The following is a 57671-nucleotide window of genomic DNA, read 5'->3' on the forward strand; positions in this document are numbered from 1 at the left end:
TCACGATCAGGCAAGCCAGGACGAGCCCGTATCACTCACCCCTGCCGCCGGCCGGTAGCAGGAAAAACTGCTCCACCGAACCGGGGGAAACTCACCCACCGTTGGACCACAGGACGTTTCCGGGATGAAAGTCCCGGTGCAAGAATTTGCCGTCGTAAACCGGGACAGGTTGCGCCAGTAGTGCGAACGCTTCGTTCCATAGCTCCGGTTGCTGCGCCCAGGTCGGTACGACTCGCTTACCAGGAGAAGCCCAAGATTGGTACTCACGCGGCTTGCCGCCCTCGGGCTCGAATCGGTGGATGTCGGTGAGAACGCGCGCCAGCGCGGTTACGACGTCGTCCGCAGCCTCGTGGAGGCGCAGTTTTCCAGGAAGCCGTGACATGAGGTGGGCGGGCGCCCCAGCGTGGTCCCCGGACAGGTCCAGGGCGAGGCTCCTGGGAGCAGGAATCGGGGACCCGGCCAACTGGCTTTGCACAGCCGACTCCCGGGCGAGCAGGCCCGGCGCGTGCCGGCGCCACGGCTCCTTGGTCATCATCCGAAGGACAGACTGCTCCGCGTCATCGCCGGTCAGAAGCAGCATGGTTGACGTCCATCCTCCAGCCAAGGGCTGGACATCAACGACCCGCCGCTGCCAGACCGTCTCGGCCCAGCTGACCCCGACACGGGCGATAGTATCCACGCACTTGATCGTGTCAGTAGTAGGTCAGATACCCCATCATGGGGTCGGAAGTGGTTAGATCGCAGAGGACACACGGTTGCCCTAACGCGTTGTCTCTCGGCTTGCCCACGAGCCGAGCTGATGAACCAGAGATCATGCTCCGTAGTGATCGGATCGCGGCAGTGCAGTCCCTCTCTTGGCGCACCGTATCGATGCGGGCCATCGAGCGCTATAGGCAACGGACCAAATGTCGTAACGTCAGAGTTGCTGGTCGAACATGGGAAGTTCGATCGAAAGTGGGTGACGGGTTGAAACGCACCGCTCGGTGGTCGATAGCGATCGGCTCGAGCACAGCCCTAGTGGCTGCGACCTGGCTGATCTGCCAATTGTGGGCTGGCCTGGACGTTCAGACCTCCGCGACTGTCGCGGCCCTGGTTCTGCCCGTGATCGGCGGCGCGCTCGCAGCGTGGGCGGGCCATTCAGAGCCACGAGGAGCCGCAGCGGCCGTCGAACCGTCACGCGAGGTCCAAGACCGTCCTCCCCTCCGGAATCTACCCCCGCGGAATCCATCTTTCATCGGACGAAGCACGCATCTCATCACGTTGGCCGGGGGCCTCGAAGAACAAGGATCGATGATCGTCCAAGCGCTGCACGGTCTCGGCGGTGTCGGAAAGACGACGCTGGCCATAGAGTATGCATATCGTTACGCGAGGCGATACGACCTGATCTGGTGGATTGACGCAGAGCTTCCTGCATTGATCGGCAATCAACTCGCATCATTTGGTGTTGCGGCGGGATGGATTAAGGCACAGCTTGATATCCCCTCGGCCGTTCGTGAGGTGAAGCTCCGCCTGTCGCAGATCGATCGATGGCTTGTCGTCTTCGACAACTCAGAGGAGCCGGATTCACTGCACCAATGGCTACCTCAGGGCGCTGGCCATATCGTCATCACATCCCGGAATCCTAACTGGGGGATGGTGGGAGTCCCGCTCTCTGTAGATGTCTTTCCGCGTACGGAGTCCGTGGCGCTGTTGAAGCGCCTGATGCCAACTCTCGATGACGAAGACGCGAGCCGAATCGCAGACCGAATGGAGGATCTGCCGTTGGCAGTGGTACAAGCTGCTTCCGTGCTGAACGAGACAGGCATGACTGCGGCGGAATATCTGTCCGAGCTTGCCCATCACGGTAGCGCGCTACTGAAGGATGGCCGGCCGCCGACGTACCCGAAACCATTGACTGAGGTTGTGGTCACCTCAATGCAACGTCTTCAGGAGGTAAATCCCGCATCGGTCCAGCTGCTGGAGATCTGCTCGATGATGGCTGCGGAGCCCGTCCCCGTCCGATTGTTCTCTGCGTCATTCGACCGCATCCTGGATGAACCGCTCGCGGCACAACTCAAGACAACACTTGGGATGCGGCGAATCTTAGGCTTGGTTTCGCGGTTCGGCTTGGCCCGGGTGGACTCATCAGTCATCCAGTTGCATCGGCTTGTTCGCTTGATCATCGCCGACCTGATCGAGGTTAAACGACGCGGATCCGTCCGTCGTTACGCAGATGAAGTCCTGGCAAAGTCGTGCCCTGCCGACAGCAAGGACACCGCTTCGTGGGACGAGTGGGACTGCCTTATGCCGCATTTGCTCGCAACCGATCTCGTCGCGACACAGTCGACCGCCTTGCAATCAGTTGCATGCAAACTGGCTTGGTATATGCTCGAACGTGGCGATTTTGAACGCGGTCATGAGCTTGCCGTCTCGCTGTACGAACAATTGCGAGAAACAGTTGGCCCTAACGATGTTCGCACCCTCATTGCCGGACACACTCTGGTCAGCGCGCAGCGACGTCGAGCCCAATATGCGGAAAGCCAGAGCTTGGCACTCGAGATATTCAAGCGGAGGCGCCGCATTCTCGGGCGGAACCATCTGGACACACTCAACGCGGCAGACCACGTGGCTTCCAACCTCCGAGAGCTAGGAAAGCCCCAGGAAGCCCGTGCGCTGCATGCGGATACCTTGAAGCGAAAGGCGAAACTTCTCGGCGACGAGCATTTGGAGACCTTGGGAACCGCCCACAACCTGGCCTTGGATCTTCGCGCTCTAGGCCTTAGTGCGGATAGCCTGACATTGAATCGAGCTACCTTGCTGCATCGACGCACGACCCTCGGTTGTGACCATCCACACACCCTGCTTTCGGCGCATGACGTGGCGGTCGATCTGGAGGCTGTCGGCTACGTCGACGAGGCTGCGATTCTGTGTCGAGACACCTTGGCAAGGCGGCAGCGCCTGCTGGGGGGAAGACATCCGGCCACGCTGGAAACGGCAACCCTTGCGGCTCGCCTCGATGTTTCCCCGCCGCGCCGGGCGGCCCTGAGGACCGCTGTGCCACCTGAAGGTAGCGAACGCTCGAGCGCATCTTGATCAGTGCAGCATCTGCGCTGGAATTTCTCGAGCAAGGCGACGACGTATGTGCCCGACCACGGCCTTTATGTCTTCGCAGTAGACGCTCGGCTGGTTGAAACCCCTCCTGGCCGAATACCTATGTGCGAGCAGGCCGCCGCCGCAAACATTGAAAATCGGGCAGGATAAACACTCGGCCGCCGCCGAAGCGGCCTTGTCAATGGCCGCTCGCAGAAGCGGAGACTCTTCGGCTTCTCGAACCTCATGGTGCCAGACGTTTAACCCAGTTGATGTCACGCCTTCGTATGCCGACTTAAGGGTGTCGGAGGCATGGTATCCGCCGTCGGTCTCAACGACGAGTACACCGAGACTGTTAGCGCCGAACGACTCATAACCGAATCGGCCACCGAGCAAAAGATGCATGATCACCGCAAAAGTGCGAATCTCAAGCTCATCCGGCCGATCAATCCAAAGGTCAAAGAGCTCGATCATCCACTGCGCGACCGCGCCGCCTCGATAGTTCGGTGGAATTGTGTCGTGGTTGAAATCAGGAAGTAGGACATCGAGGTTGGCCACCCCCAAGCCCGCGAAGAAGGCCAGAAACTCGGCGGGCAGTATGTCGATGTGCGCATAAGATAGTAAGCCCCCGAGGATGCCTTCCTCTTGCGTCGCGTCGTGTAGCCTGGACAACCCGGCAATGGTCGCCCTTGATGATCCTATCCCGTATTTGTCGACACGGTGACGATCGTGCGCCTGGGCGGGGCCATCAAGGCTAACACCGACTCCAACGTTGTATTCTTGAAACAATTCGATAAATTCGCCGTTGATCAGGGTTCCATTGGTTTGAACTCCGAGACGCAGAAAGCATCCGGATCGCCGAAGCGAATCGTCGATCACGGCCAAGAAGTCCCGCAGGCGTCCCACTCCCATAAGTAGCGGCTCGCCACCGTGTGCGACCACTGTTAGAGAGGACAGTTCGCGTTTAACTGCATAGGTGGCCAGGCGCTTGCCTAAAGCATGCGCCGTGTCGGCGCTGATAAAACGCGGCTGGTCAACCCAACTTTGATCAGTCATCTCATACATGTAACAATATGTGCAAGCCAAGTTACATCGGCTGGCCACCTTCACGACGACCGTACCGATGGGATGCCCTTGCTGTGCGCTCGGCCTATAAGCCAGTGTTTCGCGCAGGTCTGCCTCCACTCCGACGCTTACGTGCAGGAGTTCAGTCGGCTTTCTCAAGAGTCACCATGCCAAAGCCGTCGTTTTTGTTGGACTCGCCGACGAATGCGTAACTATTGAAGGCGTTGAGTTGTCCCACTCCCGTAGCTTCTCGGCGCAGCCCTTCGAGTGCCCGTCGCACCTTCGGGCTCAATCTGACGAGATCATATTCGGGCTCGATGGTCCCCGATCGTTCTTCGAGCATGTGACCCTCCATATGACTGCGGCCCTACCCAAGTGGAACGTATCGATCTTCTAATGTCCAGGGCGTACATGCGCCCGACCCCGTCAAGTCAAGCCGGGAAGGAAGTGGTGTGTGCCATGCGCGAACTCGCAGGATGGGCGGGGAAAGCAGTCATAGATCTTGCTGGACAGCTTGTCTGGCCGACGCTGCTGTGCAGCGAATCATGCGCACTCAATTCGGCAAATCCGTGCACTTGTAGGTCCCGCCGCCGAGCCGCCCGCCTGTTACTCAGCTTCATCCGGTGCCCGGGTAGGTGACGCTTCGGAATGCTGACGCCTGCGGAGCCATGTCCGCGCCTATCGATGATCGTTGTGGCGGCCGTGACGGGCAGGGCGGAAACGATCGATGTGTTGGCGAGGTTCCGTGAGCAGCTCCACCGATGCATGACCCGGCGGGCGGACGCGTTGTTCGAGCTGACGGACGCCCTTTTGTGCACCGACGGGCCGGTCAAGACGCTGGTCGGGCTGTCCTGCTGCGGAGCACCGGCGTGGCCACGGCGCCATGTACGACGCGCTCAACGCCGGGCGCATCGACGTCGAGTCGCTGCGCCGACAGCTGGCCGGGTTGCCCTTGCCGCGGGCCGGGGAGGGCCACCTGGTGCTCGCGGTGGATGTCTCGCCGTGGCTTCGCCCGGACGGCAACTGCAGCCCGCAGCGCTCGTTCGGCCGTGGCAAGGACGAACACCGGATGATCCCCGGCTGGCCGTACTCGATCGTCGCCGCCCTGGGGACCGGCCGGACCTCCTGGACGGCGCTGCTGGACGCCGTCCGGCTGCCGTCGGCCGCGGACGTCACGACGATCACCTGTGCGCAGATCCGGCAGCTCGTCGGTCGGCTGACCGACGCGGGCCAAATGGAAGGCCGGGACCGCGACATCTTGATCGTGCTGGACGCCGGCTACGAGGCCCCGTGTGTCGCATGGCTGCTGCGGGACCTGCCGGTGGAGATCCTCGGCCGGATGCGCTCGGACAGGGTGCTGCGACGTGCGACCCCGCCAAGGATCTACAACCCTGACGGCGGCCGTCCGGCCAAGAACGGCGGCGAGTTCGTCTTCGGCGACCCCGGTACCTGGAACGCCGAACACGCGGTCACGCACACCGACACCCGGCTCTACGGCCAGGTCCGGGCGCAAGCCTGGGACCGGCTGCACCCACGACTGACCCACCGCGCTGCCTGGACTGACCATGACGGCTCGTTGCCGATCATCGAAGGCACGGTCATCCGGCTCACCGTCGATCACCTGCCCAGCCGTGGGGAACCGAAGCCGCTCCGGCTGAGGTGGTCCAAGATTGACGCCACAGATGCTGATCTCAACCGGTGCTGGCGGGCGTTCCTGCGCCGCTTCGACATCGAGCACACCTTCCGGCTGCTGAAGCAGACGCTCGACTGGACCGCACCGCGACTCCGCGAGCCCGCCGCTGCGGACCGCTGGACGTGCCGGGTCATAGCTGCGCATACTCAGCCGCGTCTCGCCCGGCCCCTCGCCCAGGCCTGCGCCGGCCCTGGGAACGCCGGACGGCCCGGAGCGGCTCACCCCGGCCCGGGTGCGCCGGGAGTTTGGGAACCTGCGCGCGCCTAAAACCGAGTCGGCCTGGCTCTGGGCGGCCGCCCAGGATGCCGCAACCGGGGCACCGCTACCTGCTACGACGTGGGACTCATCCTGGTGACCGGCCAGGCCCACCAGCGACCGGCCCATCACAAGAAGGGCACCAAGCCCCGCCGGTCTGGTTGAACGACAAGGTCAGGGGCTGTCCGGGGCGGCGAGCTGGGTCAGGACCCGGGTGGCCTGGGCGATCAGCGGGGAGTCGTCGTCGGAGCGGGTGGCCAGGGCCAGGTCGATGCGGGCGGCCGGGTCGGTCAGGGGGCGGTAGGTGGCGCCGGGGACGCCGAGCTGGGCGACCGGCTCGGGGACGATGGCCAGGCCCAGGCCGGCGGCCACGAACGTCACCAGGGTGGACGTCTCCACCACCTCGTGGCGGATGCGCGGCTCGAAACCGGCGCGATCGCAGAGACGGCGGACCACGCCGTACATGGCGGAGTCGCGTTCGGCGTGGATGACGAAGTCCTCGTCGCGCAGGTCGGTGACGTCGAGGCGGGTGCGGGCGGTCAGTGGGTGGCCGTCGGGCAGGGCCGCGATCAGGGCGTCGCTGCGCAGCGTACGGACGGTGATGCCGGGGTCGCCGGCGGGCGGGCGGAGCAGGGCGATGTCGATGTCGCGGCGCTGGAGGGCGGCGACCTGCTGGGCGCCGAGCATCTCGCCGCGGAACGCGACCTCCACGCCGGGCAGTTCCTCGCGCAGGCGGCGGGCGACGGCGGGCAGCAGGCTGTAGGTGGCGGACCCGACGCAGCCGACGGACAGGCGGCCCTGCAGGCCGGCGGCCACCCTCCGGGCGACCTCGCCGGCGTCGTCGACGGCGGCGAGGACGGTGCGGACCCGGTCGAGGTAGGCGGCGCCGGCTTCGGTGAGGTCGACGCGGCGGGTGTTGCGATGGAGCAGTTGTACGCCCAACTCGCTCTCCAGCTGCCGGATCTGCTGGGACAGCGGAGGCTGGGCCATGTGCAGGCGCGCGGCGGCCCGGCCGAAGTGGCGTTCCTCGGCGACGGCCAGGAAGTAGCGCAGGTGTCGCAGCTCCATCGTCTGATACTTCCTGAGTCTCAGTCCCGGCGGAACGGGTATTTCTGAATATCAGAGCTGCTTACTAGCGTGGAAGCCATGGCTGACTCATTCGTGTACGCCGCCGTTCGTACCCCGTTCGGCCGTTATTCCGGCGCGCTGGCCGACGTCCGCCCGGACGATCTGGCCGCGACCGCCCTGACCGGGCTGCTGGCGAAGGCCCCCGGCCTGGACCCGGCCCGGATCGACGACGTGTACTGGGGCAACGCCAACGGCGCCGGCGAGGACAACCGCAACGTCGGCCGGATGGCGGTGCTGCTGGCCGGGCTGCCCACGTCGGTCCCGGCGTCGACGGTCAACCGGCTCTGCGGCTCCAGCCTGGACGCGGCGATCATCGGGTCGCGCGCGATCACCGCCGGTGACGCCGAGGTCGTGGTGGCCGGGGGTGTCGAGTCGATGACCCGGGCGCCGTGGGTGCTGCCGAAACCGTCGCGGGCGTTCCCGGCCGGCAACGTCGAGGCGGTGTCGACGACGCTCGGCTGGCGGCTGACGAACCCGAGGATGCCGGCCGAGTGGACCGCGTCGCTGGGTGAGTGCAACGAGCAGCTCGGCGACAAGTACGGGATCTCCCGTGAGCGGCAGGACGTGTTCGCCGCCCGGTCGCACGTGCTGGCCGACCGGGCGTGGAACGACGGGTTCTACGCCGATCTGGTGGTCCCGGCCGGCGATCTGGACCGGGACGAGGGGATCCGGCCGGACAGCAGCGCCGAGAAACTGGCGCGCCTGAAGCCCGCGTTCCGGCCGGACGGGACGATCACCGCCGGCAACGCCTCTCCGCTCAATGACGGCGCGGCGGCCCTCCTGCTGGGGTCGGAGCGGGTGGCCGTACAACTGGGGGATCCCCTGGCTCGCATCGCCGGACGTGCCGCACACGCCGTCGATCCGCAGGCCTTCGGGTTTGCGCCGGTCGAGGCGGCCGAGAGGGCGCTGCGGCAGGCCGGGATCACCTGGTCGCAGGTCGGCGCGGTGGAGCTGAACGAGGCGTTCGCGGTGCAGTCGCTGGCGTGCGTGGACGCGTGGGGGGTGGACCCGGAGATCGTCAACACCCGCGGCGGGGCGATCGCCATCGGACATCCGCTCGGGGCGTCCGGCGCCCGGATCCTCGGCACGCTCGCACACGTGCTGCGCGAACGCAACCAGCGCTGGGGTGTCGCGGCGATCTGTATCGGCGTGGGCCAGGCGCTGGCCGTGGTCCTGGAGAACCAGGCATGAGGACCCGGATCGTCGACGCGCTGACCGCGGTCGAGGAGGTCAAGGACGGCGACACCGTGCTGGTCGGCGGGTTCGGCATGGCCGGCATGCCGGTCGAGCTGATCGACGCGCTGATCGAGCACGGCGCCGGCGACCTGACCATCGTCAGCAACAACGCCGGCAACGGCGACACCGGGCTGGCCGCGCTGCTGGCGGCGGGTCGCGTACGCAAAATGGTGTGCTCCTTCCCCCGGCAGTCCGATTCGTGGGTCTTCGACGGCCTCTACCGGGCCGGGAAGATCGAGCTGGAGCTGGTGCCGCAGGGCAACCTGGCCGAGCGGATGCGGGCCGCCGGGGCGGGGATCGGCGCGTTCTACTGCCCGACCGGTGTCGGCACGCCGATCGCCGAGGGCCGTGAGACGCGGGTGATCGACGGCCGGGAGTATGTGCTGGAGTACCCGATCCGCGGTGACGTCGCGCTGATCCGGGCGCATGTCGCCGACCGGCTCGGCAACCTGGTCTACCGCAAGACGGCCCGCAACTTCGGCCCGGTGATGGCCACCGCCGCGACGATCACCATCGCGCAGGTGTCGAAGATCGTCGAAGTCGGCGAGCTCGATCCGGAGACCGTCGTGACCCCGTCGATCTACGTGAACCGTCTGGTGGAGGTGGCCTGATGGCGCTGGACAAGAACGAGCTGGCCCAGCTGGTCGCCGGCGACATCCCGGACGGGGCCTATGTCAACCTGGGCATCGGCCAGCCGACGTCGATCGCCCGCTACCTGAGCCCGGAGAGTGGCGTCATCCTGCACACCGAGAACGGCATGCTCGGCATGGGCGAGGTGGTGCCCGCCGAACGGGCCGACTGGGATCTCACCAACGCCGGCAAGCAGCCGGTCACCGAGCTGCCCGGGGCCGCTTACTTCCACCACGCCGACAGCTTCTCGATGATGCGCGGCGGCCACCTGGACGTGTGCGTGATGGGCGCGTTCCAGGTGTCGGCCGGCGGCGATCTGGCGAACTGGCACACCGGCGCCGCGGACGCGATCCCGGCCGTGGGCGGGGCGATGGATCTCGCGGCCGGCGCCAAGCAGGTCTGGGTGATGATGACGCTGTTCACCAAGTCGGGCGAGCCGAAACTGGTGCCGGCCTGCACCTATCCCCTGACCGGCAAGGCGTGTGTGACCAGGGTCTACACCGAGGTCGCGACATTCCACATCACACCCGAGGGGGTACGGGTGACCGCCACCTACGGCATCGGGATCGAGGAGCTCGCGACCCGCCTGGACATGCCGCTGCTCGCCTAGCGGTCCACGTCGGCACAGCCGAGGGCGAGCCCTTCGACGGCCTCGGCGCGGGTGTCGTCGTCAGCAGCAGCGTCAGCGCCTCCTCGCGCAGCTCCTTGAGCTGGCTCAGCACGTCGGCGGCGAGTTCGCGGTGCGCGGGGTCATCGTGTCCGGCGAGGCGGGTGGCGGCGTGGAGGGCCTCCCGTCCACCGTGTCGGTGCAGGTACGCCACCAGCTCCCAGCGCCGGTCCTCGTTATCGGCCCGCAGCGCCTCGTCGAAGGCCTCGGTCACACTGAGGTCGGGTGTCGGCATGGCGGTCATCCTGTCCGGCCCGGTCGGCGGGTACAACCGGTTAACGGTGGCGGCCACCGGTGCTGATCGCACCGGTGGCCGCCGGGTTCACGCTGTGGTCGCTACCGGGTCAGGGGTACGCGACGACGTTGCGCGGGGTGGTGTTGCCGGCCGGGTTGGGGACGGCGCCGCCGGTGTCGTTGACGACGTTGGCGATGGTGCCGACGTCACCGAGGGACACGGTCAGCACGCTGCGCAGCTGGACGCCGGACCGGTTGGGCACCTCGAACGCCCGGTCCACCCGCACCGCGGGGTTGACGTTGAAGTAGCAGTACGAGCCGCCACCCCACAGCTGGTGGTCGGTGACCGCGTCGGCGACCTTGTAGGCCGCGTACCCGTTGCCGCGTGGACCGATCCAGGCGGCCTGGTTGGGCACGTCGTACGGCTTCTCGTTCTGGAAGAAGATCGTCTTGCCGCGGTTGCCGTTCCAGATCACCTCGTACTTCTGGTAGTGCTCGACGAACAGGCCGGTGGCGAGGACGTCGTCGCCGTTCACCAGCAGGCCGGTGTCGCCGGTGTTGACCGCCCAGCCGGTGGGCGCGCCGCCGTGGTCGGCCCGCCAGGCCCAGATGTGGTCGATGATCGTGTCGTCGCTGTGCACGGCGAGCGTGGTGGTCGCCTTGCCCTGGACGCTGCTGCCGATCCGGAAGAACACGTCCTGCAGGCTGATCGGGTTCGCGGCGTGGTCGGTGTGGACACCGGACCGGCCGACGCTCATCAGGGTCGGGCTGTTCGTCGTACCCGCGTCGAAGGTCAGGCCGCTGACCTTGACCCCGTCGACGTCGGCGATGTTGAGCGCCTCGACGCCGCCGGACGGGATCAGCGTCGGGAAGCCGATGCCGGTGACCACCGTGTTGGCCCGGGTGACCCGGATGGTGTCGTTGAGGGTGTAGGTGCCCGGGGTGAAGAACAGGTTCAGGCCCTGGGCGAGCGCCTGGTTGATCCGGGCGGCGGTGTCACCGGGCTTGGCGACGTAGAACTCCCGCATCGGGATCGAGGTGCCGGCCGCGTTCGGCCAGGTGGCGCCGGCCGAGTTGCGGCGCAGGGCGGGCACGAAGACGCGGTAGAGGCCGGCGCTGTCGACGTACAGGTACGGCTTCTCGCGGGTCACCGGCGTGGTGGCGAGGGTGGTGTGCGGCGGGTTCGGGAACGCGTTGGCCGGGGCGCCCTGGACGCCGGAGTAGACCATGTTCCAGACGCCGCCGTCCCAGCGCGAGATCCGGCTGTCACGGGTGTACCACTGCTGCTGGGAGCCGGAGGAGACGACCCCGTCGACGACCGAGTCGGCCAGGTAGCCGCCGCTGGAGTAGCCCTGCCCGTTGTCCTGGTTCGACGGCGCGAGGGTCAGGTTGCCCTTGATGTGCACGCGGCGCATCGGGGCGGCCTGGGAGACGGCCCACCGGTTGGTGCCGCCCTCGGGCACGATCGACAGGTTCTCCATGCTGCGCCAGAAGTTCTGGGTCGCGTTCTTCTCGTCGCCGTAGTTCCAGCCGGAGTCGACGTTGACCGCGCCGTTGATCGTCACGTCGTCGGGGTTGAGGCCGAGGCCGGCGACGGTCGTGTAGAAACCGACGTTGGCCCACACCCGCCCGTACGTGCCGGGCTTGAAGAGGAACACGTGGCGCTGGGTGCCGAACTGCGCGGTGGGGCTGCGCAGCTGCGCGTTGAACGCCGAGTCCACCGCCGACTGGATGGTGGCCGCCGCGGTGCCCGGCTCGAAGATCCGCACGTTGGCGCCGAAGTCGGGGGTGTCCGAGGTGGGGATGGTCGGCGTGGTGGTGGTGCCGAAGACCTGGAACTCCCAGAGCGAGTAGCCGTACGGGGTGGCCCGGGTGGTGCCGCTCATCCGCACGTACCGGCCGCTGCCGGAGACGTTCAGGGTCTGCACCCCGGCCTGGCCCGCCGTGACCGGGCTGATGTTCGTCCAGGAGGTGCCGTCCGCCGACGTCTGGATGGTGAAGGCGGAGGCGTACGCCGCCTCCCAGTTCAGCACGACCTGGCTGATCGTCTGGGTGCTGCCCAGGTCGACCTGCAGCCACTGCGGGTCGGCGAACGTGCTGGACCAGCGGGTGCCGGTGTTGCCGTCGACCGCGTTGGAGGCCGGGAAGGCGGTGCTCTCGACGGAGGAGGCGGTGGCCGGCTTGCCCTGCGACAGCGGGAGGTCGGCGGCGCTGGCGGTGCTGGTGACCGAGGCGACGGTGATGCCGAGGGCGGCGGCGAGGGCCGCGCTGAGGACGACCCGCCCGCGGCGCCGGAGTTTCGGCCGCGGGGAGGTGAGGGTGGGGGGTGTCATGTTCCTGCCTATCGGACGGGGGCGAGGGTGACCATGAAACGCAACTCAGAGAGCGCTCTCCGGCAAATTGTCACTTCGCCGTCTTCACCCGTCAATATGTCGGCAACAAATGCCGGTTCCGGAACCGTCGCCACTTTTGGATATCGACCTGATTGTTTTCCGGAAAACTGTTATCCGGCGCCTCGCGCACACTCCATCCGGGGCGCCCGGGCCCCGCGGGGCCGCTTCCGGGCCGCCGGACGCCCATGAACGCCCATTAATCTTGCGGGCGTGCCTCGATCATCGTTGACCGCCGTCGTCCGTCCCGCCGCCGCCACCGACGTGGCCGCCATCGCCCGGATCTGCTCCACGGCCTACCGCGACGCCTACCGTGAGCTGCTGCCCGAGGGGTACATCAACCGCAGCGTGGCCGAGTTCTACAGCGAGCAGCGCATTGCCCGCGACATCGCCCCGTCGCTGCCGGACTGGTTCGGCTACCAGGTCGTCGAGGAGGACGGGCGGGTCCTCGGGGCGGCCGGCGGCGGCATGACCGACCCGTCCACCGGCGAGCTGTCGCTGATCTATCTGGAGTCCGCCGCACAGGGCCGTGGCCTGGGCACTCTCCTGCTCGACCGGGTGACCGAGCAGATCCGGGCGGCCGGCGGCGCCGAGATGTGGGTGTCGGTGTTCCTCGGCGACTCCGGGGGCATCGGCTTCTACCGGGCGCGGGGCTTCCAGCCGATGGACACGGTCCGGGCCACACTGTCGCGCGAGGACGACCACATCCGCAGTCTGCGCATGCGGCGGTTGACGGCGGGCACCGCGACGCGTTAGATGGGCAGGCCCAAGATCTGTCCGTAGCGCAAGTCGGGGGACTTCCGCCATGTCGTTGCCGCAGCCGCCCGAACGGGCGGCGGAGTTCGGGCGGGATGCGCTGATCGTCTGCGACAACCTGGTCCGGATCTACCAGACCGGGTCGATCGAGGTGCAGGCCCTGCAAGGGCTGGACCTGCTGGTCGGCGCCGGCGAGATGATCGCCGTGGTGGGCGCCTCCGGGTCGGGCAAGTCGACGCTGCTGTCGATCCTCGCCGGGATCGACGCGCCCACCGCCGGGCGGGCCCGGGTCGGCGAGGCCGATCTGCTCACCATGTCCCGGCGCGACCGGGTGCGCTACCGCCGGCACACCGTCGGGTTCGTCCGCCAGCAGACCGCGTCGAACCTGATCCCGTACCTCACCTCCCGCGAGGTGATCGAGATGCCGATGGTCGCCGCCCGCCGGCCGGCCCGGGCACGCCGGGCCCGCGCCGACGAGCTGCTCGCCGCCCTCGACGTCACCGACTGCGCCGACCGCAAGCCGTCCCAGATGTCCGGCGGACAGCAGCAGCGGGTCGCGATCGCGGTGGCGATGGCCAACGAGCCGCGGGTGCTGTTCGCCGACGAGCCGACCGGTGAGCTGGACACCGCCACGTCGGCCGGGGTCTTCGAGGCGCTGCGGCACGTCAACCGGGAGTTCGGGGTGACGGTCGTGGTGGTCACCCACGATCCGGAGGTCAGCGGCCAGGTGGAGCGCACCGTCGCGATCCGCGACGGCCGGACCAGCAGTGAGGTGCTGCGGCGCACCGAGACGTCGTCGAACGGGGACACCCACGTGATCGCCGAGGAGTACGCGGTGATGGACCGGGCCGGGCGGGTGCAGATCCCCCGCGAGTACCGGGAGGCCCTGGACCTGACTCGGCGGGTCCGGCTGGCGCTGGAGGCCGACCACGTGACGATCCACCCGGACCCGTCGTGACCGCGCTGGTCTCGGTGCGCGGCGTGCACCGGCGCTTCGGCAGCGGCCCGTCCACCGTGCACGCGCTGCGCGGCGTCTCCTTCGACGTCGAGGCGGGCAGCATGGTGGCCCTCGTCGGGCGGTCCGGGTCGGGCAAGACGACCCTGCTCAACGTGGTCGGCGGGCTGGACCGGCCGGACGAGGGCTCGGTCGTCGTCGACGGCGACGAGGTCACCGGGCTCGGCGAGGACGGGTTGTCCCGGCTGCGGCGCGAGAAGGTGTCGTACGTGTTCCAGACCTTCGGCCTGATCCCGGTGCTGTCCGCCGCCGAGAACGTGGGCGCGCCGCTGCGGCTGGCCCGTACCCCGGCGGCCGACCGGGAGAAACGGGTCGCCCTGCTGCTGGAGCTGGTCGGGCTCTCCGGCCACGCCGCCCAGCGCCCCGGTGAGATGTCCGGCGGGCAACAGCAGCGGGTCGCGATCGCGCGAGCCCTGGCGGCGTCGCCGCGGCTGCTGATCGCCGACGAGCCGACCGGCCAGCTCGACGCCGAGACCGGCCGCTCGGTGATGGCGCTGCTGCGGGCCGTCGTCGAGTCGGAGGGCGTCACCGCCCTGGTGTCGACGCACGATCCGGTGATGATGGCGCTCGCCGACCGGGTGATCCGGATCAGCGACGGACAGGTCGACGCGTAGCCGTGCGGACCCTCATCCTCCGGCGGGCCCGCGCCCAGTGGCCGCTGCTCGCCGCGGTGCTGGCCGTCGTCACCATCGGCGCCACCCTGCTCGGGGTCTGCGCCCTGCTGGTGACCCGCACCTCGGACCGGGCGCTGGAGGTCGCGGCGTCCCGGGCCGTCCCGAAGGACACCGCGGTCACCGCCTACACCGTGACGATCGCCCGCGGCGACGTCGCGTCGGTGGACGCCGACACCCGCTCGGTGCTGCGCGAGGCGGTCACACCGTTCGGCAGCACGATGGCGGGACGGATGTCGACCGAGATGCGGCCGATCGAGGCCGGCCCGCAGGCGGCGCGCAGGCTGGCGTACCTCTCCGGGGTCGAGAATCTGCCGGACCGCGCGACCCTGGTGACCGGGCGATGGCCGCGCCCCGGCGCGGGCGAGGCGGTGCTGCTCGAACGGACCGCGCGGGCGCTCGGTGTGCAGCCCGGCGCCCGCGTACGCCTCGGTAAGGAACTCGTCCGCGACCCGGCCCCCGGACTGACCGTGACCGTGGTCGGCGTGGCCCGCGCCGGCGCCGGCGGCGGCTGGGACCGTGACCCGCTCGAGGGCGCCGGCTACGTGCCCGACTACCGGGACGGCTCGCAACTGACCGCGGAGGCGTTCGGGCCGTTCCTGATGGACTACCGGGACCTGCTGACCGGCGGCTCGGCGGTGAGCCGTCTGGAGATCACCGCCCAGCCGGACCTCTCCGTGTCGAGCCCCGCCACGCTGGACCGCCTTCGCCTCGGCGTCCGTGACGCGGACGGCCGGCTGTCGGCGGTGCTCGGCGAACGGGTGCAGATCGAACGCATCGCGTCGCGCCTGCCCTCGGTGCTGGCCGCCACCGCCCGGCAGCAGCGGGTCACCTCGTCGGCGGTCATCGCGGTGGCGGTGCTCGGCGCGGTCCTGACCGCCGCCGCCCTGCGGCTGGCCGGGCGGCTCACCGCGGACGTCCGGGCGGCCGAGTCCGCGCTGCTCTCCGCCGCCGGGACCAGCCGTCTTCAGATGGCCGGGCTGGCCGGCGCCGAGTCCGCGCTGCTCGCCCTGCTCGCGGTGGCCGTCGCGGCGCCGCTGTCGTCGCTGGCGCACGCCGCCCTCACCCATCTCCCGCCGCTCACCGCGGCCGGCCTGACCGCCGACCCGGCGGTCAGCGGCGCGCAGCTGCTCGCCGTCGTCGCCGGTGCGGCGCTGCTGTTCCTGCCGACACCGGCACGCTCCGGGCTGGCCCGCTCCGGCGCCGACCTCGCGCTCGTCGTACTGGCCGGCGGCGCCTGGTTCTCGGCCCGCTCCGAGGACGCCGACGCCCGCCTCGACCTGGTGCGGATGCTGGTCCCGGCGCTCGCGCTGGCCGCCGGATGTGTGATCGCGCTGCGCCTGGCCCCTCCGGTGCTGCGCGCCGCCGACCGGTGGACGAGCCGGGCGCGCGGGCTGGCGCTGCCGCTCGCGATGTCCGAGGCGGCCCGCCGGCCCCGGGCGATCGCGGCCGGCCTGCTGGTCACTCTCGGCTGCGCGGCGGCGACGTTCGCGGTGGCCTTCGACGCGACCTGGCACCGGTCCCAGCTCGACCAGGCGAACCTGGCGATCGGCTCCGACCTGGTCCTGACACTGGGCGCGCCCGCCTCGGCCGGGCAGGGCGACGAGGTCGCCCGGGCGACCGGGGGCCGGGCGCGGCCCGCTGCCGACCGCGGCGTGTCGATCGGCCAGTGGCTCGGCGCCGGTGACAACCCGCCCCGGCTCGTGGCGGTCCGCGGACCGGCCGAGGCCCCGGGCGTCCCGGTCACCAAGAACGCCGCCCTCACCGTCACCGGGCGGGCCACCGGCGGCCACCAGCTCTCGGCGACGCCGCAGCTCGTCCTCGAGGACGCCGCCGGGCTGAGGACCGCCTGCACCGCCCCGGCGGTCCCGCTCGACGGGCGCCCGCACCGGCTGCCGGAGTGCGTGCCGGTCGACGGCATGCGGCTGGTCGCCGTGATGCTGCCGGTGGTCGCCGAGGGCTTCGACTACGACAGCGACCGCACCAGCAGGATCACGGTGGACCTGTCGGTGCCGGGCGGCGACGGATGGGCCGCGACCTCCGCCGAACCCTACTCGGGCCAGCTCACCGCACCGGCGGTGACGGCCTACGGATCGTCGCTGCGGATGACCGCCGACGTCGCCCTCGGCGGACCACCGGACGCCGCCCGGCGGCTGGTGGCGACGGCGTTCGCCGACCCCGGACCGGTGCCGGCGACCGTCTCGGAACTGCTCGCCCGCCAGCTGTCGGTCGGCCCCGGCGACCAGGTCCAGATGATGGCCGGGCTCACCGCGGTGCCGATACGCATCGAACGGATCGTCACGACCGTGCCCGCCGCGCCCGGCGCCGCCGCGATCTCCACCGACCTCGACACCCTCTCGCGGGCCCTGCTCGTCCGCGGTGAGCCACAGTTCCCGATCGACGCCTGGTGGGTCACCGGCGCCACCGACGCCTCCGCGACGGCGGGCCTGCATCTCGGTGACATCCGCACGCGTACGGGCGAAGCAGCCCGCCTGACCACCGGCCCGGTCCCCGCCGCCCTGCCCGGATCCCTGCGCCTGCTGGTGCCCGCCGCCCTGTTGCTGCTGCTGGCCGGCCTGATCCTGCACGTGACGTGCGATCTGCAGGCCCGGGCCGTCGAGGTGGCCCGCCTCCGCGGCCTCGGGATGACCCGCCGCGAGATCCGGACCACCCTGCTCGGCCAGCACACGATCGTCCTGCTGCCACTGCTGGTCGCCGGTGCAGCCGTCGGCGCCGCCGCGACCTGGCTGGTCAGCCCGCTGCTGGTGCGTTCGGAGACGGGTGGCGTGCCGGTCCCCACGGTCGCCCCGGTGTGGCCGTGGGCAGCCGAGTCCGTCCTTCTGGCGCTGCTGCTGGCCGCCGCGTCGCTGGCCGTCGCCTCGGTCGTGGTGGTCCAGTCCCGCCGCGCCGACGCCGCTCACCTGCGGGTCGCCTCATGAGAATCGCTGCGATCACCGGACTGCACGGCGCGTCGATCCGTGGCCGGGCCCGCGCCGATGCCGGGCCGCTGCTGCTGTCGGCGCTGGTGGTGGTGCTGGTCAGCCTGCTCGCCGGGGCGGTGCCGGGGCTGATGGAACGCACCGCCGACGAGGCGGTGCGCGACGGGGTCCGCCGGGGCGGCGACGCCGCGAAGGTCATCGTCTCCGCCCGGTTCGAGCCCGACGACACCCTCAACGGCCGGGCCCGCGTGCCGCGCCTCGCGCAGGCCCTCGACGACCTGCGCCTGCGCGCCGTGGACGAGCTCGGGACCGACCTGCAGCGGATGTTCCGGCCACCGGTCGCCTCCGTCATCAGCCCCAGCCTGAAGGTCACCGACGGCAGCGTGCTGCGGACCTTCCGGATGGCCTACCTGTCCGGCGGCGCCGGGCCGGAGGTCGTCTGGTCCGCCGGTTCCGCGCCGGCGGCGAGCGGCGACGAGACCGCCGAGATCGACTGGTACGGGCCGCCCTGGCTCGTCCAGGTCGGCGTCTCCGAGACGGCGGCGAAACAGTTCGGGGTACGGCCGGGCGCGTTGCTGAAACTCGCCGACGAACGCGGGAACACCAGGAGCGCCCAGGTCAGCGGCATCTTCCGGGCCGTCGACCCGGCCGATCCGGTGTGGGCCGAGGCGCCGTGGCTGCTGAATCCGGCGGCCGGCGCCGACGGCATCGGCACCACCCGGTTCGGTGGCCTGCTGAGCGCCGAGTCCCTGCCCGACGCCCGGCTCGCGTTCCCGCCGGACGAGCTGAAGCGGACCGTGTCCTTCGCCCCCGATCCGGCGGTGCTGACCTGGGCGACCGCCCAGTCGCTGAAAGCGACGGTGGTCACCCTCCAGGCCCGGTCGGCGTCGTCGAGCACCTATGACACGGCGTCCACCTGGAACACCGGGCTCGACTCGGTCCTCGACGAGGTCACCGCCCAGGTCGAGACGGCGCGGGTGCAGGCGTCGGTGCTGCTCGCGGCGATCGTCGCCGGGGCCGTGCTGGTGCTGCTGCTCGCCGCCGACCTGCTGGTACGGCGCCGTTCGCCGGCCCTGGTGCTGGCCCGGCAGCGGGGCGCCTCGCTCACCGCGCTCGGGCTGGAGCTGCTCGCCGAGTCGGCGGTGCTGGCGCTCGCCGCAGCCGGGGCCGGGTGTGCCGCGGCGATCCTCACCACCGGGGGTGTGGCCGCCGGGTGGGTGGCGCCGGTCCTGGTCACGGCGGTCGCGGCGGTTCCGGCGTACGGCATCCTGACCGCCGCCGCGGCCACCCGGGACCGCAGGTCGCCCGCCAACCGCTCGGCCCGCCGATGGGCGCGGCACACCGCCGTGCTGCGCCGGGCCGCCGCCGAGGCCACCGTGGTGCTCGCCGCGGGCGCCGCGATCGTCGCCCTCCACCAGCGGGGACTCGGCTCGGGCCTGCCGGTGCTGGCGCCCACGCTGGCGGTGCTCGCCGGGGCGGTGCTGCTGGTCCGTCTGCTGCCGCCGCTCACCGGGCTGGCGCTGCGCTGGGCGGTGCGGTCCCGGCGGCCGCTCGCGGTGTTCGGCACGGCGCAGGCGTCGGCCGCGTCCGGGCGGGCACTGCCGGTCGCCGCGCTGGTCACCTCGGTGGCCCTGGCGACGTTCGCGCTGGTCACCGCCGCGACCGTGGAGCGCGGGCTGGCCGGTGGCGCGCAGGAGACGGTCGGCGCGGACGTGCGCGTGGACCTCACCGAGGACACCGCCGCGTCGGCGGACGAGACGGCCCGCCGGATCGCCGCGGCGCCCGGTGTGACCGGCGTGCTGACCGGGCACGTCACCGACTCGGCGCAGATCGTCGTGGACGGGAAGCTGACCCCGGCCCGGCTGATGATCGTGGACAGCCGCGCCTACACCGGCACGGCTCTCCAACCCGACCAGGCCCTGGTCCGCTCCGCGACCGGCGCGCTGCGCGAGGGCATGACCGTGGAGATCCTTCAGACCGGCAAGCCGGCGGTACGGCTGACCGCCTCCGGCTCGGCCCCGGCGATCGGCGGATCGGCCGAGGTGGTGATCGTCGACGTGGCGGCCGGGCTGCCGGACCCGCCGAACACCCTCTGGGTCACCGGCCCCGGCGCCGTGCAGGCCACCGACGGCCTGACCGTGGTCTCCCGCGCCGAACTGGCCCGGTCCCGGCGGGCCGCTCCGCTGGTCTCCGGGCTGATCTGGCTGACCTGGGCGGCCGCGGCGTTCCTGCTGGTGGCGGGCCTGCTCGGCTTCGCGTTGACGGCGGCCGCCGGCGCGCCCGCGCGATGGCTGACGGTGAGCCGGCTGCGGACGCTCGGATTGACGCCCCGGCAGGGACGGCTGGTCGCCGCCGGGGAACTGCTCCCGGCCGCGGCGGCCGCGGCGGCCGGCGGAACGGCCCTCGGCGCGCTGGTGGCCGCGGTGACCACCGGGCCGCTCGGGTTGCGGCTGCTGACCGGCCAGGTCGGTGACCCGGCGACGGCGCTGCCGTGGGCCGGGCTGGCCGCGGTGGCGGCGCTGTTCCTGGTGACGGCCCCGCTGCTGGTCCGGGCCGAGGCGGCGCTGCGCCGCCGGCAGCGCCTGGCCGAGGTGCTGCGGGTCGGCGGCCCCGCCTGAGCGCCGGCCGGATCGACTACTTGATGCGGCGGGTGGACCGGGCCACGAACTTGTCGTAGCCGGGGTTCTTCTCCAGCCACTCGGTCAGCAGCGGGCACATCGGCACGACGGTCCGGTTGCGGCTCCTGGCGTCCTCCATGACGGCGCGGGCCAGCAGCGCGGGGACGTCGCGGCCCTCGAAGCGGGGGTCGACAGTGGTGTGGGTGTAGACGACGATCGGCCCGGTCACCTGATACGTCAGCACACCGGCGAGCTCACCGGCCTCGTCCCGCGCTTCGAACCGTTCCTTCTCGGGCACCTCGCCCACCGTGATCGTCACCCCGCCATCCAACCACGGGGCTTCCGACCGGCTGCAGGGACCGCTCCGGCGGAAGGATTCGAACCTTCACCTGTACGCATTAACAGTGCGCTGCCCTGCCGTTGGGCGACGCCGGATCACGCAGCGCGGACGGGATTCGAACCCGCACATGTCCCGGGTGAAAGCCGGGCGACTCTACCTTTCGTCCACCGCGCCGAAATGCTGCGTGTCGCCGGGTGGGTTCGAACCACCGGCCTCCGACTTATCAGGTCGGCGCTCTGACCAGCTGAGCTACGGCGACGGGTGTGGCTTTAAACAAAAAGAAAACCGCCCTTTCCGGGTACGGAATGGGCGGCGCGAACGAACGCTGAAGCGATCTATCGGCACCGCCGGAGAATGTCTTCATTGATCGCGTTCATCTCGGTCTCCCGTTCGTCCGGTGTGCGGCTGAGAGAGACGTTAAGCCGCTCGCCGAAACCGGGCAACGCATTTATCGTGACGGCGTGCAGCCAGAATTCGTGCCCGGCCTGCGACTGTGCCGGGCCTTCTACACCGAGGCCGTCCGCCCTCTCCTGGACGAGGCGTATCCGGGACTGCCGCACGCGGCCGCCCGGATCGGGCCGGGCTCGGAGGTGCTCGGCTTCGACACGCCCCGCTCCGCCGATCACGACTGGGGGCCGCGGCTCGAGCTGTTCCTGTCGCCCGAGGACGTCGCCCGCCATGGCGCCGGCCTGTCCGCGCTGTTCACGGCACGACTGCCGAAGCAGGTCGGCGGGTGGCCGACGAACTTCGAACCGGCCGGCGCGCGGGTCCGGGTGATGACGCCGACGACCGGGCCGGTCGCGCACCGGGTGCAGATCACCGACGTGGCGGCCTGGTCGGTGCGGCAGCTCGGATTCGACGCGCGCGACGAACCCACCACCCTGGACTGGCTGGCCACGCCCACCCAGCGGCTCGCCGAGACGACCGGCGGCGAGGTGTACCACGACTCCGTGGGCGAGCTGACCGCGCTGCGGCGGCGGCTGCGCTGGTATCCGGACGACGTGTGGCGGCGGGTTCTGGCCGCCCAGTGGACACGGATCTCGCAGGAGGAGGCGTTCGTCGGGCGGGCCGCCGAAGCCGGGGACGAGCTGGGCAGCCGTATCGTCGCCGCCCGGCTGGCCCGCGACGTGATGCGGCTGACCCTGCTGCTGGCGCGACGGTTTCCGCCGTACGGCAAATGGCTCGGTAGCGCCGTCGCCGCCCTGCCGGAAGCGGCCGGCATCGTCGCCGCGCTGCACCACGCCCTCGCCGCCGATGACGCGCGGCAGCGCCAGGCCTCGCTCTGTGACGCCTACGAGGCGGCCGGTGAGTGGCAGAACCGTCTCGGCATCGCCGAGCCGGTCGACGCGACCCGGCGCCCCTACTTCGACCGGCCGTTCCCGGTGATCGGCGCGGGCCGGTTCGCCGCCGCGCTGACCGGGGAGCCGGCCGGGTTCGGCAGCGTCGACCAGTTCGCCGACAGCACCGACGTGCTCGACCATCCGGAGCTGACCCGCCGGATCATGCGGGGCGTGAGCGCCCCGTAAGGCCGAAGTCCGTCTCGATGCCTGCCGCACGGAACGCGGCGGCCGTAGGGTTTGCCGATGAGCGTTTTGAAGGCCCTGTTGTCCGGTGTCGGCGACGGCTCGATCGAGGTCGTCGATCTGACCGCGCCGCTGTCCGCGGGGACGCCGATCCTGCAGCTTCCGCCGCCGTTCGCGAACACCATCCCGTTCGGGCTGGAGGAGATCAGCCGGTACGACGACCGAGGCCCCGCCTGGTACTGGAACAACATCCACACCGGCGAGCACACCGGCACCCACTTCGACGCGCCGATCCACTGGGTGACCGGCCGCGACGGCGAGGACGTGTCCCAGGTTCCGCCGCGGCGGCTCATCGCCCCGGCCGCCGTCGTCGACGTCACCGAGCGGGCCGCCAAGGACCCCGACTTCCTGCTCGAAGTGGAGCACCTGCAGGAGTGGGAGACGGCGCACGGACCTCTTCCGCGCGGCGGGTGGCTCCTGGTCCGTACCGGATGGGATTCCCGCTCCGGTGACCAGGAGGCCTTCCTGAACGCGAACGAGACCGGTCAGCACACGCCGGGCCTCTCGGTCGAGGCCGCGAAGTGGGTCGCCGAGGAGTCGCCGGTGATCGGCATCGGGGTGGAGACCGTCGGCACCGACGCGGGCGCCGCCCACTCGTTCGACCCGCCGTTCCCGTGCCACTCCTACCTGCTGGGGGCCGGCAAGTACGGGCTCACCCAGCTGCGGAACCTGGACCGGCTGCCGCCCACCGGCGCCGTGGTGATCGCTCCCCCGCTGCCGATCACCGGCGGCTCGGGAAGCCCGGTCCGCGTCCTGGCCCTCGTGGAAAAGTGAGCGACCGGACCGTAGCCGACATCGTCGGCGAGACCCTTGCGAAACTCGGCGCCGACCTGGTCTTCGGTGTCGTCGGCAGTGGCAACTTCCACGTCACGAACGCGCTCGTCGCGCACGGCGCACGGTTCGTCGCCACCCGCCACGAGGGTGGGGCGGCGACCGCGGCCGACGCGTATGCGCGGGTCAGTGGCCGGCCCGGCGTCGTCACGGTGCATCAGGGCTGCGGGCTGACCAACGCGATGACCGGGATCGCGGAGGCGGCCAAGAGCCGGACCCCGATGGTCGTCCTGGCCGCCGAGCCGGCGGCGTCCGCGTTGCGGTCCAACTTCCGCGTCGACCAGGACGCGCTCGCGCACGCGGTCGGCGCGGTCAGCGACCGGGTGCACGGCCCGGCGTCGGCCGTCGCGGACGCGACCCGCGCGTGGCGGACCTCGGTGCTCGACCGGCGCACGGTCGTGCTCAACCTGCCGCTGGACGTGCAGGCCGCGACCGCCGAGCCGGCCGAGGTCCCGCCCGCCCCGGCGAGTCAGCCGCCCCGCGCGTCCGACGATGCGGTGACCGCTCTTGCCCATCTACTCCGGGGCGCCGAACGGCCGGTGTTCATCGCCGGGCGGGGCGCGGTCACGGCGGGCTCCGAGCTGGCGGAGCTGGCGGCGGTGTCGGGCGCGCTGCTGGCGACGTCGGCTGCGGCCAAGGGGCTGTTCGCCGGCGACGAGTGGAATCTGGACGTCTCCGGCGGGTTCGCCACGCCGCTGGCGGCCGAGCTGATCCGCTCGGCGGACGTCGTCATCGCCTGGGGCGCGTCGCTCACCATGTGGACCACCCGGCACGGGTCGCTGATCGGCCCGGACGCGGTGGTCGTCCAGGTCGATGTGGACCCCACCGCCTTCGGCGCCCACCACCGCCTCGACCTGGGCGTCTGCGGCGACGCACGATTGACGGCGATCGCCGTGGCCGCCGCGCTCCCCGGCCGGCGGGAGGCCTTCCGGACCGCGGCGGTACGAGCGGAGCTGCGCGACCGGGGACGCTGGCGTGACGTCGCGTTCGACGACACCGGCGACGACAGCCGCATCGACCCGCGGACCCTCGCCATCGGCCTGGACGACCTGCTTCCCGCCGAGCGGGTCATCGCCGTCGACTCGGGCAACTTCATGGGATATCCGTCGATGTTCCTGTCCGTTCCGGATCATCACGGGTTCGTGTTCACGCAGGCGTTCCAGTCGATCGGGCTGGGGCTGGCCAGTGCGCTCGGGGCGGCCCTCGCCAGCCCGGGACGGCTGCCGGTCGCGGCGTGCGGTGACGGCGGGTTCCTGATGGGCATCGCCGAGCTCGACACGATCCGGCGGCTCGGGCTCGGCATGCTGATCGTGGTGTGGAACGACGAGGCGTACGGGGCCGAGGTGCACCACTTCGGGCCGGCCGGGCATCCGCTCGCCACGGTGGTGTTCCCGGAGACGGATCTCGCCGCCGTGGCCCGTGGACACGGGTGCGCGGCGGTCACCGTACGCACGCCGGAAGATCTTGATCCGGTCCGGGAATGGCTGGCCGGGCCCCGGGACGTGCCGCTGGTGATCGACGCGAAGGTCACCGCCGACCAGCCGTCGTGGTGGCTGGAGGAGGCGTTCCGCGGCCACTGACGGCAGGGCCCGGTGATCAGTGCGGTCACCGGGCCCTGCCGTCTCCGGTCAGCTCGCGAAGGCCTTCACCTCCAGCAGTCCGACGGAGGCGGCGCCGCTGGTCAGGGCCACCCGGAGCCGGGTGGTGCTGACCTGGCCGAAGGTGACGGTGTTGTACTGGCCGCCCGCGACGGGGTAGCCGCCGGCCGACGGCACGTCCACGTAGGCGGCGCCGTTCCAGTACTGGAGCTTCCACGACGCGGGCAGATCGATGCCCTGGCCGTCGTCGAAGAAGTACACCTGGGCGGAGCGCAGGTTCTGTGCCGCCGGCCAGGTCAGCTCGGCCCACTGCTCGCCCTGGTTGGGCCAGGTCCCCCAGCGCGGGTTCACGGTGTCGTTCGACGACGGTGGGTCGATGCCGTCGTTGATGGCCGCGACGCTCTCCCACGATGACGTGTACGAGGCGCTGGGTGTCGCCGCGGTCGCCAGGTTGGGGTTCGGATCCGGCGGTACGGTGCTCTGGCCGTACACCTTGATCTCGGTCAGTCCGGTCTTGGATGTTCCGGACGGCTGCGTGAACTGGACCCGCAACCGTGTCGTGCTGACCCCGGTGAAGGTGACCCTGTTGAAGTTGGACTGCGGCGTGCCGGGCGTCTTGACCTGGGCGGCGGCGTTGACCCACGCGCTGCCGTTCCAGTACTGGACGTTGTAGGCGGTGGGCGGCCGGTACCGGTTGCCGGCGCGGTCGTTGCGGAAGTAGAGCCAGGCCTCGTCGACGGTACGGGCGGTGCTGCCGAAGTTGAGCTCGTACCAGTCGGTGGCGTTGGCGCTGCCGTAACTTCCCCACAGCGGAGCGTTGGTGGGCAGCCCGTCGATCGCGCCGGTCACCGAGGTGCCGGAGGTGGTGTACGACGCCGACGCGGTCGCTCCGGCGGCCAGGTCGGGCCGGGTCGAGGTGAGGTCGACGCCCGCCTTGGCGAAGATGTCGACCACCCGCGACCCGCTCTGCACCACGTTCTGCGGCGCCTGCAACGACGCGAACGCCGTGCTGAACGCGACGGTCCCGGTGGTGGTGACCGCGCCGGTCGCCGGGTTGTAGGTGAACGGGATCAGCTGGTTGAGGGTGGCGACCCGGGTCCCGTTCAGGTAGATCGAATATCCCTGCGGCACCCCGGGGTACCGGGTCACGCCGTCGGCCGGGTCGTCCCAGACGATCGACAGGTCGGCGTTGCGGTAACGCAGGTTGTTCACCGCGAAGTGGCTCCACCCGATGGCGATCGGCGACAGCTGGATCTGGGCGTCGTTGCGCGGCCGGAGCCCGGCGACGTCCTCGATGATCGTCCAGTTGCTGCTGCCGAGGATGTTGTGGTGGATCCACGAGCGGTACGTGATGGCGCTGCCGTTCCAGTCGGCCCAGAACTCGTTGGCGTCCGGCCAGTTGGTGTCCCCGCCGACGTACTGCGCCCAGGCGTTCCAGTAGAGCAGCTTCTTGTAGTCGTCGTTGGTCATCCAGGTGTTGGGGTAGTTGCGCAGCACCGACGAGTAGAGCCGGAACTGCACCGTGGAGTTGATGGTGGAGAAGTTGTTGCTGCCCGGGTTGCCGGCGGCCGCGGCGGCTGCCTTGTCGACCTGGTTGGCGGTGTAGAACGGGAAGATCGGGTACTGGGCGGGGTCGGCGAACAGGCGCAGCGCCTCCCGGTACTGCGCGGTGTTGGGCATCAGCCCGACCGAGTACGGGTAGTAGTTGTTGATCTCCTTCCACGGCACGAACGCGTTGGTGGAGACATGTTTGTGCTCCAGCAGCTGCCGGTCCGGGTTCCACAGCGTGGAGATCACGCCGTTGCGGATCCGGTCGGCGAGCGTCTGCATCTCGGCGGCCTTGGCCGTGTTCCCGGCCAGCGTGTAGGCGTCGCGGGCGGCGTTGGCGGCGCTCCACACGTAGGCGCTCTCGGCGCGGTCCAGGTTGCCGGCCCGCCAGTGGAACGACACGGCGTCGGCGTCGTTGCCGGTCATCGCGCCCCAGTCGTACTCGATGACGCCGTTGTTGTTGGTGTCGTAGGTGGCGAGCTGGCCCTTGGCGTCACCCTCGGCGTAACGGGCGAAGTTGGTCAGCATCGCCGGCTGCCCGCCGTGGATCTGGTAGGCGCGCCACGCCGCCTCGGCGATGTACTGGGTGTACGAGTTCGACCAGTTCTCCGGGTCGCCCGGGTTGTCGACGAAGCGGCCGTTCGCCGAGTACTGGCCGACCGCCAGGTACGGGCCGTAGGAGTACTCCGGGCTGCGCAGGTACTTCAGGTCGTCGATGTGCATCGGCTGGGTGAGCGCGATCGCGTTGTTGTAGCCGGTCACGCCCTCGATCGACTGCGGGAACTGGAAGTCCTGCCCGGGGATGTCGGCGTCGAGGTGGTTGAAGCGCATCAGCCACCAGCGGTAGTAGATGTTCTTCTTGATCGCCGCGTCCGGCACGTCGATGTAGGGCACGTTGTCGGCCCACCACCTGTTGTAGGCGCGGACGTGCGTCGCGAACGCGTCGGCGGGGGTCCGGGCCCGGTAGGCGTCGTACTCGGTGCGTGACGCCGGGATCTCGGTGGCGACCCAGCCCAGCTGCACCTTGACCGTGACCGTCTGTCCCGCGGCGACCGTCACCGATCGGCTGAGCGCGCCGTTGGCGGCGGTGAACCCGTCGCCGGAGAACCGCGGGTAGAGGGTCGTCAGGTTGTTCTTCACGGCGCGGGTGCCGGTCAGTTCGGCGCCGGTCACGGTGGTCGCGTAGGGCGACGTGGCGTTCAGCGTCAGCGTCGTCGAGGCGCTGCCGTTGTTGACCACGGCGACGTTGGTGACCAGCACGTTGTTGTCGGTGATGAACTTCGTGACGTCGAGCCGGAGCGAGCCGCTCGTGTGCACGCTGCGCCAGTGGCTGGGGGTCTGCCGGCGCTGGGCGGCCTGTTCGGTGAAGGTGCCGGTGGAGGCCGTGATCGCGTAGGCGTTCTGACTGGAGATGTTGTCCCAGTAGGCGGCGTTGCCACCGAAACCGATCACCGACGGGTTGTGCGTGTTCATGTACGCGGCCCGTCCGCGCGTCATCAGCCAGGTGCCGGCCGGGTCGTTGCCGGTGCGGGCGAGCAGGCGGTCCATCCAGAAGTCGGTACCGCTCGACTCGGCGTCGTAGATGGCGCGCATCGTGTCGCCGGTGGAGTAGCCGACCGGCGGCGCCGGAATCGACCCGGCGTTGCCGAAGACCGGAAACCCGATGGTCTGCGCAGCGAGGGCCGGCTGCGGGTGGACCGACAGCGAGGCCACGATCAACGTCAAACTCAGGGTGTACGCCCACGCGCGCCGTATGGTGCGGAGCACCCGAACGGCCGGCCGTGGTGTGCCGAAAAGTCCCCGCAAGCCCGGCCTCGCCAACCGCGGCCTAGCCAACCCCGGCCCCGTCAGCCTCAGCCCCGGCCCCGTCAAGCCCGTCCCCGTCAGCCTCAGCCCCGGCCCCGGCCCCGGCGCCGGCCCCGACCCCGACCCCGTCAAGTCCGGCTCCGTCGGACCCGTCCCCGTCAAGTCCGGCTCCGTCGGACCCGTCCCCGTCAAGTCCGGCTCCGTCGGACCCGTCCCCGTCCAGCCGCGCCGCGTCGAACCCCGCCGGCTCATGACCGGAACGCCTTCCACTCGAGGACGCCCGTCGACAGTCCACTGCGAGAGGTGATCTGCAGGCGCAGCCGCGTCGTGTTGACTGCACTGGTGAACGTGTTGACGTTCTCAACATTGCCCGCGACGCCACATGTTGACTGCAGTTGAACTGGTACATATTGACTGCCGTTCCAGTACTCCAGTGCACATGACGCCGGCAGATCGATGCCCTGGTTGTCGTCGAACCAGTAGACCGAACTCTTGTTGATCGACTGCGCGGTCGGCCATGTGTACTCGATCCACTGCGTGCCCTGTTGCGGCCAGTTGCCGTAGGCAAGGTTCGACCGGTCCTGCGAGTTCGCCGGCGTCCCGCCGTTGTTGATCGCGGCGAGGCTCTCCCACGACGACACATAGGACGTCGACGCGGTGGCTGACGGTGCGATGTTGGTCCCGCTGCCGCCACCTCCACCACCCGGGTTCGGCGGCGGCCCGGTGGTCGTCTGCACGACCGGCTGGATCGTCCCGTCAGCGTTGAAGTACAGCCGGTCGACCGCCACCGACCTGCGGAAGTTGCCACCGCCGGGCGCGTTCGCGTTGTGGTAGACGATGTACCACTGACCGTTGAACTCGACGATTCCCGCGTGGTTGGTCGTGGACGACACCTGTCCGAGCACCACACCGCGGTGGGTCCACGGCCCCATCGGGTTGCTCGCGGTGGCGTACCGCTGGCAGGCGTAGTTGGAGTCGGTGACACAGCCACTGGTGTCGTTGGCGGCGTACATCATGTAGTAGAGGCCGTTGCGTTTGAACATCCACGGGGCCTCCCAGTAGTTGGTGAGCCCCGTCGGCGTGACGACCGGCCCGACCGTGTCGATCATGTTGCTGGCCAGGCGCACGGCACGCGGTCCCCAGTAGCCGCCCCAGTACATGTAGGCCTGCCCGTCGTCGTCGACGAAGACGGTGGGGTCGATGTTGAGGCCGGACGAGTTGGCGGTGCTGTCGCTGATCAGCGGCCCGCCCTTGGCGTCGGTGAACGGGCCGAGCGGGCTGTCACCGACGGCGACGCCGATGTTCATCCAGCCGGCGCCGTTGCCGTTGATCGACGTGTACCAGTAGTACTTCCCGTTGCGCGGTTCGACCTCGCCGGCCCACGCGTCGGCGCCGGCCCACGGGAACGTCGCGATGGTGGCGCGGGCGCCGTTGTCGGTCCAGTTCGCCGCGTCGGTGGACGACAGCACGTGCCATTCGCGCATCACGAAGTTGCTGCCGCCGGTCGGCGCCTCGTCACGGCCGGCGTGGATGTACATGGTGTTGCCGACGACCAGGGGCGCGGGGTCGGCGGTGTAGATGCTGGTGATGATCGGGTTGGCGGCCTGCGAGGGGGTGGCGACGGCTGTCGCCGCGACCGCGGTGACCAGCGCGCTGAGCAGCGCCGCTGATCGTCTTCTTCGGGACATCGAACTGCCTCTCTCACTGTCCGGTGGAAATGTTCACTGTCCGGTGGAAAACAGTTGAGCGACCTCGGCCGCGGACAGCGCCCGGCTGTGGATCCGGAATCCGTCCACGGCGGCGGTCAGATACGGATCGGTGGCGTACTGGGAGCGGCCGATCCAGTTCTGGGTGGTCGACGGCAACGCGGACGGGCGTACCGTGAGGGCGGTGTTGCGGGCGACCTCGGCGCCGTTGACGTAGAGGACGCCGAGGTCGCCGGTGTGGGTGACGGCGACGTGGGTCCACGCGCCGGTGGGGAGCGCGGCCGGGGCGTTGATGCGCTGTTCGGCGCCGGAGCCGCCGGTGCTGATCGCGTAGCGGGCGGTCCCGGAGCTGCTGCGCGGGGTGAGGAACAGGTAGGCGCCGGTGCCGGTGCCGAAGTCGAACACCCGGGTCCAGCTGGCGGCGGCGTCGATGCGGAGCCAGGTGGCGATGGTGAACGCGGTGACACCGGCCAGGATCCCGCCGGGCAGGCTGACGTATCCGTTGGCGCCGTTGAGCAGGACCGCGTTGCCGCTGCGCCCGGCGGTGCGGGTGACGCCGCCGATCAGGGCGCCGTTCCAGCCGTTGCCGGTGGCGTCGGCCGCGACGGTCCCGGACGTCTCGTCGAACGGGTAGCGCGCCTCTTTCGGAGCCGTGCCCGTGACGTCCCAGTAGACCGAATAGCGCTGGCCGTGTGTCTTGTAGAACGGCCGCAGCAGGACCGATCCGGCGGTGTACTCCAGTGGTGTGCCGGTCGCGGTCAGCGTGCCGGGGTCGAGGGCCGGCAGGCTGCTCAGGTTGCTGGTGCCGAACTGGCCGGCCAGCACGATCGGCCCGTGTCGGACGGCACGCACCGACGGGTTGTCCGGAGCGGCTTCCAGGGTGAGGGCCATCGGGAGGCTGACATCGACGACGTCGCCGGTGGTCCAGGTCCGATTGATCGAGAGGTACGTCCCGGGCGCCGGCGTGCCGGTGGGGACGCCGTTGACGCGCACCTGGGCGCCGCTGGTCCACGACGGGATGCGGATCCGCACGTCGAGGACACCGGCGCCGGCGGTGACGGTGAGCCGTGTGGACGGGCTCTCCGGATACGTGGTGTCCTGCCGGATCGTGACGCCTTGACTTGACCAGATCAATGTTGACGCGATGTACAGATTGACGTAGAGCGTCGTGTTGACTTGGAAGTAGATGCTGTCGACGAACTTGGTGTTCGTCTCCATGCCGGTGCCGTGGCAGCAGGTGAAGTTGTCGTAGTCGTTGCTGTACGTCTTGATTCCGCCGGCCCGCAACGGCACGTAGTAACAGTGGTGCCCGTGCGCCGAGTTCGGATTCTGCGCGCCGAGCAGGTGGTTGTAGAGCGCCTTCTCGTAGAAGTCCATGAACTCGGCGGCCCGAGACGGGTCGGTGAAGAACAGTTGCCGGGTCAGCTTGAGCATGTTGTACGTGTTGCAGCACTCGCACGTGGTGTCGGAGAGCTCCGACGCGATCCGGTTCGGCGCCTGGAAGTACTCGCCGTTGGAGTTGCCGCCGATCGCGTACGAGTGCTGGCGTACCACGAAGTTCCAGAAGTTGACGGCGATGTCGCGGTACCGGGTGTCGCCGGTCGCGTGGTATCCGCGGATCGCCGCGATCGCCTTCGGGATCTGTGTGTTGGCGTGGAACCCGGCGAGCGCGTCGACCCCGGCGGCGAGCGGGTCGAGCACCTGGGCGTGATCGAAGTACTGGGCGGTGAACAGGTGCACCGGGTCGTCGGTGAGCTGGTAGAGGTTGAACAGGGTTTCGCCGATGCCGCCAAACTCGACGCGCAGCATCTGCTGGCGCTGGACGTGGGTGAGCCGGCTGTTGCGAGCCTGCACCCAGGCGGCCTTGCGCTGCAGGACGGCGAGGGCCTGGGCGCTGCCGGTTAGCAGGTGCCAGTCGAGCAGGCCCTGCACGATCTTGTGGAGGGTGTAATACGGCGCCCACACCTGCTGGCCGGTCTCGACCCGGTCGATGAACGACTCGGGGAAGGCGGAGAGGAAGCCGTTCGGGCGCTGGCAGAGCGCCAGCTGTGCGACGAGGTAGTCGCCTTTGGACCGGTAGGTGGCGTCGCCGGTGCTCGCCCAGGCCTGGGCGAGCGCGCTGAGCACGTGCCCGATGGAGTGGCCGCGCAGTTCGGTGGTGGGTGACTCCCAGCCGCCGCACGGGGTGGCCGACGACGACAGGCCGGCCGTCACCCGGAACATGTGCAGCAGCCGGTCGGCGTCGAGGAAGCGCAGGTAGCTCTGGGTGCGTCCGGCGTTGTCGGCGAACGGGCCGGCGTCGAGGCGGACGGCGGTGAGCGGGAACGGATACGCCGAGACGCCGGCGTCGAGGCGGGCGGCGCGGGCCGGTGACGGGGGCAGCAGAACACCCGCGGCCCCGGCGGCGCCGGCGATCAGGACGGTACGACGGTTGAAACGCATGAGGACACCTCTGCAATCGAGTCATGTCGATGCATGGGAAGCGGAGGCGCCCGGGAAAGATGCAGCGTGCGACACCCCTGAGCGGCCTCGGCGGACCCGCCCCCGTGATGCGGCTCGCCTGCGGCACACGCTGCCTTACGAAAACGTTTTCGGCAAGATGTAAGGCAGGTTACGGCGAGATTTCGGTGAGCCTGGACTCTTAGGCGAAATTTATGATCTTCTATCTTCTACGAAACCCGGAGCGCCTAGGGTGAATCTCCAGATTGTCCACTTCGGCGACAGAGGAGCATCTATTGTCTACCCCGCGCGTGAACGAGATCACCTGGCTGCTGTTCCGGGTCGTCGTCGGTCTGCTCTTCACCTGCCACGGGCTCGCGTCCGTGTTCGGCCTGCTCGGTGGCAGCCGGGGCACGGGCGAGCCGGTCGCGGTCGGCCTGTGGCCCAACTGGTATGCCGGTCTCATCCAGCTCGTCTGCGGTGCGCTGGTCCTGGTCGGGCTCGGCACCCGCCCGGCCGCGATCCTGGCGTCCGGATCGATGGCGTACGCCTACTTCGTGGTGCACCAGCCGGAGGGCCTGATGCCGATCGAGAACGGCGGCGTCACCCCCGCCCTGTACGCCTGGTCGTTCCTGCTGATCGCCGTCGTCGGCGGCGGGCCCTGGTCGATCGACGCGCTGATCCGCAACCAGCGCGCCTCGGACCCCGCCGTCACCGAGCCGAAGGCGACCGCGAAGGCAACCGCCTGACGAGAGAAGGCCGCACGAGACACAGCGGGACCCTGGTGGCCAGGGGACGGTCAGGCCGCCAGGTCCCGCTGTCGCTCGACCAGGGCGGCGACCTCCTCCGGCGGCACCGGCCGGGAGTACAGGTAGCCCTGCCCCCGCTCCGAGCCGAGAGCCAGCAGCTCGGCGGCCTGGACGTCGGTCTCGATCCCCTCGGCCACGGTGGTCAGCCGAAGGATCTGGGCCAGCCGGATCACCGCCTCGGCGATCGCCGCGCCCTCGCCGGTGCCGTCCAGCCGCGCCACGAAACCACGGTCGATCTTGAGGACGTCGACCGGCAGGCGGGTCAGGTACTGCAGGGACGAGTAGCCCGTACCGAAGTCGTCGATGGCGATCCGGACCCCCGCGGACCGCAACCGTCGCAGCGCCGCGACCTCGACGGCTTCCTCGACCATCGCCGACTCGGTCACCTCGACGATCAGGTTCCGCGCGGGCACCCCGGCCCGTTCCAGCGCGCCGAGCACCTCCCGGGCCAGGTGCGGCTCCTGCAGCTGGCGCGGCGAGACGTTGACGGTCACGGTCAGGTCGGCGCCGGCCTCGCGCCACGCGGCCACCTGCTGGATCGCCTGTTCGAGCACCCACCGGCCGATGCCGACGATCTCGCCGGACCGTTCGGCGACCGGGATGAAGGCGGACGGCGAGATCGCCCCGTGCAGCGGGTGCCGCCAGCGCAGCAGCGCCTCGGCGGCGACCACCCGCCCGCTGGCCAGGTCGACGATCGGCTGGTAGAGGACGGTGAGCTCGTCACGCTGCTGGGCGCCTTCGAGCGCTTCGGCGAGGGCCGCGTCCACCGCCCGGCGGTCGTTCATCGACAGCTCGTGGATGGCGAAGGTCGACGCCGGTGACCGGACCGCGTGGCTCATCGCGATCTCGGCGTTGCGCAGGACGGTCTTGGCGGGCTCGCCGATCCGGGCGACCGCCACGCCGATCGAGCACCGCAGGTCGTCGTCGTCCGCGGCGGCGAGGATCCGCTGCGCCGCGATGGTCGCCTCGGCGGCCACGCCCGCGTCGGTGAGCAGCACCCCGAAGGCGGCCGGGCCGATCCGCGCCACCAGGTCGTCGGCGCGGACGTTACGCCGCAGGATGCCGGACATGCGGTGCTGGTCCCTCGGCTCGGCCACCGCGATGACCAGGACGGCGAACGGCTCGCGTCCGCGGACCACGGCGGCGAGCGCCTCCTTGAGCGCGGCCCGGGTGGCGAGCCCGGTCTCCGGATCGCGGCCGGCCCGCGCCCGGCTGGTCCGCAGCGACAGCCAGTAGCGGAACGTCACCGCGGCCAGCATCGCGGCCATCGCGACGACCAGGCCGCTCCAGCGCTGCCAGCCGGAGGTCCGGACGATCACCACGAGCAGCAGCGCCACGCCGGTGACCAGCGCGGCGAGCGGGAGGTAGGCGACCCACCGGGGCGGGTCGGCCCGGCGGGCCCGGTCGGTGACGCTGCCGATGCCGGACGCCGACATCAGCGGGGAGAGCGTGAGCAGCAGGTGGGCGGTCACCACGAGGGCGCCGCCGGACGGTTCGACCAGGCGTTCCACGCCGCCCGGCAGGCTGGTCGCCCACCTCGTGTCGGCGAGGATGGCCAGCACCATCCCGCTGATCAGCACGGTGATCGGGTCACGCCAGTGGTTGACCATGCCACGCAGCAGCATCGCGGCGATCGCCATGGCCAGCATGAGGTCGGCGACGAGCAGGCCGCCGACGATGCTCCAGGCCGCGCCGGACCGGCCGGACATCAGCGCCGGATCCAGGCCGGCGAACCAGACCACCATCACCGCGGCCGCGCCGACCGCCACCATCTCGGCGGCGAACGCCTGCCGGTGCGGCCCGCTGAGCCGCAGCAGCGGGCCGATCACCGTCGAGAACCCGAGCAGCGCCATGCCGCCGACGTGTGTCGCCACCGCGGCCCACCACAGCCAGGCGGGCCCACCGGCCAGCCAGGCCGTCAGCGCCACCGCGTTGCCCACGCCGAGCCCGCGGGCGACCGCGGCGATCCGGCAGGGCAGCGCGTTGAGGCCGAGCCGGGCGACCCGGGTCAGGTAGTGGACGCCGAACGCGTCGAGCACGGCCAGCGAGATGCCCAGGATCATCGGATACCAGGACGGGACGATCCAGCCGGCGACCTGGGCCGGGAGGATGGCGGCGAGGGGCAGCAGCACACGACGGGGCACCGGCCTCGCGCGTACCACCGAACTCCGCCTCACCTCCGCACTGTCGGCGAGCGCCGGCGGTAGATGAGACAAACTCTTGCCCCGCGGGGCCGGAAGCCTCAAGCTGATCGATTGTTACCGGCGGGTAAGCCGCCGGCCGATCGCGGTTGTGGTGTTCGCCGAGCGTTGATCCCCGCGCAGCCCGGTGGACGCCTCATCACCCGGGCGGCCGTGCGGAAATTCGGCGGAACGATTCCCCCCGATCGATACCGAGGAGTCCGATGTCCCCCACTGCTCCCCGCCGCCGGGCGTTGCGTTCGGCGGTCGTCGCCGGCAGCGCGCTCGCCGTCCTGGCCGTCACGGCCGCTCCGGCGTTGGCCGCTCCCCCGGCCGAGCTGCCCGGCAACGCCGAGGCGATCGAGACCAAGTGGCAGCCGGCGTACGACTACGACACCGACGGCTGCTACCCGACCCCGGCGATCGGCCCGACCGGCGTCGTCAACGGCGGGCTCAAACCGACCGGCTCGCTCAGCGGCGACTGCCACGACAACGCCGACCTGGACAACACCAACGGGTATTCGCGGTACAAGTGCAACAACGGGTGGTGCGCCATCGCGTACGGCCTGTACTTCGAGAAGGACCAGGCCCTGCCCAACAGCTCGATCGGCGGGCACCGGCACGACTGGGAGCACGTCGTGGTCTGGGTGCAGAACGACGTGGCCAAGTACGTCTCCACCTCGGCGCACGGCGACTTCGACATCGCGGCGGCGAGCAGCGTGCGGTGGACCGGCAACCACCCGAAGATCGTCTACCACAAGGACGGGGTGGGCACGCACGCGTTCCGGCTGGCCGGCACCGGCGACGAGCCGCCGGAGAACGGTTACGCCGCGTGGCAGTACCCGTCGCTGGTCGGCTGGAACGGCTTCCCGTCCACCGCCATCCGCACCACGCTGAGCAACTACGACTTCGGCAGCGCCAACTTCGGGCTCAAGGACGCCGGCTTCGTCAACCTGATCACCGAGGCGATGCCGGCCGGCATCACCTTCAACCCCTCGGCCTGAGGTACGCCGTCCGCCCCGCCTGCCACGGGCGGGGCGGACGACGGTCACCGATCAGTTGCCGGATCCACTGCTCTCGATCGGGAACTGCACCTCGGTGAGCAGGTCGGCGGGCGCGACGGTCTGCGGGTCGTTGAGGTAGATCTCCCGTGGCGGGCCCGCGGGCCGGCGCCCGTTCTCCTCGATCCAGGCGGTCACCGCGTGGTACGCCGGGGAGATCTCCGGGTAGGGGCCACGGTGGACGGTCGACGCGACGATGCAGCCGGGCATCTGCGGGAACCCGGCGGCGGGCACGCAGATCTCCACGTCGCCTTCGGTGACCTCGTCGATGACGTCGTGGTAGACGACGAAGGGCGCGCCGTTCGGGGACGCTCCGGCCGTACCGATGACTCCGACGACCGCGCCGAAGCCCTCCCGGACGGCCTCGCCGATGGTGGCCAGGCCGGCCCGTCGCGTCACACTCGCCACCGTGACCGGCGGGACCACCTTGACCGTCACCTCGTAGGGCATGAGGTTTCCTCCTCGATCGATGAGACGTTCGAGGAACCGCAGCATCCGCTCCTGCTCGGCGAGCCGGGCCCGCAGCCGCTCCCGGTGCGCCGCGAGACGCTTCCCGACCAGCTCCGGATCGTCGTCGGCGAGCAGGTCGCGGATCTCCCCGACCGGCATGCCGACCGCCCGTAGCACCCGGATCGCCTCGGCCCGAGCCGCCTATCCCCGCCGGTAGTAGCGGTATCCGGACGACGGATCCACCCATGCCGGCACGATCAGCCCCTGCTCGGCGTAGAAGCGCAGCGCCTTGATCGACAACCTGCTCATCCGAGAGAAACGACCGATGGGGATCAGGTCTTTCGCCACGGTTCCTCCTTCATGACCCAACGCTCGGATCTCCCCTCACGGGAGAGTCAAGCCCGCGTCCCCGAACGGTCGATCAGAGCCGGGCGGCGGTCGTGACGCCGTTCACCCGCGGCGCCGGGATCTGCGGGTCCACCGGGGCGCCGGACTCGGCGAAGGTCGGGCCCTTGCCGGCGGTGAAGCCGCAGGCGGTGATGGTGTGCTGGCGCAGCAGCAGCGACGTCGGCACCGGGGCGATCTCCCGCCAGGCGAAGCACGCGCGGATGATCGGCACGTTCTCGCCTCCGGTGATCTCCCGGTCGGCCTGCAGCAGCGCCCGCAGGATGCCGTGGTAGGTGAGGAAGTCCGGGGAGAGGTTGCTCCACGTGACCGCGAGCAGCCGGCCCAGATAGTCGCGGGCGCGCAGCAGCGCGTCCTTGAACGCGGCCTCGTTGCCGGTGTACGCCGCGGTGAACTCGGCCTGGATCTCGTCGAGGTCCTGGGACGTGCCGGGCAGGTTCGTCGACCGGGTCCGCAGATCCTCGCTGATCAGTTTCCGGGCGACCAGCTCCTGCTGGAACACCTCGACCATGGTGTCGAAGATCGCGCCGGTCAACGGCAGCGACCGGTCGTGCGGCTCCTCGCCGACGTCGGACATGCGGCGCGAGTTGAACGCGACCCGGATCTCCCGGCTGTCCGACAGCTCACCCACCCGGTCGAGGCCGTTGATGGTGAGCAGGTTGCCCTTCGTCGAGTCGAGCAGCAGGTCGACGACCGAGTGGAAGTGCAGTGACGCCACGATCGCGACCAGGTCGCCGGCCGACTCGTGCATGCCGCCGTAGTCGATGCCCTCGTCGCGCGGGCTGGCCGGCACCCCCACCTCGGCGAAGATGATGCTGTGCCCCAGCTCGTGGGCGAGAACGTCGAAATTCTCACAGTACGGCCGGTCGTGATCGATCGTGCCGTTCGGCTTGCGCCCGAATCCGAACTCCAGGAAGCCGTAGCCGGACTGGGCGTTGTCCCATTCGATCAACGGGATCATTTCGAGGCGCGAGAAATCAGATTCGAAATGCCATTGAATGGTACGCCCGAAGTAGTCCTCCCAGATGTCGAGGACGCGCCGGACCGTCGCGTACATGGTGGCCGCCGAGAATTCCCGGCTCGCCGGATCGAGGTGATCGAAATGACCGTCGTCGCCGGCCGCGACCGGTGGCCGGGCCTCGCCGCGGAAGGGCGGGCGGAAGAACCGGTTGTACGGCAGCTTCCCGATCGCGTCGACCACGAACATCCGGTCGTCACCGGGCCCGGCCTGCATGGCGCCCGGCTCGACGGAGATCGTGACCTGCTCGGGCTCGGGGAAGAGCGGCCCCGATCCGTCGGCCTTCTGCAGGAATCGGGGCTGCGGGAAGATCCGGAACCGGGTACCGGTCTCGGCCAGCCTGCGGTCCAGTTCAAGGGACATGAGCGCCTCCACCCACTGGTGATTCACTTAGGAGGCCTTCATGCGATTCCCTTACCGCCGTCAAGTCAATGTCACTGTCCAAGAACCATCCCAAAGAAGCGGCACGCGAGACCCGGACGGGCGGGGGCAGTGAGTCCGCCCGTCCGGGTCCCGCATCGGCGACAACGCTACGGCCACCCGGCCGGCCCGGGCGGGTGAAAAGCGGTACGGGTGAAAATACAGTCACTTATCCGACGTCGACCGCAAGGTGCCCGACAAATGCAGCCATCGCTCGACGCCGATCTCGGCCAGGAACCGCTCGTCGTGGCTGACCACCACGAAAGCGCCCTGATAGGCGTTCAGCGCGTTCTCCAGCTGGCCGACGCTCACCAGGTCCAGGTTGTTCGTCGGCTCGTCGAGCAGCAGCAACTGCGGGGCCGGCTCGGCGAACAGGATGCACGCCAGGGTGGCCCGCAGCCGCTCACCGCCGGAGAGCACCGACACCGGCAGATGCGCGCGGGCGCCCCGGAACAGGAACCGGGCCAGCAGGTTCATCCGCTCGGCGTCGGGCAGCGCCGGAGCGAAGGCGGCCAGGTTCTCGGCCACCGTACGGGCCGGATCGAGCAGGTCGAGGCGCTGCGACAGGTAGGCGACGCGGCCCACGGCGCCCTTCTCGATCAGCCGCAGCAGCGTCGACTTGCCCGCGCCGTTGGGGCCGGTCAGCGCGATCCGCTCCGGCCCGCGGACGGTCAGGTCCACACCGGAGAAGATCTCCCGCTCCCCGTAGCGCGCCGTCAGCGACTCGCCGTGGAAGACGGTGCGTCCCGCCGGCACGTTCGTGCCGGGCAGGTCGAGGACGATCCGGTCGTCCTGCTTGGCGGCCCGGCTGGCCCGGTCGTACCGCGCCTGCGCCTGCCCGACCCGGTCGCCGTGCACGTCGGCGGCGCGGGCCGCGGACACCTCGGCGCCGCGTTTCAGGTTGCCGGCGTGGATCCGGGCCAGGCCCGCGCTGGCCAGGTTGCGCGACGCCGTCGACGCGCGGCGGGCCGCCCGCTCCCGCGCCTGCTGGGCCTCCCGTTTCTGCCGCTTGAGATCCTGCTCGGCGCTGCGCACCTGCCGCTCCAGGGTTTCCCGGCCGGCGGCCACGGCCTCCTCGTAGGACGTGTAGTCGCCGCCGTGCCACTCCACGTCGCCGTGGTCGAGGGCGGCGATCCGGTCCATCTCGTCGAGCAGCTCCCGGTCGTGGCTGACCACCAGCAGCGTGCCGGTCCAGGCTCGGACCACGGCGATCAGCCGCTCGCGGGCCACGCGGTCGAGGTTGTTGGTGGGCTCGTCGAGCAGCAGCACGTCGGGCCGTTTCAGCAGCTCGGCGGCGAGACCGAGGGAGACGGCCTGGCCGCCGCTGAGGGTGTCGAGCCGGCGGTCGAGGGTGACGTCGCCGAGGCCGAGCCGGTCCAGCTCGGCCCGGCTGCGCTCCTCGACGTCCCAGTCATTGCCGACGACCGCGAAGTGCTCCTCGGCGGCGTCGCCGCCCTCGATGGCGTGCAGGGCCGCGATCGTACGGTCCACGCCGAGCACCTCGGCCACGGTCTGCTCGGACGCGAACGGCAGATGCTGGGGCAGATAGCCGAGCGTGCCACGGACCGTGATCGTGCCGGCGGCCGGCCGCAGCTCACCCGCGACGAGCTTGAGCAGCGTGGACTTGCCGGCGCCGTTGATCGCGACGAGGCCGGTGCGGCCCTCCGGGACGGTCAGGGACAGACCGTCGAAGACCGGGGTGTCGTCCGGCCAGGAGAAGGAGAGCTCGGAGACGGAAAAAGACATGGTGAACCCCACTGAAGGAATCGGATTTCAGGGCACGACGAAGGCAGCCGCCACGCGGGCGGCCGGGGCGGGGTCTTCACCCCGCGATGTCGTCGTCCCCTGCCATGTCTTTCTCCAGCCTTGTGAAAGGTCGTCGGCAACAATAGCTCAATCGCCCCGGACGGATGCACTCGTTTGTCACTGACCGCCCACAAGCTCGCCGTAGGTTCCGGCGTCGTCGGAACACAACGGGAGGTACTCATGTCCGAGAAACCGGTGGTCGTCCTGGTGCACGGCGCGTTCGCCGAGTCGGCCAGCTGGAACGGGGTCGCGGCGAAGCTGGCCGAGGCGGGGGTCACCACGCTGGCCGTGGCGAACCCGCTGCGCAGCCTCTCCGGTGACGCCGCGTACGTGCGGGACGTGGTCGCCTCGCTCGGCCGCCCGGTGATCCTCGTCGGTCACTCGTACGGCGGTCAGGTCATCACCGCCGCGGCGGCCGGCGACGAGGCCGTCAAGGCGCTGGTCTACGTGGCCGCGTTCACCCCGGACGCGGGCGAGAGCGCGCTGGAGCTGTCCGGCAAGTTCGAGGGCAGCACCCTCGGCGGCGCCGTCGTCCCCCGCACCCTGACCGGCGGCGGCGTCGAGCTGTCCATCGAGACGGCGAAGTTCCCGCAGCAGTTCGCCGCCGACGTCGACCCGGCGACGGCCGCGCTGATGGCGGTCACCCAGCGTCCGGTCACCGAGGCCGCGCTCACCGAGGGACTGGCCGAGGGCGAGCCGGTCTGGCGTACCCTCCCCGGCTTCTTCATCTGGGGTGAGGCCGACCGCAACATTCCCGCCGAGGCCATGCGGTGGATGGCGAAGCGGGCCGAAGGCCGCGTCCAGCGGGAGATCCCCGGCGCCGGCCACGCCCTGCCGGTCTCCCAGCCGGACGCCGTCGCCGAGACGATCCTCGAGGCGGTCGCCGCGGTCAGCTGACCGCGGGCAGGCCGAGGACCCGCAGCAGCGCGCCGGTGAGATGGTCGGCGGCCTGCTGCGTGGTCCAGCCGAGGGTGCGGGTCAGGTCGACGACGACCCGCTCGTCGAAGATCGTGACCCACATCAGCACGGCGAACCGGACGTCCTGCGCGGGCACGGCGCCGCCGTCGACGGCCCGCCCGACCAGCCGGCCGAGACGCTCGTAGAGGCCGCCGACGAACGAGTCGGCACGCCGCGCCAGCACGCCGCGCGGGGATCGTACGTGCACCGCCGCCGCACCCCACCGGGACGCCTGCGCCACCCACTCGCCGCACGCCGCGCGGATGTCGGCGACCGGATCGGCCGTGGCCGGCAGCCGGTCGAAGGTCTCCAGCAGCTCGCCGCTGAGCTCGGCGTAGAAGGCGTCGATCGCGCTCGCGGTGTCGGAGAAGTTCCGGTAGGCGGTGGCCGTCGAGATCCCGGCCAGCCCGGCCGCCTCGGCCAGCGAGAATCCGGGGCCGCGCTCGGCCAGCAGCTCTCCCACCGCGGCCAGCAGCGCGGACCGCCGCATCCGGGCGTCACCGCGCCGTGGCCTGTCCGTCATGCCGGTGATCCTATGAGTGGGGCGGATCACCGAGGGTTTTGCGGTGGCGTAACACCGCCGAAAAGGATCTCCCGGAAACTGGGAAGTGAGAAAACATTCTCAGTTACTTCGGGAGGCTGGTTCATGTCCACAAGACGGACCCGCGTCGCGGTGATCGGGGCCGGCGCGGTCGGCACGGTGGTTGCGGCTGCTGCGGTAGACGCCGGGCACGACGTCGTCGTCTGCGCACGGCGGCCGATCGACCGCCTGGTCGTCGAGCGCGCCGACAGCGTGCGGGAGATCGGCGTCGAGGTGCTCGTCGACCCGTCCGCGGCGACCGAGGTCGACTGGGTGCTGCTGGCCACCAAGGCGCAGGACGCGGCCGGGGCGGCCGCCTGGTTCGGGCCACTGATCGGCCCCGGCACCACCGTCGTCGTGCTGCAGAACGGCGTGGACCACGCCGAGCGCATCGAGCCGCTGGTGCCGCGCGGCACACGGGTGCTGCCGGCGCTGGTCTACGTGGCGGCCGAGTCGCTGGGCCCCGGGCACGTGCTGCACCGGATGGGCGCGCGGATCACCGTCCCCGGCGGGCCGGGCACCATCGCCGAGACCGCCCGCGCGACCTTCGACGAGCCGTCGGCCACCGGCGCCGGGCGGATCAGCGCGACCGCGACCGACCCCGCCGACCGGTTCGCGGCCCTGCTCGACGGGTCGTGGCTGCACGTCGAGCGGGTCGCCGACTTCTCCACGGCGGCGTGGCGCAAGCTGCTCACCAACGTCGGCGCCAACCCGGTCACCTCACTGACCATGAAGCGGATGTCGGTGATCCAGCACGAGCCGGCGGTCCGCGACCTGACCCGCGCCCTGCTGGACGAGGCGATCGCCGTGGGCCGGGCGGCCGGCGCGCGGCTCTCCGACGCCGACATCGACCACACCCTGGAGATCTACGACGGTTTCGCCGCCGACGACGGCACGTCGATGCTGTACGACCGGCTGGCCGGCCGCGCCACCGAGCACGAGCTGATCACCGGAGCCGTGGTGCGCCTCGGCGAGCAGCACGGTGTGCCGGTCCCGCTCAACCGGGCCATCCTGGCCCTGATGCACGGCGTCAACCACAAGTGAGCGTCACGGCAGCCTGATCGAGACGGTGGCCCGGACCGGACCGGTGGTGACCCGGGTGATCTCACCGGTCCGGACGTCCCACGTGATCAGGCCCTCCAGGTCGGTCTTCACCAGCAGAGTCTGGTCGTCGATCCAATCGAGGGCGGCACAGCAGCTCTTCCAGCGGTCCACGCCGAGGTCGAGGAGCCGCTCGACCAGGCCGTTGGCGGTGTTCACCACGGTCACCATCTGCACGCCGCCGAGATGCCGCACGCCCTCGGCGGGCGTGTGGTCGCCCCACGCGGCGGCGGCGACGCGTCCGGTCCGATCGGGGATGGCCGGACCGTACCACTCACTCATCGCATAGCCGGACGGCCGCACCAGGCCGAGGTCGACCGGAAGCTCGCGGACCGGCCGGGCGTCGCCGGGCCGCCACACCCGGACCTTCCGGCCACCTTCCGCGCCGATCAGCTCGGCGATGTCGCCGGAGGCGACCGGGCTGCCGCCGCCGTGCCAGGCCGACATCGCGGCCGGCTCCGGTGCGACGGTTCCGGCGGCCCAGTCGACCCGGACCACACCGGCCGACCCCTGGCCAACCAGGACGATCGCGTCGCCGGACCACATGACCTGCTCGTTCAGGCCGGGCACCGGGATCCGGTGGGCCTTAGCCGCGGGCAGGTCGATCACCACGAGCGCCTCCGGCTGCGGCACGGCGACGCGGCGGCCGTCCGGCGAGAGGGAGGTGGGGCGCAGCGGGTCCGCCTCGTTTCCACCCCCGTCGTGGGTACGCCCGAAGTCGCCCACATCGATCCGGACCCATGCGCCCGCCGCGTCCAGGACGTGCAGTGGCCGCATCGACTGGTCCGCCGACTCCGGGTCGTACTCCTGGACCACCGCGACCGCCCGGTCCACCGGATGCCCGGACAGTTTCGGGGCGTCGGCCGGGATCGTGAAGTCGGCGGGCAGCGGCGACACCGGCCGCACCACGGGCGCCGGGGGCACCACATCGACCCCTCCGGTCACCACCCGCGCCGACGGCACGGGCACCGACGGCGCCGGGGCGGGTGGGGCCGGCCGGAAGTCGTCGCGGTCCCGGCCACGCACCGGCACGGTCACCGCGACGACAGCGGCGAACGCGGCCACCGTGGCCAGCACCTGACGCCGGCGGCGGACCCGGCGGGCGGTCGCCCACGCGGAGGCGGCGAACGCGGGCGGTGTCACGTCCGCGGACGTCTCCTCGAAAAGCTCGGTGAGCCGGTCAGCCGTCATCGTCATTCCCTTCCGGCCATCTCGCCGAGTTCGGGCGCCAGCTCGCGCAGTTTGCGCAGGGCCGCGCTGGCCTGGCTCTTCACCGTGCCGACGGTGACGCCGAGGATCTCCGCGGTGCGGGCCTCGGTGAGGTCGTCGAAATACCGCAGCACCAGCACCGCCCGCTGCCGTGGCGGCAGCCGCCGCAACGCCGCCTCGAAGACCAGCCGGCCCGGCACGTCGTCACCGCCGGCCGCGCGTTCCGGCGGGGCGTCGATCAGGCGCTCCCGGCGGAACCGGCGCCACCACGAGACCGCGTCGCGGTACATCACCGTGCGCAGGAACGCCTCCGGGTCGCCCTCCCGCACCCGGCCCCACCGCAGGGCGAGCTTGACCAGGGCGCCCTGCAGCAGATCCTCGGCGAGATGGTGGTCGCCGCAGACCAGGTACGCCGAGCGCAGCAGCCGATGCTGGCGTGCCTCGACGAAGGCGGCGAAGTCGCTGTCCACACCAGTCGAACGCATGGGCACCCCGGAATGGTTGGTCGGACCGCTCTAGATCGATAAAGTCGAATCTCCTGGCACCCGTCTCAGGAGGACCGTAGTGAAAATCGCCGACGCCCGGGTGATCGTGACCTGCCCCGACCGCAACTTCGTCACCCTCAAGATCGTGACAACCTCGGGGGTGTACGGGGTGGGCGACGCGACCTTGAACGGGCGCGAGCTGGCCGTCGCGGCCTACCTGCAGGAGCACGTGATCCCGGCGCTGATCGGCCGGGACGCCTCGCGGATCGAGGACACCTGGCAGTACCTGTACCGGGGGGCGTACTGGCGGCGCGGGCCGGTGACCATGAGCGCCATCGCCGCCGTCGACACCGCGCTGTGGGACATCAAGGGCAAGGTCGCCGGGCTGCCCGTCTACCAGCTGCTCGGCGGCCGGTCCCGGGAGGGCGTGACCGTCTACGGCCACGCCAACGCCGACACCGTCGACGCCGTGCTCCCCGAGATCGCCAACTATGTGGACCTCGGCTACAAGGCGGTCCGGGTGCAGACCGGTGTGCCGGGGCTGGCCAGCACCTACGGGGTGTCGAAGGACCGGCTGTTCTACGAGCCGGCCGACGCCGCCCTGCCGACCGAGAACACCTGGTCCACCGCCCACTACCTGGACCACGTGCCGGAGGTGTTCGCCCGGGTCCGCGACGAGTTCGGGCCCACCCTGAAACTGCTGCACGACGTGCACCACCGGCTCACCCCGATCGAGGCGGCCCGGCTCGGCAAGAGCCTCGAACCGTACAACCTGACCTGGATCGAGGACCCGGTCCCGGCCGAACTGCAGGAGGGGTTCCGCCTGATCCGGCAGCACACCACCACCCCGATCGCCGTCGGCGAGGTCTTCAACACCGTCTGGGACTGTCAGCAGCTGATCAGCGAACAGCTCATCGACTACATCCGGGCGACCGTCGTGCACGCCGGCGGGATCAGCCATCTGCGCCGCATCTTCGACCTGGCCAGCCTCTACCACGTCCGCAGCGGCTCGCACGGCGCCACCGACCTCTCCCCCGTCTGCATGGCCGCCGCGCTGCACCTGGACCTGGCCATCCCCAACTTCGGCCTGCAGGAGTACATGCGCCACACCGAGGCCACCGACGCCGTCTTCCCGCACGGGTACCACTTCGCCGACGGCTACCTCCACCCGTCCGAGGAGCCGGGGCTCGGCGTCGACATCGACGAGGAACTGGCGGCCCAGTACCCGTACCGCCCGGCCGCCCTCCCGGTCAACCGCCTCGAGGACGGCACCCTGCACAACTGGTGAACACGCCGGTTGCCGCGCCGGTCACGCCGGGATCGTCTGCCACGGGACCTCCTCCCAGACCCGGCGCAGCAGGGCGGTCAGGTGGCCGTACGCCGGGAAGCCGGTCTTGTCGATCGAAAGGATCGCCTGGTCGGGGAGATGGGAGTTGGTGGCCGCCGCGGCCGTCAGGCCGGTTGTCCCGCTCAGCGGGAGCCGGCGTTCGACCTGTGGGACGGCCATGTCGGTCATGGTGCGGCGCAGCGCCTGCATGGTGATGCCGGCCAGCATCGGCGCCTGCGGCCAGACGATGTGGTCGCCGTCCCAGAAGACCACGTTCCACACCGAGCCCTCCAGGATCAGGCCGCCGTGGCCGACGAACAGCACGTCGTCGAAACCGGCGCGTCTCGCCTGCAGGGCGTGCTGGGTCTGCGCGAGCGTGCCGCGATGCTTGAGATGGGGCAGGTCACGTTCGTAGCGGACGGCGCGCACGCGCAGCGGCGGTCGCGGGACGTCCGGGACCGGCTCGCTCACCGACACCAGGACGTCCATGCCGGGCAGCACCGTCACCCGCACCGAAGCGTCCCGCTCGTCGCGCAGCGCGTGGCCGATCAACTCGGCGATCGTGCCGTCCGGCGGCGCGAGATCGTCCGGGAACAGCTCCGCGGACGCCTCCCGCAACCGGGCCAGGTGCAGGTCGAGCCCGGCCACCGCACGCCCGCGCACCTGCATGGACGTGTAGTGGCCGAACCCCTGGACGACTGCCCGGTGCAGCGCCTCCGCGGACGGGACGCTGCCGTTGATCTCGACGTGGGTCACACGCCTACCAGATCATGTCGACCTGCCGTTCGAACGTGCGGTATCCGGCGCGAGCGAAAGCCGCCGCCATCGGCACATTGCCGACATCGGTGGCCGCACGGATCCGCGGCACGCCCTGAGCGGCGAGGACACGGGTCCCCTCGGCGAGCAGGTCGTCGATGAGGCCACGGCCGCGATGCGCCGGGACGACCCCGATGTAGGCGATGATCGGGTTGTAGCCGTTGTGCCCCGGGATGACGAACCCGGCCGGCTCGCCGCCGGGCAGCTCCGCGACCCGCCACCACTCCTGCGGGCTCGGATACTTCAGCAGCTCACCGTGGAACTGCTCCTCGGCACACTCGCGCGGGGTCATCCGGGTCAGCTCGTCGCGGGTGTGCGCGTCCAGCGAACCCTCCACGACCAGCGTCATCAGGTCGATCAGCTCACCCTCGCGAGGCGGGCGGAACGTCAGCCGGCCGGTCGGCGCGGGGATCGGCGTCCCCGGCTCCCACTGCAGGCGCAGCCGCTCCACGAACGGTTTCGCGCCACAGGCCTCCAGCACCGCCATCCAGCGGTCGTCATCGGACCGCCGCCACTGCGGAGGAAGAAACCTGGTGAACTCGGGCGCCGGATCGGGCAGCGCGGCCGTCACCAGCTGGATCGCGTCGTCGACATGACCGTCGGCCACGTCGAGGATGTCCATGACCAGCGGATGCGCGTCGCCGGGACGCGACCACCAGGCGGCGCGGGCGACCACCCGGTCACCGCGCAGAGCGAGCCACAACCACTCCGGGCGGCGGCGCCCGGCGGTCAGGTCACCGATGATCTCGCTGTTCAAGGGGTACGGGAAAGAGTTGAAGAGATCCAGCTCGCCGGGCATGACGGCGGGTCGGACGGTCAACGGTGTCAAGGCGTTCTCCCAGTGAGAGTCGCCCACCCCGTGGTGCCGGGCGGCTGGTCAGCCTCGTGCCCGGCCGGAGGTGAGCGTGGTAGACGTGCGGTACATGGCTCGTCCTCCTTTCTCGGTCTCGTTCCCGGCCGTGTCCGGGCCGGGATCCCTGGTCGCTTACTTGCCGGGCCCCTGGCAGCCTCCTGCCGAGAACCCTTGTCGTTCTCTTGCCGGGCCCTGGCAGCCTCCTGCCGGAAGCCCTTGTCGTTCTCTTGCCGGGCCCTGGCAGCCTCCTGCCGGAAGCCCTTGTCGTTCTCTTGCCGGGCCCTGGCAGCCTCCTGCCGGGATCCCTGGTCGGGGATTCCATCAGCCCGGTGGCCGCGGCGCCACTCATTTACCGCCGCCCACCAACCGGTGCGTCTCGCTCGACGGGTCCGGCTCGCCCACCTCGGCCGCCCAGTGCTCGGCGTCGTCGCGCGGCTCGTAGCCGATCGCCCGGCCACCCGCCCGGGACCACCAGCGGCGAGTGTTCGCGGAGACACCCCAGACGAGATGCCAGCCCGTCGCCGTCAAAGACGCCTCGACCAGCCGCGCCATGTCGTCCGGTGACAGCCACACCGCCAGGTCACGCGGGTTCGAGGGGTAGTCGGCGCACCGGCCGATCCGCAGGCAGACGACGTGGAGCCCGAACCGGTCATGATGGAACCGGGTCAGCGACTCGATCGCCGCCTTGCTCCACCCGTAGTACGAGTCGGGCCGCGGCGGCACATCGTCGGGCAGCCCGTCCGGGCCGGCCTCGTCCCGCGACCACAGGCCGGCCGCATGATTGCTGGAGGCGACGACCACCCGCGGGACACCCGCCCGGCGAGCTGCCGAGAGGATGCGCTCGGTGCCACGCACGTTGGCGTCCAACACATCCTCGAACGGCTGCTCGTCGGCAATGCCACCCAGATGGAGTATCACGTCGACACCCCGGGCGGCCCGCTCCACGGCGTCGCCGTCGGTCACGTCCAGCGCCGCCACACCGTCCCCGTCCGGGGACAGGTCGGTCAGTCGCAGTTCGTGGTGGGCCAGCCGCTTCCGCAGCTGGCTGCCGATCCGGCCGGACGCCCCGGTCATCAGTATCACCGCCATGCCGTCAGGATTCCCCGACCCGCCCGCGATCAACATCCGCCGGTACCGCAGCGCCCTCCCGTAGCGCCGATCGAGCTCGCTGGTCGAGCTTTCCCCACGCGGACGCCGCCTGATCATCGCGCCTTTCCCTATGCGATCGCCGCCTGGTCAACGACCGCCGCATGTCCAGCAAGCGCCCCATGGCCAATGAGCGCCCGTGGTCAACAAGGGTCGCGTGCTCAGCGGGCGCCGGTGCGTTCGGCACCGATACCGGCCGTGACCACCAGGGCGATGCCGGCAAGGGCTGCCCAACCGGGGGCTTGGTGCAGCAGGACGAAGCCGACGGCCACGGCGATCGCCGGTTCCAGGCTCATCAGTGTGCCGAAGGCGGCAGTCGTCAGCCGTCGCAGCGCCAGCAGCTCCAGGACGAACGGCACCACCGGCACCAGCACCGCCACGCACAGGCCCACCAGCACGATCTCAGGAGTCAGGAGGGTGATTGCCGACGGGGCTGCTACCGGAGTGGCGACCAGGCCCGCCACCGGCATGGAGATCGCCAGCCCCCGGATCCCGGACACCTCGTCACCGACACGCTGGGTGAGCAGAATGTAGGCGGCCCAGCAGACGGCCGCACCCAACGCGTAGGCGACGCCGAGCAGATCCACGTCGCCCCGCCACGGCGAGGTCAGCAGCAGCACTCCCGCACCGGCCAGCAGCGGCCAGAGCAGACGCCGGCCACGGAAGACAGCCACACCGAGCGGACCGAGGAACTCCAGAGCGCTTGCCGTACCCAGGGGCAACCGTGTCACCGCCGACATGAACAACAGCATCAACGCAGCGGTGACCACGCCCAGAGCGATCGCCGCCCTCAGCCCCGCTCGACTGATCGGGCCACCATCGACGCGTTGACTCGCTCCGAGTCCGGCTCCAGCTCCGAGTCCGGCTCCGGCTCCGGCTCCGGCTCCGGCTCCGGCTCCGGCTCCGGCTCCGGCTCCGGCTCCGGCTCCGGCTCCGGCTCCGGCTCCGGCTCCGGCTCCAGTTAACCGGCGGGCCGCGACGCGGATCCGTGCGGTCACGGCGGGGTGGGCCAGGATCATCAGGAGCAGACCCGCCCACGCCAGGCGAAGCCAGCCGACACCGAGCGCGCCGATCTCGCCGGCAAGGCCGACCGAGGCGGCCAGGCCGAGTTGCACGCAGGTCATCGAAGCAACGGCGAATCCGACACCGGTACGAACGGCGGTTCGGGGTGGCATGGCGAGGGCGGTCATGCCTGGAAGTAGACGACTCTCCTACCGTTCGCGTCCACGTGACAATCATGTACACACCGTTCGTCGTCACTTAACAATGAACCCATGGACGTCCGCCGCCTCGAGACTCTCCTCATGCTGTCCCGGCTCGGATCGATGCGTGCCGTGGCCGATGAGATGTACACCACCACCTCGACGGTGTCGCAGCAGATCGCCGCCCTGAGTCGCGAAGCCGGAACCCCGCTGACCGAGCCGGAGGGCCGCCGCGTCCGGTTGACCCCGGCCGGCCGGCGGCTCGCCGAACACGCGGTGACCATCCTCGCCGCACTCGAAGCCGCGCGACTCGACCTGGACCCGACCGCCGAACCCGCCGGAACACTGCGCGTCGCCGGTTTCGGCACGGCCATCCGCCGGTCACTGATGCCGGTCGCCGCCTGTCTGGCAGTCGACCATCCGAAGGTACGGATACGGATCCACGAACACGAGCCCATCGAAGCCCTGTCCCTGCTCGCGTCGGACGACATCGATCTGGCCCTGACCTACGACTTCAACCTCGCTCCCGCTCCTCTGGACCGCTCAGTCACCTCCCGCCCACTGTGGTCGGCGCCATGGTCTCTCGGCGTGCCGGCCACCGATCCGCCACTGGACGCACCCGCCCCCGAGGTCTTCGCCCGCTACCGGGATGCCGAATGGATAGCCAACTCCCGCGGCTCCGCAGACGAAGAGGTGATCCGCACGATCGCCCGCATGGCCGACTTCGACCCGTTGGTCACACACCGCGCCGACAGCCTGCTCCTCCTCCAGGACCTGGTGGTGGCCGGCCTGGGCGTCGGCCTGCTCCCGGCAGATCAGCCCACTCGCCCCGGCGTCCGTCTCCTCCTCCTGCGAGACCCCCGGCCGGTCCTGCGCACCTACGCAGTCGTCCGCGCCGGCCGCACCGGTTGGCCGCCCTTGGCCCTCCTCCTGAACCTCCTCCAAACCGCCCCGCCACCTCCCACCTGACCGATCAACCCCGTGGCCGCTTCCGCCGCATTCCTCCCCCGCCACCGACAAACTGCTCACAACCACCGGTCGTAGGTGAGCCGGCCGCTCGGGACCTCGTCCGCATGGCCCACCGCCCGCGTTCGGACCACGCCCAGCCACGTCCGGATCGCTCCTCAACCGGGACGGCACCGTGCGCACCCCTCGCTGCCGCAAGCGCATGACCCGGCACCCGCAACCGGGCCACTCCGGACCAGCCGCCGCGACCCCATCAACCCGGCACCCACCACCGGACCGCTTCCCACCCCGTCCGTCCGGACCACTAGCCGCCACAACCCATCAACCCGGCACCCGCCACCGGACCGCTTCCCACCCCGTCCGTCCGGACCACTAGCCGCCACAACCCATCAACCCGGCACCCGCCACCGGACCGCTTCCCACCTCGGCCGAACCGCTGCCCGCAACGACCCATCACCCCCGCACCCGCCACCCGACCACCTCGTCCAGAGACCGTTCCGGCTCAACCGGATCACTCGCGGCCCCTCTTCGGATCACGCCGCCTCGCCTCCCTCTTCAGGCACCGTCCGGACTGGCCCGTGGGCCGGCCGACTGCACCGCCTCCCGGACAGCCGGGACGATCTCCGCAGCCCAGCGGGACAGGGAGACCGGATCCGGGGTGCCTCCGGACGGCGAGAACAGCAGGAACCCGGAGGCTTCGTGCTCCAGGACCGCCGAGGTGAGCTCGTCGATCCACTGGCCGGCGGAGCCTCCGACCCAGCGGCCGTCCCGATCGCGCGACGCCGCCAGCGGACGGTCGGTGATGCGGCCCGGCAGGTTGAAGATCGTGCGGATCTGCTGCGGGTCGCGACCCACGGTGGCCGCAGCATCGTCGATGATCGGCCGCGACTCGCGATAGCGGGCGCTGAGCCAGTCGGCGGCGTGACCGGGAATCCAGCCGTCGGCGACACGACCCGTCGCGGCCAGAGACCGTGGGCCGACCGAGCCCGTCCACACCGGGGCGGCGTCGACCGGAGCGGGCTCGATGCCCTCCACCCGGTAGTGGCGGCCGTGATGGCTCACCGGAAGGCCGCCGCCGGAGAGCTTGCGCACCAGGACGATCGCCTCCTCGAAGGCGGCCACGGCCTCCCCCGGCGACAACCGTGGCACACCCATGTCGCTGATCCGGTCCCACCGGCCGCCGGCGCCCATGCCGAGGATCACGCGACCGCCCGACAGGGCCGACAGCGACGTCACGGTGCGGGCCAGCACGGCTGCGGGGCGGGTCGGCAGGTTGGTGACGTTGGCGAAGCCGGCCAGCCGCCGGGTGCTGCCGAGCACGAACGCGATCGTGGCATACGCATCCAGGCGGCTGCCCAGATAGGGATGGTCGGACAGGGAGAAGACGTCGAGGCCGTCGCGGTCGGCCAGCTGAGCAAGCCGGAGCAGCTCCGGCCCGTCGTCGATGTCGGTGTGTGCCCCGAAGCCGAAGATGAGTCCGTCGTTCATGGATCGAGACTGCGCCTCCCGGAAGCCGTTGTGGAGGCCCTGCTGAGGGTGGTACCAGGAGGGACACCTTGAGGGTCCGCGGCGTTGTTACGGTCGGATGGTGGACGACAACGAACTCGGACTATTCCTGCGGACGCGCCGGGAGGCGATCACTCCGGACGAGGTCGGGCTGCCCGCCGGCCCACGCCGGCGTGCCCCAGGTCTGCGCCGTTCCGAGGTGGCCGCGCTCGCCCGGGTCAGTGTGGAATATCTGACCCGGTTGGAGCAGGGTCGTGATCGTCGGCCGTCCCCACAGGTGCTGGCGGCGCTCGCCGGCGCCCTCAAGCTGTCCGCCGGCGAGCGGGCCCATCTGCTGCGGCTGACGAAGGTGTCCGATCCCGCCTACAACTGCCTGGGCGGTGACACCCTTCCGGCGCGCACCGTGCGTCCGACGGTGCGGTCGCTGCTCGATCGGCTCGATCCCACGCCGGCGGCGCTGCTCAACCGCCTCGGTGACATCCTGGCCCACACGGCCGGCTACGAGCGGTTGATGGGCCCGATCGGGTTGCTGGACGGCGTTCAGCCCAACGTTGCCAGGTTCGTGCTCACCGACGAGCGGGCGCGTGTGGCCTATCCCGATTGGGAGCACGTCGCCGACGAGGAGGTCGCGGCGTTGAAGCAGGGGCCGTTCCGGGCTGACCCCCACATCGCCGCGTTCGCCGACGACCTCACCGTCACGGCCGGCGAGGTCTTCACCCGGCGGGTCGAGACGGTTCCGGGGCTGCCCGGGTCCAGTGGGGTGCTGCGATTGGTCCATCCGCTGGCCGGGCATCTGCGGCTGGACTACGAGGTCATGGATCTCGCCGCCGACGACGATCAGCGGCTGGTCGTTCTTCTGCCGGCTGATCTGGAGACGACGGCCGCACTCGATGGGCTCGCGGCGCCACCGGTTCATCTGCTGGCCGGCTGATGCCCCCGGCACCGGAAAAGCTACAGCCGGAAGGTAGGTGGGCTGCGCCCGACGAAAGCACTTCGCGGGATGCCCCGATGGTCGACGCCGAGAAAGACGACGAGGCGAGGACGGGGACGAGGCGGCGACCACCGGGCCAACAGAGAGTGAGTCGAGGACGAAGCGAGAACCAGGACGAAAAACGTCGAGGAGAACGGGGCCGCCACCCACGACGCGCAGGAAGGAGCGTCAGAACTCGTCGACCCGGGCTCGCTGGTTGAGGCAGGTGGTGTCGATGGCCAGTTTGATCAGTTCGCGGGCGGTGGCGTGATCGGTGGCCTCGGCGTCGAGGGTTCCCAGGGTGCGGGTGGTGTCCACGATCTCGTCGGTGGAGTTGCCGGCGGCGAGCGCGGCGCAGGCGGTATCGGCAATGGCCTGGATCTCCGCGTCCTGCCGGCCGGCGGCGATGTCGGCGAGTTGGGCGCGCACCACCCGCACGAACTCGCCCGACGTGCCCGACGAACCAGACGCCGGGGAGCCGGTGGAGGAGGAGCCGGCTGAGGACGAGCCGGCCGATGAAGAGGACGGATAGGAGGACGCCGCAGAGGAGGAGGCAGCCGAGGAGGGCAGGGCGCCAGACGAGGAGGACGAAAGGCAACCGGTCGTCGACAGCAGGCCCGTCGCCACCAGGGCCACTACCGGCCACGTCTTCATCTCGCCCCCACCACGATCCGGCCGGAGCCGGCGCCCTCACAGTGCAAATTTCAAGATTTCAGGAGGGAGCCTAGACCAGCTCACCTCACCGGTTTGGTGACACGTACGGGCCAGGCGTGGTAGCCAGATGGCAGAATTCGCGAGCCGTTCAGGATCGGGCACCCATCCACCGCCGAGGTGGCTCCGAACCCCACCCGGACGAGTCGATGCGGGATGGAGAACGATGGCAGAGCGTGGCGTCGGGGATCGGCCGGAGTATCTGACTCCGGTGCCGTCCCCGGAGACGGTGCCGGATGCGGGGCTGTTGCTGGGGTCGGTGGCGCGCGGCGACGAGAAGGCGTTCGGCAGGTTGTACGACCTGGTTGCGCCACGTGTCTACGGCCTGGTCAGGCGGGTTCTGCGGGATCCGGCGCAGGCCGAGGAGGTGGCGCAGGAGGTTCTGGTCGAGGTGTGGCGGACGGCGGCCCGCTGGGATCCGGATCGGGGATCGGCCACCGCGTGGATCTTCATGATCGCGCATCGGCGGGCCGTGGACCGGGTGCGGTCGGAGCAGGCTGCCGGTGACCGGGTCGCCCGGGTGGGCGCCGCCTCGGTGGACACCCCGTATGACGAGGTCGCCGACGAGGTGGCAGTGCGCTTGGAGCGCCAGCAGGTGCGGCACTGTCTGGATGTGCTGACCGAGGTGCAGCGGCAGGCGGTGACGCTGGCGTTCTATCAGGGCCATTCGTATCCGCAGGTCTCCGAGCTCTTGCGGGTGCCGTTGCCGACGGTGAAGAGCAGAATGAGAGACGGCCTGATCAGGCTTCGCGACTGCCTGACCCCGGAGGTGGCGGCATGAGCGCGCCCCACGAGAAGCGCGAGCGCAACGATGTCCACTCGCTGATCGGCGCCTACGTGCTGGACGCGCTCGACGACATCGATCGGGCCGCGTTCGATCGGCATCTGCGGGACTGTGACGTGTGCCGGCTGGAGGCGGACGAGTTGTTCGAGGTTACCGCCCGGCTGGCGGACGGCGCCTGGTCGGTTCCGCCGCCGCGGCTGCGCGACAACGTGCTCGCCGAGATCAGCAACACGCGGCAGCTGCCGCCGGCGGTTCCGCCGCGCCCGCGGGCGCAGGACCGGTCCCGGCGGGGTCTGCGCCTGGTTGCCGCGGCCGCCGCGGTGGTCGCCGCGGCCGGGGCCGGCGTAGCCGTCTATCAGGTGCAGGATTCGCGGGTACGCGACGCGCAGTCCCGCCTGGAGGCCGCGCGGGCGAGCGAGGCCCGGGTCCGTTCGATCCTCGGCGCCCCGGATGTGCAGACGCGTTCCGGGGAGTTGAGAAGCGGCGGGCGGGTGACCGTGTCGAGTTCGCGGCTGCAGAATGCGGGTGTCATCATGCTCACCGCCGACAGCGCTCCGGCCGCGGGCCGTGTCTATCAGATGTGGACCATTCAATCGGGCGCTCCCACGTCGGCAGGCGCCTTGCGCGAGGGCCAGTCGGCGGCTGTGCAGGTCGTCGAGGGCCTGCCCGCCATGTCGAATGTGGGCATCACCATCGAGCGGGCCCCCGAGTCGCCACAACCGACGGCCCCGCTGGACGCCTTGGTGGATCTGGCCTGACCCGGACCCCCGAGTCGGCACAACCGACGAACCCGCCGGACGCCCTGACGGATCTGACCCGACCCGCACCCCCGAGTCGCCACAACCGACGAACCCGCCGGACGCCCTGACGGATCTGACCCGACCCGCACCCCCAAGTCGCCACAACCGACGAACCCGCCGGACGCCCTGATCGAACTGGTCTGATCCTGGCCCATCCGCGGCCCGCCCGGCTCCGAACCCCCATCGACGACGAGATGGGGGTTCGGACATGGCTGGGGAGTTGGCCGGCCGCTATCGGCTGCTCGAGGTGGTCGGTTCGGGCGGGATGGGCCGGGTCTGGCGGGCCGAGGACACGCTGCTGCAACGGACGGTCGCCATCAAGGAGCTGACCAACCCGTCCTGCCCGGTGCGGGAGGCCCGGGCCGCCGCCCGGCTGGACCATCCGGGTGTGGTGCGGGTTTACGACGTGTTCACCACCGAGGAGCGGGCCTGGCTCGTCATGGAGCACGTGCCGTCGCGTTCGCTGTACCGGGTCGTCACCGAGGACGGCCCGATGGCGCCCGCCGAGGTGGCCGCGATCGGGTTGCGGCTGGTGGCGGCGCTGCGCAGCGCTCACGCCGCCGGGGTCCTGCACCGCGACGTCAAACCGGACAATGTGCTGCTGCAGACCGGCAACGACGCGGGGTACGGCCGGGTGGTGCTCACCGATTTCGGCCTGGCCGCGATCGGGGGTGACGGCCCGGACCCGCGGATCGGCTCGCCGGGTTACATCGCCCCGGAGCGCCTGCTGGCCCGGGAGGCGGGGGTCGCCGGGGATCTGTGGTCGCTGGCGGCGACGCTGTATTTCGCGGTGGAGGGCCGTCCGCCGTACACGCGGGGCGACGGCGGCGCGGCGATGCGGGCGCTGTTGAGCGAGCCCCCGGATCCACCGGTGCTGGCGGGTCCGCTGGCCTCGTTGCTGCTCGCGGTTCTGGATCGTGATCCGGCCCGCCGTCCGGACGCGGACACGATCGAGGAGCGTCTGCATGATCGCGGCCGGCAGTGGTCCGTTGCCCTGGCCGGTCCGCAGAGGCGGTGGTGCGGCCTGATCACCCGCCGGAGGTGATCAGGCCGCGGCGCCGGTCACTGGTAGACGCGGACGTAATCGACGAGCATCTGGCTGGGGAACGGGGTGGTGGCGTCGATCGGGCCGGGGAAGTCGCCGCCGACGGCCAGGTTGAGGATCAGGTAGAACTTGTGGTCGTAGATCCACGGGCCGCGGGTGTTCTCCACGGTCTCCTTGGCGGCGTCGAAGACGAGACGACCGTCGAGGAAGAAGCGGATCCCCTTGCTGTCCCATTCGGCAGCCCACACGTGGAAGTCCTGGGACAGGTCGACTGTCGCGTACTTCTGGCCGTACCCCCCTGCTCCGTTGTAAGCCGGCGCGTGCAGCGTCGAGTAGGCCTCGCTGGTGTTGCGGCCGAGAACCTCCATGATGTCGATCTCCCCGTTGTACGGCCAGGGCCGCCCCTGCAGGAAGTCGTCACCCATCAGCCAGAACGCCGGCCACAGCCCGTTGCCCTTGGGCACCTTGACGCGCGCCTCGATCCGGCCGTATTGGACGCTGAACTTGTTGCCGGTGTTCATCCGGTGCGAGGTGTACTGCCGGCCCTGGTAGTCCTGCCGGCGTGCCTCGATGACGAGGGAACCCTGCCCGTTCATCGACGCGTTCTCGCTGTTCGGGGTGTAGTACTGGATTTCGCCGTTCTGCGGGACGCCCGGGTCGTACGTCCACTTGGCGGTGTCGGGTTTGCTGCCGGCCGCTCCGTTGAACTCGTCGGAGAAGACGAGGCGGGTGGCGGGGAAGGTGGGGTCGGCGGGTCGTGCGGGCGGGGCGGTCGGGTTGCCGCCGGTGCCGTAGACGCTGAACTCCCACAGCGAGTAGCCGTAGGCGCTGCTGCGGGCGGTGCCGT

The 57671-nt window shown here is 70.5% G+C and carries 46 protein-coding genes, 3 tRNA genes and 2 pseudogenes (1 of these 51 running past the window's edge); 24 read left to right on the top strand and 27 right to left on the bottom strand.

Features of this window, described 5'->3' with window-relative positions; all coding sequences use genetic code 11:
• Window positions 1-91: 91 nt before the first annotated feature.
• On the bottom strand, window positions 92-679 hold the full coding sequence (locus tag BM290_RS38125; protein WP_143134076.1) for a phosphotransferase family protein: 588 nt from the start codon (window positions 677-679) through the stop codon (window positions 92-94).
• Between the two features lie 191 nt (window positions 680-870).
• Between BM290_RS38125 and fxsT the strand changes: the two genes are divergently transcribed.
• On the top strand, window positions 871-3072 hold the full coding sequence (fxsT, locus tag BM290_RS38130; protein WP_239144011.1) for an FxSxx-COOH system tetratricopeptide repeat protein: 2202 nt from the start codon (window positions 871-873) through the stop codon (window positions 3070-3072).
• Here fxsT and BM290_RS38135 read toward each other — a convergent pair whose 3' ends face one another.
• Both BM290_RS38135 and BM290_RS47715 read right to left on the bottom strand, forming a co-directional pair.
• Complete coding sequence (locus BM290_RS38135) at window positions 3073-4254, bottom strand: radical SAM protein (RefSeq protein WP_177320071.1); 1182 nt, start codon at window positions 4252-4254, stop codon at window positions 3073-3075. It lies immediately after the preceding gene.
• Window positions 4255-4276: 22 nt separating this feature from the next.
• Window positions 4277-4477: a hypothetical protein gene (locus tag BM290_RS47715; RefSeq protein ID WP_143134078.1), complete on the bottom strand. Its 201-nt coding sequence runs from the start codon at window positions 4475-4477 to the stop codon at window positions 4277-4279.
• Between the two features lie 341 nt (window positions 4478-4818).
• On the opposite strand from BM290_RS47715, the pseudogene BM290_RS38140 reads away from it, so the two are divergent.
• Window positions 4819-6247: pseudogene (locus BM290_RS38140) on the top strand (NF041680 family putative transposase).
• Window positions 6248-6256: 9 nt separating this feature from the next.
• Here the strand turns inward: BM290_RS38140 and BM290_RS38145 are convergent.
• Window positions 6257-7150 (bottom strand): LysR substrate-binding domain-containing protein, encoded by an 894-nt coding sequence (locus tag BM290_RS38145; RefSeq protein ID WP_093620837.1) that lies wholly within the window; start codon window positions 7148-7150, stop codon window positions 6257-6259.
• Window positions 7151-7228: 78 nt separating this feature from the next.
• Here BM290_RS38145 and BM290_RS38150 point away from each other — a divergent pair, with 78 nt between their 5' ends.
• Genes BM290_RS38150 through BM290_RS38160 form a run of 3 tightly spaced genes read left to right on the top strand, consistent with a single transcriptional unit; the run spans window position 7229 to window position 9686 of the window.
• Window positions 7229-8401, top strand: coding sequence for a thiolase family protein (locus BM290_RS38150; protein ID WP_093620838.1), 1173 nt, complete (start codon window positions 7229-7231; stop codon window positions 8399-8401).
• A complete protein-coding gene (locus BM290_RS38155) occupies window positions 8398-9057 on the top strand; it encodes a 3-oxoacid CoA-transferase subunit A (RefSeq protein WP_093620839.1) in 660 nt (219 codons plus the stop codon). The genes BM290_RS38150 and BM290_RS38155 overlap by 4 nt, the downstream gene beginning before the upstream one ends.
• The gene (locus BM290_RS38160; protein ID WP_093620840.1) at window positions 9057-9686 is read left to right on the top strand and encodes a 3-oxoacid CoA-transferase subunit B; all 630 of its coding nucleotides are present in this window, start codon (window positions 9057-9059) and stop codon (window positions 9684-9686) included. The genes BM290_RS38155 and BM290_RS38160 overlap by 1 nt, the downstream gene beginning before the upstream one ends.
• On the opposite strand, the gene BM290_RS51160 is transcribed toward BM290_RS38160, so the two are convergent.
• Window positions 9598-9987: a HEAT repeat domain-containing protein gene (locus BM290_RS51160; protein ID WP_373871140.1), complete on the bottom strand. Its 390-nt coding sequence runs from the start codon at window positions 9985-9987 to the stop codon at window positions 9598-9600. The genes BM290_RS38160 and BM290_RS51160 overlap by 89 nt on opposite strands.
• Before the next feature lie 100 nt (window positions 9988-10087).
• Complete coding sequence (locus BM290_RS38165; protein WP_093620841.1) at window positions 10088-12310, bottom strand: discoidin domain-containing protein; 2223 nt, start codon at window positions 12308-12310, stop codon at window positions 10088-10090.
• Window positions 12311-12580: 270 nt separating this feature from the next.
• Between BM290_RS38165 and BM290_RS38170 the strand changes: the two genes are divergently transcribed.
• Genes BM290_RS38170 through BM290_RS38190 form a run of 5 tightly spaced genes read left to right on the top strand, consistent with a single transcriptional unit; the run spans window position 12581 to window position 20366 of the window.
• Complete coding sequence (locus tag BM290_RS38170) at window positions 12581-13123, top strand: GNAT family N-acetyltransferase (protein WP_177320072.1); 543 nt, start codon at window positions 12581-12583, stop codon at window positions 13121-13123.
• A 49-nt stretch (window positions 13124-13172) separates the two neighbouring features.
• The gene (locus BM290_RS38175; RefSeq protein WP_093620843.1) at window positions 13173-14081 is read left to right on the top strand and encodes an ATP-binding cassette domain-containing protein; all 909 of its coding nucleotides are present in this window, start codon (window positions 13173-13175) and stop codon (window positions 14079-14081) included.
• Window positions 14078-14752, top strand: a complete 675-nt coding sequence (locus BM290_RS38180) for an ABC transporter ATP-binding protein (protein WP_373871139.1) — start codon at window positions 14078-14080, stop codon at window positions 14750-14752. Before BM290_RS38175 ends, BM290_RS38180 begins: the two co-directional genes overlap by 4 nt.
• Window positions 14753-14754: 2 nt before the next feature.
• Window positions 14755-17748 carry an FtsX-like permease family protein gene (locus BM290_RS38185; protein WP_093620844.1) on the top strand — a complete coding sequence of 998 codons (2994 nt, stop codon included), beginning with the start codon at window positions 14755-14757 and terminating at the stop codon, window positions 17746-17748.
• Window positions 17745-20366, top strand: a complete 2622-nt coding sequence (locus BM290_RS38190) for a proline dehydrogenase family protein (RefSeq protein ID WP_093620845.1) — start codon at window positions 17745-17747, stop codon at window positions 20364-20366. Before BM290_RS38185 ends, BM290_RS38190 begins: the two co-directional genes overlap by 4 nt.
• A gap of 16 nt (window positions 20367-20382) precedes the next feature.
• Here the strand turns inward: BM290_RS38190 and BM290_RS38195 are convergent, their stop codons facing one another.
• The 4 genes from BM290_RS38195 to BM290_RS38210 form a co-directional block, all read right to left on the bottom strand.
• On the bottom strand, window positions 20383-20685 hold the full coding sequence (locus tag BM290_RS38195; RefSeq protein ID WP_093620846.1) for a GNAT family N-acetyltransferase: 303 nt from the start codon (window positions 20683-20685) through the stop codon (window positions 20383-20385).
• A 43-nt stretch (window positions 20686-20728) separates the two neighbouring features.
• Window positions 20729-20801, bottom strand: a tRNA-Asn gene (locus BM290_RS38200).
• A gap of 5 nt (window positions 20802-20806) precedes the next feature.
• Window positions 20807-20880: transfer RNA gene (locus BM290_RS38205), tRNA-Glu, on the bottom strand.
• Between the two features lie 11 nt (window positions 20881-20891).
• Window positions 20892-20965 (bottom strand) — tRNA-Ile (locus BM290_RS38210).
• Between the two features lie 202 nt (window positions 20966-21167).
• On the opposite strand from BM290_RS38210, the gene BM290_RS38215 reads away from it, so the two are divergent.
• Genes BM290_RS38215 through BM290_RS38225 form a run of 3 tightly spaced genes read left to right on the top strand, consistent with a single transcriptional unit; the run spans window position 21168 to window position 24700 of the window.
• Complete coding sequence (locus BM290_RS38215; RefSeq protein WP_093620847.1) at window positions 21168-22232, top strand: DUF4037 domain-containing protein; 1065 nt, start codon at window positions 21168-21170, stop codon at window positions 22230-22232.
• A gap of 57 nt (window positions 22233-22289) precedes the next feature.
• Window positions 22290-23063: a cyclase family protein gene (locus tag BM290_RS38220; protein ID WP_093620970.1), complete on the top strand. Its 774-nt coding sequence runs from the start codon at window positions 22290-22292 to the stop codon at window positions 23061-23063.
• The gene (locus tag BM290_RS38225) at window positions 23060-24700 is read left to right on the top strand and encodes a thiamine pyrophosphate-binding protein (RefSeq protein WP_093620848.1); all 1641 of its coding nucleotides are present in this window, start codon (window positions 23060-23062) and stop codon (window positions 24698-24700) included. The genes BM290_RS38220 and BM290_RS38225 overlap by 4 nt, the downstream gene beginning before the upstream one ends.
• Before the next feature lie 48 nt (window positions 24701-24748).
• Here BM290_RS38225 and BM290_RS38230 read toward each other — a convergent pair whose 3' ends face one another.
• From BM290_RS38230 to BM290_RS38240, 3 genes are all read right to left on the bottom strand, one after another.
• Window positions 24749-27991, bottom strand: a complete 3243-nt coding sequence (locus tag BM290_RS38230) for an MGH1-like glycoside hydrolase domain-containing protein (RefSeq protein ID WP_239144012.1) — start codon at window positions 27989-27991, stop codon at window positions 24749-24751.
• 329 nt (window positions 27992-28320) lie between these two features.
• Window positions 28321-29760, bottom strand: a complete 1440-nt coding sequence (locus BM290_RS38235) for a glycoside hydrolase family 43 protein (RefSeq protein ID WP_093620849.1) — start codon at window positions 29758-29760, stop codon at window positions 28321-28323.
• 33 nt (window positions 29761-29793) lie between these two features.
• Complete coding sequence (locus BM290_RS38240) at window positions 29794-32220, bottom strand: glycoside hydrolase family 127 protein (protein ID WP_093620850.1); 2427 nt, start codon at window positions 32218-32220, stop codon at window positions 29794-29796.
• Window positions 32221-32513: 293 nt separating this feature from the next.
• Between BM290_RS38240 and BM290_RS38245 the strand changes: the two genes are divergently transcribed.
• Window positions 32514-32966, top strand: coding sequence for a DoxX family protein (locus BM290_RS38245; protein ID WP_093620851.1), 453 nt, complete (start codon window positions 32514-32516; stop codon window positions 32964-32966).
• Window positions 32967-33016: 50 nt separating this feature from the next.
• On the opposite strand, the gene BM290_RS38250 is transcribed toward BM290_RS38245, so the two are convergent.
• Entirely contained in the window at window positions 33017-35203 is a 2187-nt protein-coding gene (locus BM290_RS38250; RefSeq protein WP_143134079.1) for a putative bifunctional diguanylate cyclase/phosphodiesterase, read from the bottom strand.
• A gap of 227 nt (window positions 35204-35430) precedes the next feature.
• Here BM290_RS38250 and BM290_RS38255 point away from each other — a divergent pair, with 227 nt between their 5' ends.
• Window positions 35431-36210, top strand: a complete 780-nt coding sequence (locus tag BM290_RS38255; RefSeq protein ID WP_093620853.1) for an NPP1 family protein — start codon at window positions 35431-35433, stop codon at window positions 36208-36210.
• A 51-nt stretch (window positions 36211-36261) separates the two neighbouring features.
• Here the strand turns inward: BM290_RS38255 and BM290_RS38260 are convergent.
• From BM290_RS38260 to BM290_RS38270, 3 genes and pseudogenes are all read right to left on the bottom strand, one after another.
• Window positions 36262-37065 (bottom strand): annotated as a pseudogene (locus tag BM290_RS38260) (MerR family transcriptional regulator).
• A 73-nt stretch (window positions 37066-37138) separates the two neighbouring features.
• The gene (locus tag BM290_RS38265) at window positions 37139-38503 is read right to left on the bottom strand and encodes a gluzincin family metallopeptidase (RefSeq protein ID WP_203779728.1); all 1365 of its coding nucleotides are present in this window, start codon (window positions 38501-38503) and stop codon (window positions 37139-37141) included.
• Between the two features lie 222 nt (window positions 38504-38725).
• A complete protein-coding gene (locus BM290_RS38270) occupies window positions 38726-40306 on the bottom strand; it encodes an ABC-F family ATP-binding cassette domain-containing protein (RefSeq protein WP_093620972.1) in 1581 nt (526 codons plus the stop codon).
• A gap of 240 nt (window positions 40307-40546) precedes the next feature.
• On the opposite strand from BM290_RS38270, the gene BM290_RS38275 reads away from it, so the two are divergent.
• Window positions 40547-41263, top strand: a complete 717-nt coding sequence (locus BM290_RS38275; RefSeq protein ID WP_093620854.1) for an alpha/beta fold hydrolase — start codon at window positions 40547-40549, stop codon at window positions 41261-41263.
• Here BM290_RS38275 and BM290_RS38280 read toward each other — a convergent pair.
• Window positions 41256-41846, bottom strand: coding sequence for a TetR/AcrR family transcriptional regulator (locus BM290_RS38280; RefSeq protein ID WP_143134080.1), 591 nt, complete (start codon window positions 41844-41846; stop codon window positions 41256-41258). The genes BM290_RS38275 and BM290_RS38280 overlap by 8 nt on opposite strands.
• A gap of 123 nt (window positions 41847-41969) precedes the next feature.
• Between BM290_RS38280 and BM290_RS38285 the strand changes: the two genes are divergently transcribed.
• Entirely contained in the window at window positions 41970-42947 is a 978-nt protein-coding gene (locus BM290_RS38285) for a 2-dehydropantoate 2-reductase (protein WP_093620856.1), read from the top strand.
• Between the two features lie 3 nt (window positions 42948-42950).
• Here BM290_RS38285 and BM290_RS38290 read toward each other — a convergent pair whose 3' ends face one another.
• A complete protein-coding gene (locus BM290_RS38290) occupies window positions 42951-44195 on the bottom strand; it encodes a hypothetical protein (protein ID WP_093620857.1) in 1245 nt (414 codons plus the stop codon).
• A 2-nt stretch (window positions 44196-44197) separates the two neighbouring features.
• Entirely contained in the window at window positions 44198-44698 is a 501-nt protein-coding gene (locus BM290_RS38295) for a SigE family RNA polymerase sigma factor (RefSeq protein ID WP_093620858.1), read from the bottom strand.
• Between the two features lie 79 nt (window positions 44699-44777).
• Between BM290_RS38295 and manD the strand changes: the two genes are divergently transcribed.
• On the top strand, window positions 44778-45986 hold the full coding sequence (manD, locus tag BM290_RS38300; protein ID WP_093620859.1) for a D-mannonate dehydratase ManD: 1209 nt from the start codon (window positions 44778-44780) through the stop codon (window positions 45984-45986).
• A gap of 21 nt (window positions 45987-46007) precedes the next feature.
• On the opposite strand, the gene BM290_RS38305 is transcribed toward manD, so the two are convergent.
• The 4 genes from BM290_RS38305 to BM290_RS49310 form a co-directional block, all read right to left on the bottom strand.
• Window positions 46008-46781 (bottom strand): aminotransferase class IV, encoded by a 774-nt coding sequence (locus BM290_RS38305; RefSeq protein ID WP_093620860.1) that lies wholly within the window; start codon window positions 46779-46781, stop codon window positions 46008-46010.
• A gap of 4 nt (window positions 46782-46785) precedes the next feature.
• Complete coding sequence (locus BM290_RS38310) at window positions 46786-47670, bottom strand: GNAT family N-acetyltransferase (protein ID WP_239144013.1); 885 nt, start codon at window positions 47668-47670, stop codon at window positions 46786-46788.
• A gap of 369 nt (window positions 47671-48039) precedes the next feature.
• Window positions 48040-48783, bottom strand: a complete 744-nt coding sequence (locus tag BM290_RS38315; protein WP_177320073.1) for an NAD-dependent epimerase/dehydratase family protein — start codon at window positions 48781-48783, stop codon at window positions 48040-48042.
• Window positions 48784-49001: 218 nt separating this feature from the next.
• Window positions 49002-49571: an EamA family transporter gene (locus tag BM290_RS49310; protein WP_203779730.1), complete on the bottom strand. Its 570-nt coding sequence runs from the start codon at window positions 49569-49571 to the stop codon at window positions 49002-49004.
• Between the two features lie 96 nt (window positions 49572-49667).
• Between BM290_RS49310 and BM290_RS49315 the strand changes: the two genes are divergently transcribed.
• Together BM290_RS49315 and BM290_RS38325 are read left to right on the top strand one after the other, a co-directional pair.
• Entirely contained in the window at window positions 49668-49805 is a 138-nt protein-coding gene (locus BM290_RS49315) for a hypothetical protein (protein ID WP_218163312.1), read from the top strand.
• A 309-nt stretch (window positions 49806-50114) separates the two neighbouring features.
• Window positions 50115-51011 carry a LysR family transcriptional regulator gene (locus BM290_RS38325; protein WP_093620864.1) on the top strand — a complete coding sequence of 299 codons (897 nt, stop codon included), beginning with the start codon at window positions 50115-50117 and terminating at the stop codon, window positions 51009-51011.
• Between the two features lie 552 nt (window positions 51012-51563).
• Here the strand turns inward: BM290_RS38325 and BM290_RS38330 are convergent.
• Window positions 51564-52496, bottom strand: a complete 933-nt coding sequence (locus tag BM290_RS38330) for an LLM class flavin-dependent oxidoreductase (protein WP_093620865.1) — start codon at window positions 52494-52496, stop codon at window positions 51564-51566.
• 97 nt (window positions 52497-52593) lie between these two features.
• Between BM290_RS38330 and BM290_RS38335 the strand changes: the two genes are divergently transcribed.
• Window positions 52594-53445 (top strand): helix-turn-helix transcriptional regulator, encoded by an 852-nt coding sequence (locus BM290_RS38335; RefSeq protein WP_203779733.1) that lies wholly within the window; start codon window positions 52594-52596, stop codon window positions 53443-53445.
• Window positions 53446-53673: 228 nt separating this feature from the next.
• Here BM290_RS38335 and BM290_RS47720 read toward each other — a convergent pair whose 3' ends face one another.
• Window positions 53674-54138 (bottom strand): hypothetical protein, encoded by a 465-nt coding sequence (locus BM290_RS47720; protein WP_143134081.1) that lies wholly within the window; start codon window positions 54136-54138, stop codon window positions 53674-53676.
• 223 nt (window positions 54139-54361) lie between these two features.
• On the opposite strand from BM290_RS47720, the gene sigK reads away from it, so the two are divergent.
• From sigK to BM290_RS38355, 3 genes are all read left to right on the top strand, one after another.
• Entirely contained in the window at window positions 54362-54976 is a 615-nt protein-coding gene (gene sigK, locus BM290_RS38345) for an ECF RNA polymerase sigma factor SigK (protein WP_093620867.1), read from the top strand.
• Window positions 54973-55737: an anti-sigma factor gene (locus BM290_RS38350; protein ID WP_093620868.1), complete on the top strand. Its 765-nt coding sequence runs from the start codon at window positions 54973-54975 to the stop codon at window positions 55735-55737. The genes sigK and BM290_RS38350 overlap by 4 nt, the downstream gene beginning before the upstream one ends.
• A 250-nt stretch (window positions 55738-55987) precedes the next feature.
• Window positions 55988-56824, top strand: a complete 837-nt coding sequence (locus BM290_RS38355) for a serine/threonine-protein kinase (RefSeq protein WP_093620869.1) — start codon at window positions 55988-55990, stop codon at window positions 56822-56824.
• Window positions 56825-56841: 17 nt separating this feature from the next.
• Here the strand turns inward: BM290_RS38355 and BM290_RS50865 are convergent, their stop codons facing one another.
• Window positions 56842-57671 carry the 3' portion of a galactose-binding domain-containing protein gene (locus tag BM290_RS50865; protein ID WP_275413320.1) on the bottom strand. 808 nt of this gene lie beyond the right edge of the window, so only the last 830 of its 1638 coding nucleotides appear in the window; its start codon lies beyond the right edge, outside the window — the gene reads right to left on this strand; it ends in the stop codon at window positions 56842-56844.

Source organism: Actinoplanes philippinensis, from assembly GCF_900113015.1.
GTDB lineage: Bacteria > Actinomycetota > Actinomycetes > Mycobacteriales > Micromonosporaceae > Actinoplanes > Actinoplanes philippinensis.

Coding starts and splice junctions, on each gene's coding strand:
- BM290_RS38270 (WP_093620972.1), bottom strand. CDS start 40,306: ATGTCTTTTTCCGTCTCCGAGCTCTCCTTCTCCTGGCCGGACGACACC.
- BM290_RS38295 (WP_093620858.1), bottom strand. CDS start 44,698: ATGCGTTCGACTGGTGTGGACAGCGACTTCGCCGCCTTCGTCGAGGCA.
- BM290_RS38240 (WP_093620850.1), bottom strand. CDS start 32,220: ATGCGTTTCAACCGTCGTACCGTCCTGATCGCCGGCGCCGCCGGGGCC.
- sigK (WP_093620867.1), top strand. CDS start 54,362: ATGGCAGAGCGTGGCGTCGGGGATCGGCCGGAGTATCTGACTCCGGTG.
- BM290_RS38145 (WP_093620837.1), bottom strand. CDS start 7,150: ATGGAGCTGCGACACCTGCGCTACTTCCTGGCCGTCGCCGAGGAACGC.
- BM290_RS38285 (WP_093620856.1), top strand. CDS start 41,970: ATGTCCACAAGACGGACCCGCGTCGCGGTGATCGGGGCCGGCGCGGTC.
- BM290_RS38275 (WP_093620854.1), top strand. CDS start 40,547: ATGTCCGAGAAACCGGTGGTCGTCCTGGTGCACGGCGCGTTCGCCGAG.
- BM290_RS51160 (WP_373871140.1), bottom strand. CDS start 9,987: ATGACCGCCATGCCGACACCCGACCTCAGTGTGACCGAGGCCTTCGAC.
- BM290_RS38175 (WP_093620843.1), top strand. CDS start 13,173: ATGTCGTTGCCGCAGCCGCCCGAACGGGCGGCGGAGTTCGGGCGGGAT.
- BM290_RS38265 (WP_203779728.1), bottom strand. CDS start 38,503: ATGTCCCTTGAACTGGACCGCAGGCTGGCCGAGACCGGTACCCGGTTC.
- BM290_RS38190 (WP_093620845.1), top strand. CDS start 17,745: ATGAGAATCGCTGCGATCACCGGACTGCACGGCGCGTCGATCCGTGGC.
- BM290_RS38325 (WP_093620864.1), top strand. CDS start 50,115: ATGGACGTCCGCCGCCTCGAGACTCTCCTCATGCTGTCCCGGCTCGGA.
- BM290_RS47720 (WP_143134081.1), bottom strand. CDS start 54,138: ATGAAGACGTGGCCGGTAGTGGCCCTGGTGGCGACGGGCCTGCTGTCG.
- BM290_RS38280 (WP_143134080.1), bottom strand. CDS start 41,846: ATGACGGACAGGCCACGGCGCGGTGACGCCCGGATGCGGCGGTCCGCG.
- BM290_RS38335 (WP_203779733.1), top strand. CDS start 52,594: ATGGTGGACGACAACGAACTCGGACTATTCCTGCGGACGCGCCGGGAG.
- fxsT (WP_239144011.1), top strand. CDS start 871: ATGCGGGCCATCGAGCGCTATAGGCAACGGACCAAATGTCGTAACGTC.
- BM290_RS47715 (WP_143134078.1), bottom strand. CDS start 4,477: ATGCTCGAAGAACGATCGGGGACCATCGAGCCCGAATATGATCTCGTC.
- BM290_RS38290 (WP_093620857.1), bottom strand. CDS start 44,195: ATGACGGCTGACCGGCTCACCGAGCTTTTCGAGGAGACGTCCGCGGAC.
- BM290_RS38350 (WP_093620868.1), top strand. CDS start 54,973: ATGAGCGCGCCCCACGAGAAGCGCGAGCGCAACGATGTCCACTCGCTG.
- BM290_RS38315 (WP_177320073.1), bottom strand. CDS start 48,783: ATGGCGGTGATACTGATGACCGGGGCGTCCGGCCGGATCGGCAGCCAG.
- BM290_RS38235 (WP_093620849.1), bottom strand. CDS start 29,760: ATGTCCCGAAGAAGACGATCAGCGGCGCTGCTCAGCGCGCTGGTCACC.
- BM290_RS38255 (WP_093620853.1), top strand. CDS start 35,431: ATGTCCCCCACTGCTCCCCGCCGCCGGGCGTTGCGTTCGGCGGTCGTC.
- BM290_RS38150 (WP_093620838.1), top strand. CDS start 7,229: ATGGCTGACTCATTCGTGTACGCCGCCGTTCGTACCCCGTTCGGCCGT.
- BM290_RS38220 (WP_093620970.1), top strand. CDS start 22,290: ATGAGCGTTTTGAAGGCCCTGTTGTCCGGTGTCGGCGACGGCTCGATC.
- BM290_RS38355 (WP_093620869.1), top strand. CDS start 55,988: ATGGCTGGGGAGTTGGCCGGCCGCTATCGGCTGCTCGAGGTGGTCGGT.
- BM290_RS38330 (WP_093620865.1), bottom strand. CDS start 52,496: ATGAACGACGGACTCATCTTCGGCTTCGGGGCACACACCGACATCGAC.
- BM290_RS38160 (WP_093620840.1), top strand. CDS start 9,057: ATGGCGCTGGACAAGAACGAGCTGGCCCAGCTGGTCGCCGGCGACATC.
- BM290_RS38165 (WP_093620841.1), bottom strand. CDS start 12,310: ATGACACCCCCCACCCTCACCTCCCCGCGGCCGAAACTCCGGCGCCGC.
- BM290_RS38155 (WP_093620839.1), top strand. CDS start 8,398: ATGAGGACCCGGATCGTCGACGCGCTGACCGCGGTCGAGGAGGTCAAG.